Below are 56,101 nucleotides of genomic sequence, written 5' to 3'. Positions count from 1 at the left end.
CTGACGTCAAAGCACAGGAGGAAAGTCGATGACGGACAACGTGATCTCATTTGACGAGAGCCCGCAGAGATTGGAGGGTATCGCCTTCGGAGTCACTGCCGACGAGCTGCGCATAACCGCCATTGGGGCCAAAATCGAATTCGCGAAAAGCGAACTGCAAACGGTTCAAGCCTATATTGACGTCGTCTACGCGGGAAGGATCGCTGTGACGACGGATGATGGCAGCGAGCTACCTGTCGACACGCTTGCGCATCTCGGCAGCATCCTTTCCAACTACGAGCAGTCGTTGTTCGATCAGATCGCGAAGCTTGAATATGAGCAGGAGTTGCTGCTCTTCCCGCCAGACGAAGACGAGGACGCGCCGGATGGCAACTGCCTTTCGTAAGCGAAACCCCTGAACACCCATGAGCGACGCGCCACACGACACAGCCAATCGACAGCGCAAGGTCATCCATATCGACATGGATGCCTTCTACGCATCCGTCGAGCAACGGGATGATCCCGATCTCCGCGGCAAGCCCGTTGCTGTCGGCGGCTCGGAGGCACGCGGCGTCGTCGCTGCGGCAAGCTACGAGGCTCGCAAATTCGGTGTTCACTCGGCTATGCCATCGATAACGGCCAAGCGGAAATGCCCTGACTTGATCTTCGTCAGGCCGCGTTTCGACGTCTACAAAGCCGTCTCCCAGCAAATTCGAGAAATCTTTGCCGAATACACGCCGTTGATTGAGCCTCTCTCGCTCGACGAAGCCTACCTCGACGTCACCGAAAACCTTAAAGGCATGGACATCGCGACCGAGATCGCACTGGAGATACGCGCCAAGATCAAGGCGGCTACGGGATTGAACGCGTCTGCAGGGATTTCCTACAACAAATTCCTCGCGAAAATGGCGAGCGACCTCAACAAGCCGAACGGTCAAGCGGTCATCACTCCGAAAAACGGCCCGGCCTTTGTGGAGGTCCTGCCTGTCAAGAAATTCCACGGCGTTGGCCCTGCGACAGCCGAGAAGATGAACCGGCTTGGCATCGAGACCGGCGCTGATCTCAAAGCCCGCAGCCTCGAATTCCTGATCGACCATTTCGGAAAGTCGGGCCCCTACTTCCATGGTATCGCACGCGGCATTGACGACCGGCAGGTTAAACCCAACCGCGTCAGAAAATCCGTTGGCGCGGAAGATACGTTCAAGGTGGACATTCATTCGTTCGATCCGGCCTGGGAAGGCATTCGGCCGTTGATGGAGAAGGTCTGGACCTATTGTGATGCCAATGAAATCAGCGCCAAAACGGTGACGCTCAAGGTGAAGTACGACAACTTCATCCAGATCACTCGGAGCAAGACGACTGCAGTGCCCTTCGGCTCATTCGCCGACTTGAAGGATGCGGTGAACTCGCTCCTGCGGGCGATCTTTCCAGCCAGCCGAGGCATCAGACTGCTCGGCGTGACGTTGTCGTCATTGGAGCGCAAGGCGGCGGAGCGCGAACCGCCACAGTTGCTGCTGTTCACGTAGCCACGCTGGCCTTTCCTGGTTCAGGCGCTGCTTCAGCGACAGCCGATATTGGCTGAGTAGGCCGGCGACACGCTAATCTACCCGGCTAAGGCGTCCCCGATTCAGAGCCTCAACATCAGGTCGTAAGTCATTGAAAAATGATTCGTTTCGAGTCGGAACGAATCACCTTCGCACGTCTTTGAGTCGCGAATCACTGATTCGGAGGGTCGCGTCATGGCGTCAGGACACCGTGCCCAGTGGAAGGGCTTTCTGAAAGTTGGAGAAGTCAGCTGCGGGGTGGCCCTCTACACGGCTGCGTCCACCGCTGAACGCATCACCTTCAACACCGTGAACAAAGCGACGGGCAACCGGGTGAACCGCATTTTCGTCGATAGCGAGACCGAGGACCCGGTCCCGAAAGAGGAGCAGACCAAGGGTTTCGAGATCGACGACGGTCGTTACATCATGATCGATCCGGAAGAGATCGCCGCTGCAATTCCCCAAAGCAACAAGACCCTAGAGATCGAGGCATTCGTCCCATGCTCCGAGATAGACGACGTCTATTTTGACAAGCCTTACTACCTGACCCCGAGCGACCGCGCCGGATCGGACGCGTTCACGCTTCTTCGGGACGGAATGAAAAAATCGAAGGTCGCCGCCATTGCGAAGACAGTCCTGTTCCGGCGAATGCGTACGGTGCTCATTCGCCCCCATGGCAACGGGATGATCGCAACGACCCTGCAATACGATTACGAGGTCCGATCTTCGAAGGCAGCCTTCGAGGGGATACCGAAACTCAAGATCGAAGGCGAAATGCTCGATCTCGCCAAGCACATCATCTCGACGAAGATCGGAGAGTTCGATCCCGCCACCTTCGACGACCGCTATGAACAGGCGGTGGCGGAGCTTGTGAAAGCCAAGATCGAAGGCAAGTCTCTTCCCAAGCCGAAAAAGGTTCAGGTCTCGAAACCCAATGATCTTCTTGCGGCCCTTCGCGAAAGCGCCGGCCTGGCAGGCAAATCCACCGGACAACCAAAACGCACGGCCGCCAATGCCAACAAAGGCACCCAACGGCAGCGTGCGACGCGCGGGGCGGCCAAGGCAGCCACATCGGCCGCCCCTCAGCGTAAGGCGGGATAGGACAGCGAACGATGGCACCCCGTCCCTATTGGAAAGGTTATCTCAAGCTATCCCTCGTCACCTGCCCCGTGACAATGTCGTCGGCGACCTCGGAGTCCGAGAAGGTGCGTTTTCACACACTCAATCGGGCAACCGGGAACCGCGTCGTCTCGCAATACGTAGATTCCGTCACGGGCAAGCCCGTCAAAGATGGGAACGATGTTAGGGGCTACGCCCGCGGCGAGAACGACTACGTGATCCTGACGGACGACGACCTGGACTCTGTGGCGCTCGACACCGTCCGGACAATCGACATCGAAAAGTTCGTGCCAGCCGAATCCATCGGGTGGACCTATCTGGAGAAAGCCCACTACCTCACGCCTGACGATCCGGTCGGCCATGAGGCCTTTTCCGTCATCCGCGATGCGATGAAGGCGTCGAAGGTGGTCGGCGTGTCGAAACTTGTCATCGGTCGCCGGGAACGGGCGGTCATCCTCGAGCCCCGCGACGAAGGCATCGTGCTCTGGACCCTTCGCTTCGGCGACGAGGTGCGTCCGGAGGAATCCTACTTCGAAGGGATTGACAGCGACTCCGAGAAGGATGCCCTGCCCCTGGTCGAGAAGCTGATCAAACAGCGGACGAAACATTGGTCACCGACCATGGTCACCGATCCCATACAGGAAGCCTTGCTGGCCCTCATCGAAGAGAAGAAGAGAGCACTGAAACCAAGGAAGACCACGAAAGGCAAGAAACCTGAAACCGCTCCGGCCTCCAATGTCGTCAACATCATGGACGCCCTTCGCAAGTCCCTCGAGAACGACCTGAAATCGCGTAAGGCCGGATAAGGAGGAATTCAATGGCATCGGTGAATGTCGATGCGTACCGCCTATTCGTAGGTTGGACGTGCCACCATGGTCGTGGTTGCGGCAGTTGACGGGCTAGTCACCACCGTCAGGTATTGCGGCGGTGGCTAGCCCGACCTCACGTAGTCCATTGGCGAATTGGTTCAGTGCCTCGGCTCCATTGATCCAGGCTTCACTCGCGAGGACCGATGGTTCGAAGTCCGGATACCGTCTTTTCATCTCCTCCACGACTTTCTCGGCGTCGTTCTTCCGTCCGATGCCTGCGAGGCAAAGCGCCTCGAACAACCGGGTGGTCGGGGTGTCTGGAGAGCCGGAAACTGCCTCAAGGCCCGATGCGTAATCGCGGACGAAATAGCAGACGCGAAGCTTGTTCATGTAATACCAGCTTGGAGGAAAAGGATGGAGCCGCAGCGCGCGGTCGATGACCTGCAACGCCTCATTGGGTTTGCCCAGAATGCCCGCCACATATTTTGCAATCAGCGTCATGGCGTCGGCATTGGTTCGACCGCTCGCCAGCGCCTGTTCGAAAGCCGCCTTCGCCGCCACGCCATTGCCATCCTCAAAGTACATGTCGCCTACCTCGATCTTTACCAGCGGGTCGTTTGGATCGAGGTCTGCAGCCTTGAAAATTGCGCGCCGCCGTTCCTGCCGCGCGAAGTCGATGTCACTCTGCCAAAAGTTGGACGTCACGTGCTCCCAGCAATAGGCCAAGACGAGCCAGCCGCGGGCGAATTTTGGGTCGAGCGCCAAGCTTCTCTGCAAGAAATCGATAGATTCCAATGTCCTTTCCCGGTCGAATGTCCTCTCACCCTCGAGACCGAGCAGGAAGAGTTCGAAGCTTTCGAGCGTCGCCGGCCGCCTTCTGCCCAAACGAGCGAGGTGCGCACGCACGACAGCGCCTTCCATCCCGCAGACGCTGCCGGCTACGGCCTCGACCACGGCATCCTCCAGATCGAAAAGGTCGCCTTCCGAACGCTCCAGCCGTTCCGCCCAGACGTGAACTCCGGTTTCGGAGTCAACGAGTTGGACGTTAAGACGGATTTTCGAGCTGGAGACCTGTATGCTTCCAACAAGCAGGTAGTCGGCACTGAGAGATCGGCCCACGTCACGGAGGTCCACCGATTTCCCCTTGAAGGCGAAGGTCGAGGAACGTGCGATGACAGCCATCTCGCCGTGCCGGACGAGATCAGTGATAATTTCCTCCACGATCCCGTCTGCGATCCGTTCCCATCGATCATCGACCGCAAAGCTGGTGAAGGGCAGGACTGCGATCGACGGCTTTTCTGTAGCCGATCGCCTTGGGGAAACGTACGCAGTTGCCGCCTGTTCGTAGCCATCGAGGATTATGTGATAGATGTGGACCGGTCGATCTATGTTCTTCAGTGATTGCTCGCCCATGTCCTCGAAAGCGAGATCAAGCCTTTTGCCGACCTGATCACGGACAGCAGATGAGACTGCGACGCCCCCTGGTTTGGCGAACCCTTCAATTCGAGCGGCGATGTTGACGGCGTCCCCATAAAGATTTCCGGCCTCGACCATGACATCCCCGAGGTTGATGCCGATCCGGAATTGCATTTTCCGATCGCCTGGCAGGTCGAGCGGTAATTGAGACAGACTCGTCTGGATTTGGACGGAGGCCCGCACCGCCTCGACAGAACTGCCAAACTCCGCGATGACGCCGTCCCCGGCTTCACCGAATATCCTCCCCCCGTGGTTTTCGATTAGCCTGCCAATGGTGTCGCGACAGACCCGAAACGCGCCAAGCGTACGCTCTTCGTCAGCGCCCATGAGGTGACTATAGCCGGCCACGTCGGCCGAAAGAATGGTAGTAAGGCGACGCCCCATCGCTCACTCCGCCTGTTTGGAGGGCAGAGTATCACGTCAAAGTCGCGGGCGCATCCGCGGCGATCCGGAGAGCCACATCAGGCTGCCGGGGCGACAGCGCTTACGGTTGAATCAGAGATCGTCGTATCGAACCAGCGTCTCGACGGCCTGTTCATACTGCATGCGGTCAAACTCAAACGGGCCAAAGCTCTCATAATTCCGGTTTGGTCGGTGCGGCTGACTGAACCCATCCCATATCACCTTGTCTGGGTGCAGGCGAACTTGGCCGATCAGGGGCCAACATCCCACCTCACCACAATCACACGACAACAGATAAATTTCCCCCTGCTCGTCGCCCGTCACGGGTGCTTCCTGACCGAGGAAATAGTTCCGCAGGGGACCGAAGCGATAGAATGAGGGTATGAGACCGCCATAGCCACCAGCGGGATCGCGATAGCCAGCGGCTTCTTCGAAATCAGCCACAAGCCGATCTAGTCCTACGCCATCCACGCACGGAAAGACGGCAGTCGTGGCTTCGTCCATATTTTCAAATTTGAAGCTGAGAACATTCGTCATGCACCACGATAGAGCCAGCGAGCGCGCGAGGTCAATTTCACATCATCAGCTTTTTCGCCTTAATTTGGCGTTCACCATTCAGGTCCGAACGGGTGGCGGTCGGCCATCATGACGCCATAGGGTTGGAACCAATAAAGTCTTTATAACAACCGGGTGGCGAAGAATGAGATTGCTAGTTCTCCTTGCTGCGGTCCTCTTCCTGACAGCGGCGCATGCCCAAGCCCAAGTTTACGCGCCGTATGATGGATACGAGGAATACGACCCCTATGGGTATGATGACCCGTACAGCCCGTACCCCCCACCTCCCTACTACGAACCAGAACCTGGTTATCGGGAACCGTTGCAAGAACGACGGGAGCCATCGACGCGAATTGGAAGGGGAGCCATCGTCATCGCGACACGTGAGCACACCCTTATCTACACGACGGCAAGCGGAGAGCAGTTCGCTTACCCCATTGCCGTCGGGCGCGAAGGAAACAATGGTACGGGTCGACCCTGGTGGTGTCGAAGCGAATGCATCCCGAGTGGCGGCCAACGGCGAGCATGCGGCAGAAGAACCCGAGGCTTCCAGCGGTCGTGGAGGCTGACCCTGCCAATCCGCTTGGAACCCGCGCGATTTACCTGGCCGACGGGCTGCTCCGCATCCACGGCACCAACGACCCGTCCTCTATCGGAACCAATGCGTCGAGTGGTTGTTTTCGAATGTACCGCGAGGACGTCGAGGAACTTTACGATATGGTCCAGCCGGGGACCTGAGTGATCGTCCAGCGGTGATCCCTGAATAATCTATGCCTCAAAATGCCTAGCAGTCTGCTCGTGGCCACACCGGTCCCTTGGGTTCTGCTGGGGTAACCCGAGGTTCACCATCCCATCAAAGTATGCGTGAAGTAGTGCACCGCTCCAGTTGATTTCAAGGGGATTTCAAGCTGGTATGGAGCGTCCAATCTATGGCTCCAGTCATGCAGCGCTACGACATTCAAGCACTCGAAAACGGAATGTGGTCGGTCGTCGACCATCAGACCGGCAGGTCAATCGTCGATCGGGAAGGTTCGAGCGAAAAAACGAGGCTGGAAGCCCAGGCCTTGGCCGATTTTCGCAACGGAATGTTGGTTCCTCCAGCAAGGGAGCGCACTTCTTCACGGCTCCAAAAGCTCCGTGCCGCTTGGGCACACCTGACCACGAAGCCGCCGACACGATAAACCGTCAGTGTAGCCTCTGAGCCAATCGGCGGTTTACCGAACGTCTGTTCTCGAGACGTCGCACGCTGCGGTATCGTGATCCGATCTCTTTCCATATCGAGGCGTCGCCGTGCACTAAACCTGCGTCGCGCTAAGCATTCGGGTGAAGTGCATCGGCGAGCGCGATTGACAGGTCTTCGCGGGTCCTGAACCCAGCTTCCAACAGATCAAGCGCAGTGGCAGTTGCCGCCCGCGCGCATTCGCTTTCCGGGTCCACGTGGTTCTTTTGGTACCATGCGGCGAGGACCGCGGTGAGAACTTCAAGGTCTCCGTTGCGCAGTGTGAAAGTAGGGATTTTCTCCACGGTATCCTTCCCCGTCCGAACCTATGCACTAGGCCAAGGGGGCGGCAGACACAGCATACTCCATATTTGTGAAGAGGTCATGATGACTGGCGTTTAAGGCCCCGCCGTCTCGTAGCGGGGATTTCAATGAAGGGTGATTGCTCGCTCCGGCACGGCGACCTCCTCAGCGACGAGGCCGTTAAGCGCAAGGGTCACCTCATCGAGAGACCAGCCGACACTGAGAGCATGATCAATCATCAGATGAAATTCGCTTTCGAGATATTCCTTGCAGTCGTGAAGACGATCAGACGAGACAACAATTTGGCGCGAATTTAGGATTCTGAGCATGGCCTTGTCCTCTTCTCCGAAGCTAACAAGCCATGACATGCCATTGTTCCCACCATGATCTTGGGCAGGCGATTCTTTGGTCTTTCGGGAACACGATCGACACGAAAGCGCATGCTTCCAATGGTGGGCAGAGAACCCTCAGTCCTCGGCCTCTTGTGGCGATGCGCCCGGGTCCAAAATCCCACGCGCTGCATCCACGAGCGGCCTCAGGCTTCGTCAGAGGGAGACGAGACGTTGTTCGCAGAGCAGAATTCTTCAAGGACTATTTGGCACTTTGATAGGTCTTCCGATGTCAGCGGCTGGTCATGCCGGTGATAACTCATCGCTCTTCCCTCGTTCTTCACGCATGCGCGTCGTGCCATGAGATGGTTTCGGGTCTGTCGCGGTTCAAGAGCAGCTAGGAGCTGGTGCTCCACGCGCACACTAAGGCCGAGCTATCCTATCAGTGAACGGCTGCAACAACCGGTATTCCGGCTTCCTCCGCAGCGCGAATGAGCGCGGCGCGCGCTGTCTTGGCAGGGATATCGCCTTGGATGGCATCCAGGCACGCCTTCACGGCCGCGATGTATTCTTTTCCGTTGTCTGCGGGCCATCCCACGACGAGAGCCTTGGCAACCTCACCTAGTGATCGGACGAGCATGTTTTCTTCCTCACCACTCATCACAAGCACCAATGGAGCGAAGTCATCGTTCCTTCGCCAATTCACTAAGCCGAGCCTCGGCATGCCAAGAGTCCCTCTTATCCTCGCAAGGAGCGTTCGCCGTCTGCTGCGAAAACTCGGACGCCCGCAACAACGACTAAAACCTTCCCGATGGCATTTCAACAAAGGTGAGGAGCAGGCGACTATTGCAATAATGCGGGGAAAGCGCAGGATTGTCCGAAGGACCTTCGCCAGCGACAGGACATTTGCGCGATGAGTCAATTTGGTAGCGAACCAGTTCGTGATCCTGGGGACCTCGGCTTCGACAAGCCGCGGCTGGCGCGACTGAAGCGGTGGATGCAGCGATATGCCGACACCGGGCGCTGGCCGGGTGGTGCGGTGCTCATCGCGCGTCATGGAGAACTCGCCTTTTTCGACTGCGCCGGACACGCCGACGTCGAAGCCAAGCGGCCTTGGCAGCGCGACCTCATCGCCCGCATCTACTCGATGACCAAGCCTGTCACCGCCGTAGCGCTGATGATGCTGTACGAGGAGGCGCGCGTGCATCTCGACGATCCGGTCGAAGCTTACCTGCCGGAATTCAAAAATAGGCAACTTCTGATACCGGACGCAACGTCGCTCGACCAAACGGTGCCCGTCAAAACGAAGATGACGATCCGTCATCTGCTGACCCACACATCTGGCCTTAGCCTTTTTACGAACCCCGGAATACTCGGTGAAGCTTATGCCAAAGAAAAACTCGGCCTCGCCCTTGCCTACGGTGGGCTCGACAAGATGGTGCGCAGGATCGCCGAGCTGCCATTGGAATGGGAGCCGGGTACGAAATGGCAATACAGCACCGGGTTAGATGTCATCGGCCGCATCGTTGAAGTCGTTTCCGGAATGACGCTCGACAAGTACTTCGCGAATCGCATCTTCGAGCCCCTCGGCATGACCGACACCGGCTTCTCTGTGCCGGGGTTTGAGATTAGCCGTTTTCCCCCGCTCTATGAGGCCACGGCTGGCGGAATGGCTTTGCACGAAGCGCCGGAGGTTTCGGAGTGGCGGCAAGGCAAGGTTGACACGTTCTGCGGCGGAGGCGGGCTCGTCGGAACCATCGACGACTATTGGCGGTTCGCCGAAATGCTGCGGGCTGGAGGTGAACTCAACGGCGAACGCATCCTCAGTCCCCGCACTTTGCGATTGGCGGCGTGCAATCACCTGCCGGGCGATCTTGCCTCGCTGGCAGCCGAAGTTTGGGCCGAAACCCAGTTTGATGGCGTCGGGTTCGGTCTGCTGGGCTCTGTCGTCCTTGATCCGGCCAAGGCACAAATTTCGGCGCAGGTCGGAGACTATGGCTGGGGCGGGGCGGCAGGCACCTTCTTCTGGGTAAGCCCTGTCGACGACATGGTTGTCATTCTCTTCACGCAACTGCTGCCCTCAAGCGCCATTCCAGTGCGCAAAGAGCTACGTGCGCTCGTCCATGGTGCGTTGACAGGGGCCTGAAGAGCTGCTGCCCATACAAGAAGCGAAAGCAGGTCAGGTGTCCTATATGGAGCTTGTTTGATCACGGATGAAGGAAGGTCGATGGCGTCCGTCACGTTGACGGATTGCCCCCGCCCTAGGCGGAGTAGCCCTCCCAATGTAAAAGCCTCCCGGCGCGAACCGAGAGGCTTCATGGCACTCAATCTTCCACTAAGGGAAAATTCTAGCAAGCAGCGAGATCAAACCGATGATCCGCATATCGGTAATACCGAAGGAGTGGACCATTTCTGTAAGTCTCGCCCTTGGTATTGCGATATTCCAGCGCGAGGAGTGAAAACACTCTAAGCCCCTTCATATTGCTGCACGAGAAGCCTCCAAGGCAGACCATACCCGTGCTCGTTAAGCCGACGCTCCGCAGGAGTTTCCTTCATTAGGGCCGCAATGAAACCCCTGCGGGGGAAACGTCGTGGCCTTTTTCTGTGGGGTGCCAATGCACCAGCATAAGCCGGATGTGGGGATGCCAATTTCGTTGGTCAAGTCGCCGGAGTAACTTTTGGCTTTTGGCAGAGGTAGAGCTTCACCACCGGTCAATTGCTCATGAGGAAATTGAAGTTGGCGGGAAGTCCAGTGAGTGACCAAATTGATATTCTATCGCTGCCTCAATCATCAGACTTGGCAAAGGTGTAAGTTAATATAAAAATACAATTAATCGGGGAGTGGGAGGCTGAAATGCTGAATCAGTATATCTCAGTGCTTACGTTGGCCAGCAAACAGGCACCTATTGCAAAATATGCGTGGGGCCTTGTTGCCCTTGCTGCAGCCGCCGCAATCATCGCGACTATGATTGGGTATTCCCGCCTGGCGATCATCGCCGTTTCCCTCGTAATCCTCGGAACCGTATTGGTCATCGTTCTGTCTCAGTTGATCATATCGGCAAGCTCAAATGTAATTACCATCGCCATCGTACTAATTTGGAGCATAGTGATCTTCTTTATTATTTTTTTGATGTTCACCGTTTCCGCATTTGCGTTTGGTCAACCATGCAATTGGGCTGATTTCCTTCAGATCAGGTCCGCGTGCGGTGGAGGCGGCTCCGGTGGCGGTGATGCAGATACCTCCAAGGTCGTTCGGGCGACCGTTCTAGGCGATGAGGTGTCTGTTTTTGCTGGCGGTCCAGGCGAACCAAATCCAGGCTGTCAAAATCGCACGGCTGAGACGTGCGTAATGCCCAAGCACGGGGGCAAACTAATCTTAGGCACTCAGAGATTTACCGTCAGCAAACGTATCGGCGGAGAGGATCGCGCTAGCGCCAGCGAATTACCTTACGCAAATGAACAGCGAATTTGTTATGAAGTAAAGGTTACCACAGGTGCCTGCGAAGAGCGGCATCTTCTTGAAGGTTATCCGAGCGCGACCGAGGAATACCTTGCGAAGGTAAATCCGAAAGCAAGCTAATACTGATCGGAGACCCGTTGTGTCTGCGTAGCATCCGCTTAGGTCGTCATCTGGGCTATCAAACCACGGTCGGTCGGGGCACCAACTCCTCAGAGGAGGTCACGATGGTCGAACCATAGGGTTCGCTTGACGTCACCATCATCTTATCGTTCGGCAGCGGTCGGGCGACGCCTTCGCTTCCTCCCAGCGGGCACGCGTCCAAACGTCCACTTCTTCCTGCGTCAGCAACAGAGCCGGCATTGCTTTCTGATGGACGGGCTTGACGATGTCATTGGGATCGGTGGTCAGCAAGGCGTAGAGGTCGTCGGTCGTCAGCCCGTCCTTGACCTTTCGGACGCTTTGCCACTGCGGGATGTGCACCCCCGCGAAGAACATCAGCGGTTCACCTTCGTCCCAGGTAGACCAGGCGTTCGGCGTGCTCCCGCCCTCCTGTTTACTGGCGGGATCAGGTTCGGCAAAGCTGGTGATCGCCACGATGCAACGGCTCTAGACACCTAACCACTTCTCCCAGTGCGCGAGGTTGATATTTCGAATGTTGGTGCCGCCTTTGTTCGGTTCCATCTGGATGAGCACGTCCATGTCGACGGACTTGCCCTTCTGCCGCAATTTTTCGGCCCGGGCCTCGGCCGCCTGCTTGATCGCAAAAAAGCGACGGCAATCCCCACCGCGCGTGAACAAGCTGCTTGCGGCCGTCAGCTCCGCTCTCAAGGGACCAATTCAGGGGCGCGCTTCAGACTTACTGGGAACCTCAATATCTAGAGACCTGGTCCGAGCGTCGGAATTGGCCGACCAGTGCCATCGCCGTCACCGCTGTCGTCCGGCCTCGGGATTCCTATTGCAATAGCGCGCGCGACAAGGGCTTCCACTTTGGCTCGATCGATGAGGGCGACATCATCCCCCAAACTATCTCCGGGATCATAGTGAGGCACGACAAGTTCGCCCGACGTCACTTTGGCTATCAGTATGGCCAAGCGCCCTTCTTGCATTTGACCCGATCCATCGCCGTCGCCACGGTCATCGGGGAGCGGGATGACGCCCGAGATCAGGCCGCGGGCAATGGCTTTCGCGATCCGCTCTTCTAGTGCTCCGCCCCCGCCGACACCATCGCCTTCGTCGTCGCGGCCGCGGTTCTCGTCTACATCTCCGTCGTCACCGCTATCATCCCCACCGTCTTCATCTCCATCATCCCCACTGTCATCGCCATCGTCGCCGTCATCACTCCCGTCGTTACTTCCATTGTCATCATGGCCACTCGTGCCTGTGGGAGTTTGTCCGCCAACGGCGGTGGACACGACGCCCTCGAGTTGTTTTGGGTCCTCTTCCAGCAAAGCCTTCGCGGCTGCGGCTGCCGCGTTCCTTGGTGTGCCCTTGGGCAGATCAATATGCACGATCCCGTATTGCCCGTTAGCCACCGCCGTGAAACTCCAGACATCGGCTTCTCCGCCGCGATCTACGGTCCCGCCGGGTAGAATAGTTACAGACATTTCCCTCTCCCGTTTAATGTCCGATCACGAGCGTCTCGGTACTTACTGCGAGCTGTTGCCAGTGCGGTTTGTCGACCGCCTATGACCAGACTGCTGATACTCGCTCTTCACTGATTGATGCCGGAACTGCCGTTGGCGGCGCTCGCAGAGAGAGTATAGCAGCAGAACAATTTCCAGCAATACTTGCGGTTTGGATTTTAGATGGGCCTCTCCCCATTTCGGGGATGCTCAATCGAGAACCCCTTGTATTACGCCCGTTGCAGGTCGACTAATGCGGTCTCCTCGCCACCACGTGGGCCTGTATTGCCATTCAGCATCCGCGAGATAGCGCATCTGTCACCAAGGTTGTTCATTGGCTGTTGAACAGCGCCCTGCCGACTTGCAAGCCGAGAATGTTTGCCCCATCTGCGGGCGGCTAGAGCTTACAGGAAACCGATGATCATTGATTTCGACAGCAACGACTGGATGGAACCGCTCGATGTGGCGCTCGGCCCCCTCGTAAATTCCGCGATGAAGGACATGCTCCTGCGTTCGACGTTCGAATATACGGATGACGCGCTCAAAGCGTTTGCCGGCGCAACGAACATCGACGCGGTCATTGACAGAACGGTTGACTGGATCGGCGAGAACCGGGTGCGTGCCTACCACGGCACCCGTCTGACGGACCTGAAGCCGCCGCGCTTTCGACTACTGGGCTCAGGCCGCTGAATATTTCCGAACGAGTGCAATGGATCAGGAACAATTTTCCCTCGATTGATCAAGCATTGACGCCCCAACTTGTGCAAAAGGCGATGTTTGAAGGGTTGCTCGAAGGCCGCGAGAGCCAGGTGCACGCCGCAATCTCGTATAACGAGATGATCAAGGGCTATGACTATCTCTTCAAGGGGGCTGAATTTGACCGCCGTCTGCTCGAGTATGCGGTTGGTTGACCTGTTGACCGCGCGGGGGAAGCCCCGTCTTGTCAAATTGGTTTTTCCAGGCGACGAAGCGCTTGACCACATGCACTTCTTCCCAATGGAACAGTGCCGTCGGGACAACGGCTATCCTAACCTCGTGAGGGAAATGCTTGAGGAGTATGTTTGGCAACTTCACCAGCCTGCCAGCAAACGGAATTCCGTCGATGCGTGCCTCCACATCAAGACGGGTGTACCTGGTTCGTACGTCGAAGAGATACTGGAGTTCGATGATCCGAAGGAGACGATTGACAAAGTCGACTGACCCTCGCCCGCTATAAGCTGGAGTTGCCCCCAAAAGACCGGACATGCTCAGGTTTGAGATTGCGAGCTGATGAACTCGCGCGGCGATTGATATCCTAAAGCACTGTGTGGATGAAGATTGTTGTAATGCTCGAACCAGAATGGCAGTTGAGCGATGACGGTTTCAGCATCCGGGGTTGGATTGACCGAGACGTAGTCGCGCTTGAAGGTTTTGACGAACGCCTCCGCCATTCCGTTCGACTGTGGGCTTCGCACCGGTGTCGTGCACGGCTCCATGCCGATGTCGCGTAGCAAGGATGCGGTGTCCTTCGCGATGAAGCAGGAGCCGTTGTCGGTGAGCCATTCGATGGGCTCGGATAGCACGTTGATGCGGCCGAAACGGTTCTCGACAGCGGTGATCACGAGGTCCTGCACGTCTTCGCTCTTGATGCCCTGCGTGGTGGCGACATGGGCGATTGCCTCGCGGTCGCAGCAGTCGAGGGCGAAGGCGACGCGGACCTTCTCTTTGTTGTCACAGCCGATCTCGAAGCCGTCGGAGCACCATCTGACGTTCGAACGCTCGACGGCGACTTGGCCGTCGTGAAGGCGATCATCGACCGCTCCGGTATGACGCACCAGCAGCAGATTGTGCAGCTTCATCACCCGGTAGACGCGCTTGGCATTGGGCCACGAACGCCCATCTTTCCGGGCATTCCGACGCAGGATGGCATGGACACGCCGATAGCCGTAGGTGGGCATGTCGGCGATGATGGCCTTGATGTGCTCCACCAGTTCTCGATCCGGGAGTGGCGGGCGTCCTCTGGCTCTGGAAGGGGAGCTTGCGGCACGCGCGGCGATATTCGAGCGGGCGACACCTAGAGTTTCGCAGACGGTCTTCATTCCAAAATCCCCCTCGGAAGAGAGAGCGAGCGCAACAGATGTTTTTTTGGGCCACCGGCGATTTCGAGAGCTTCCTTCAGGATTTCGCTCTCCATCGTCTTCTTGCCCAACAGGCGTTGCAACTCCTTCACCTGGGCCTGAAGTGCTCGGTATTCGGAAGCCGGAACGACCTCCTCCTCGGCGGCCGTCGCCGTCAGTGCCCCTTGGGACGCCAGCTTGCGCCAGGCGAACAACTGGTTCGGCTACCCGCAGCTCTGATCCTGCATGCAGGCGTCCTATTGGCGCTGACGCTGATCTCGATGAGCTTCACGAGGGCAAGGCTCACGGGGATCGGGACTTCGCGAACCGTCTACAATGGTCAGCGGGTGAAAGAGGTGTGACGCCGAACCGTCCCTCCGGCTTCCCTGTCGGGCCGTTCGTCTCAAGCCGAATCTGGCCAAAACGGCGAGTGCCATGCCCACCCGGCATACTGATCTTCTCTAGGCCAAGTCTCATGCCATCAATTGCGTGGCTGTGCCCGGGATCGTTTTCCGAGCTTTCCATGTTTATCTGGTGGACGTCATTTAAACGATCGCATCCAGCCGCCTCAGAGCGCGACGCCATTGTTGATCGCCCAGGCACTGAAACGCTCTCTGGCAGCAGGCCTGCGCTCTATCGCCTCTCGCAATCGCCGAATTGCTTCGTCTTTATCGCCGACGAGCCATGCCGCGCTGACTGACAGCAGAGACGGCCTATTCCGGAGGGCAGCGGCGAGATGCGATAAGTCTCGATGAGTTTCGAGCTATGGAAGGCCGACGGACAGCATTTTTTCCACGAGATCGGCGGATATCAAATCCAGGTTTGAGCCTGACTCGATCGCCCACCAATGATCCTCGCCATAGGCGAGGCTCCCCAGCCGCTCCCGAATTGTCGAGTCGTATTCCTTGGGTTTTCCATCGATAGGGGCCTCTCCTGCAAGAGCTGCAACCGCCGCCACGTAGACTCCAAGATTTATGACAAACTTTCCATTTTCGCCGAAATTCGAACTGCTCGCCTGGACATTCACGATCAGCCAGTTTTCACCATCGGCCCGATGCCAATTGCGTCCCGACCTTTTGAAACCATGCGCTTTCAGTAGGTCCGCCAATCCAAGCTTGATTACCTCATCGATACCGCGTGCAGCCTCACCCATGTAGTTCCTCTCCAGTATTTGTCGGCCGTTGCCAGCGTGTATTCTTAGTCACCGTGTCACCCGGTGCAGCTCGCTATGTTCCATTCAACTGATGAGAAAATGCGAAACCTAGAAAATCATCGTCAACGGTAGGCAGCCTCCAACACTTCGGCAAGCAGTAGTCAGCGCCCTGACGCAAACAGAAATTTCCGCGTTGAAATAAGTAGATACGCGGTCCGCCCCTGCAGCATGTCAAAGTGTATTTTCGAGAGGGAAACATTAGGATATGGTCATGCACGCTGGGCCAGGAGCCGGTAAATGTATGATTTTTGGGAGGAAATCGAATGTCACATAGAGTGGCCTCGCAAAAACGCGCGTTGTCTTCAACTGACCTAAAGATGCTGGACGGTTTACTCAAGGAATGGTGCGAGAGCCGCCATTGCGACATTTTGGGCTCAGAGGCTCGCGAGGCGGCGCGCGAGCTGGTGATGTGGTGTGAGTTCGGCGTCGATAGACCTCACCAACTGCGGGAGCTGCTTTCGACTCTTTGATCCGCTGAGAGCGATAGCTCGAACAGAAGTTCGTTGTCCTTCTCGCCGACGTGTTCCCAACCAGCCGCTCGATAAAACCGTTCCGCTCTGGTGCTTGGATCAGTGGTCAGCCATGCGCGTTCGACACCCGCAGACTGGAGGCAGGAGCACGCTTCCGCGAGAAGACGTGAGCCAATGCCTTTCCCTTCGAAGCCAAGCGTGACGAAGAGCGCCCAAATGTTGCCTTGGCGAGGGTCGGCCGCAGAAAATCCGACAATAATCCCCTTCTCTTCCCAGATGGCTACGCCTGGATTCGTCACAAACCATTCATAGTCGTCGTCCGTGACCTTCGAAGGATCACTGAGGATATTTTCGACGACAGAGGACCGAACGAGTTTGAGTGCTGCGATGTCGCCAACGACCGCTTTCCTGAGCATGATTGACCTATCCGATGTCTCTCGCGGCCGGAGAATGCCTCCGTTCGGCATTCGGCGCAATGTTCGCCCTGGTGGGAGCGGCGAAGCTGAGGACGTTGCGTTATCGACGCGACCACCTAAAGTGCAGCCATGACAAGCACCATATTGTTGACTGCGGCCATCATGACGTTTGGCGCGATTATGTGGGTTATGCTGGCCGGGATGGGCATGCGAACCGATATCATGAAAACGCCTCCGTCATTCCACGCAAGACAAGCCAAGCTGATACTTCCGCTCATGGCGCTTTTCGTTGTGCTGGTTTTGCTCGCCAGCCAGGCCAAGTCGTGGGGATGGCCGTAGTTGGGTGACGTCATGTCCGCTTCAGTGGAACTTTCCGACAGAAACGGTCGTCGCCGCAGCTCGAAGCGCTAGTCTGAGCTTGCCATCCTGGTGCGTGGAGTCGACCTTTGACGGATCACCCCTATCCAAGCGTCAGCCCGGGTGCCGGAAACTTTCCAGGTGCATATGCGTGGTGATTGCCTCGGAAAGGGCAAGCGGCGATTTCTCCCCCGCAAGCGTCCTCCCGACTGCAAAACGCATCGCATCAAGGCCCCGTTCGCATTCCAGCGGGATGTGGTGAACCTTGCACCAGTCCTGAACTACATTGGTGACCAATTCGATGCCGTCATCATCGAGGGTGAGGAGATATTGCAGATACATCGCCATGCTCTCCGGTTGGGCGGGAGCACAAGTATCTCTCAAGCGGTCGCAGCCGAATGTTAGGACCGACGGCGTAGATCGTACGCTCTTTTCAGTGGGGACACAAAGGAAACGGACGCCGCTATGCGATCCGCCCATAGTTGACCGTTCAGCATCACGCTGTTCGATTGCCCTCGACTTTCTGAAGGCCTTCCGGCACGAAGGGTTGGGAAATGAGGTGATCGCATGCACGTACCCCCTTGGGCAATCATGGCAGGGCTTGGCGCGCTCGAGCGCAGGGAGGTAGCGGACCTCCTGGCGAACTTCGAAGCGACGACGCTACTGAACATCTCGCGGGATAAAATCGCCGACACTCTCAACCATCTTCAGAATGGAAGTCGCGACAAAGAATTGGCTTCCTTTGCTCGTCGTCTGCGTGACCTCTCCGACAAGACCGCAGCGTCAGGGGCTTCGACATCCGCATTGCGTCTGCGACTCTGGACGCGGGTCATGCAGTCACTTGATCTCGACCCCAAGTTTCCGCTCTCGACAAGGACGGCCGCTGCGGTAGGTGCGAGCCTGGCAAACGCCGCCGCGACAGTGATCGCGCAGCCGCTTCCAAAAAAGGGTGATGCGGCCGGTATATCGCCTGTTGGGAGCGCGGTTCGACGGATGCGGACGATGGCGACCGGAGGAAATATCGCGGATTTCGATTTTCTGGTGAATGAGAAGGCCAAGCTCGTCGCCGATAGCATCGCCAAGGCAACTCAAACCGGCGAGCTGAAAGCCGACGATACAGCCGAGATCGAACGTAGGGTGCGCGCCTATATCGAGACGCTTCCCCCTGAAGCCCAGGACGCAGCAATACGAGACTCAATGAAGAGGGGCGACAATGCGGCCCTTCTCATGGCAGTGTCCGGAACATCTGCTCTGGCTGTGGGGGTTGGCGTGAACCTCGCTGGCTTCAGCGCCTACGTCTTGGCCGCCCAAGCGTCCGCATTCATTCCCTTCGTGAGTGGTCCCGCCGCAGTTTCGACGCTGTTCATGCTGGCGAACCCACTGTTCAGTGTTCCAGCTGTCGCCGGCATTGGGTATTTGGCAAGCCGACACGTCAATGGACAGAGCGCCAGCCGACTGGCGGCCAATGTCGTCGTTCACCTCGGTCTCCGAGGAATGTCTGTAGGGGAGGATGGCCTCGCGTCCGTCCTCGATCAGTTTCGGACGGCACCCGCTGACGACCTGGCCGATCTGCCCATCGCCGATCGCCAAGCGTTTCAGGTGAAGGTGGTTTCGGTGTCAAAAGCAATTGGCGGCCGTCTCCCGGATGCGCCTCGAGGTTTTCCCGGCCAACAGAGTGCCGACCGTTTCGCCAAATACTTCGAAGGCGCTGTATCGGCGAGCCGAGGCGATGCCTTGGAGATATCAACCGTTGGCGCTGCGACCACGGCGGACATTCTATTCAACGCCGCCTCGATCGATCCGATGGTCGTTTCCGCAGCGGATTTTTCAAGGATCGAGGACATCAGCGACATATTCAAGTTCGGACAGTTCGCGGATCGTATTGCCTCGATGACTGGCGCGGCAGCTGTTGGAGCGGGCAACAACCTCCGAGGATATGTCTCAGAACAGATCGTAGCTGCGCGGCTGGCGGAGCACGGATATGTGGTCGAATTCCCTGATACCTCGAATAATCCGGCCTTCGATCTATTGGTCGATGGAAATCCCTTCCAGGTGAAGTGCTTGCTCGGCCTGGACGGTTTGCGCGAACACTTTTCGAAGTATCCAGACATGCCCGTCTACGCAAACGGCGAGCTTGCCGATGCGGTCATGGCAAGCGGCGAGGCTTGGGCGTCGAAGGTCTTCTACATCGATGGCTTCGATCACGAGATCGCCGACTTGATAACGCGAACCTCCCTGGAGGCTGGCGAAGCGCTCGGCGACCTTCATGCCCCCTATTTCGCTATGGCTGCCTCTACAGGACGGAATTTGTATCGCTGGTGGCGTGGTCGTATGCCGCTGTCCGATTTGCCCCTCGCAGTCCTGATCGACAACGCGGTGAAGGGTGGGCTGGCGGCTGTGGGTGGAATATCCGGAAAGACAATTGGCCTCCTGGCGTTCGGTCCCGCCGGCGCGCTGGTACTCGGCAGCGTCGGTGGCCTTGGAGCGCTGTTTGGAGCAGGATGGACCCGGGAGCAGGTAACGCGCCTTCTGTCATCTGAATGGCTTGCCGAACTTGATGAGACCACCGAGCGGTTTCGCGTGGCGCTGGGCGCGGCCATCAGATCAAAGATCGAGCTGTTCGAGGATAAACGAACAAAGCTGCCCGAAGGTGAGCATCCGGTGCGAAACTGGGTCGAGTCGCGATTTTCGGACGAAATCGTCTCGCTCGAAGAGGCTAGCTACGATCTCGAGCACAGTTTCCGTAACCTGCGCCAGCCGACGAAGGCAAGGGCATGCCTTGAGGTCATGAGGCAAGCAGCCGTTCACCCTGTCGCGGTCGAAGCCGAGCTGACGGGGCTGCTCAAGGTCCTGGCCTCGGAGCCGTCAAAAACGAAGGCAGCGGGAAAGAAGGCTTCTCAAGTGTGGAAAAGTTTGGCTTCCAACATGCCAACCAAGGGCAAGTCCAGAGATGCGTAGACTGTGAAGTAGACGACAGTCCTAAACGAGCGTGATCCGACGCAGCGACCGCCGCACCCTATCGATTTCTTCCGCCAATCCGCGGATCGTTTCAATCGGAAGTTTGTGGCTGGAGCCATCGGGACCTACGCAAACTACCACCGCGCTGTCGCTCTCCCACGGATTGGCAGTGACGGACTGGATGCCGTGCGCAAGAAGATTCCGGAACCTCGAAACCTTCTCCACCGCACTGAGATACTCGACGAGCCCGCCACTTTTCGAACCCGCCGCGACGTCGCCCATGTACGCTCTCCATTGGGTGATAACGGTCCCCTTGGCCAATCGCCCTTGAAGGCCTGCTTCCTCCAGTTGGCGGCGCATTTCGGCCTCGAGGAAGCACCAATAGATTTGCACTTGGCCGATTTCACACGCCAGATCGCGAAGAGTCGGATTGGGGAAGATGCCGTTGCTCATGCCGCAAATCGCCCATCGGCGGTCCTTTGAATGAGCCCGCAAGACGCGCTTAGTGCTAGCAGCGTAAACAATCGGTCAGGCGTCGGGAGGAAATTGCCGGTCGCACGTGTCCGGACTCGCATCCAGCCCGCTACTTCAAGGCTTATTCGCAATCGCTTTTTTCCGTCCCCGCCCCTGACGGCCGACCAATGAACGTGTTGTCCGATCACCCAGCCTTCAATGATCTCAGCCCACATGGAAGCGCGTGGTCTTTCCGAAATTGCTTCGAGGCGTGTCGACATCAGACCTATCGGCAGCCTATCTGGACGTCCGTCAATGACCCTTTGTGACGTCTGCGGAAGATCGGCTAGCGTTAGCGCATCGTTCACTGCCTTTACGATTGCGAAACTACGAGCGGCCAGACCGGGTATCCGCGTCGGGTCCTTCTGTTGAGCATCCCGCAGCGAAGCCACGAGGTCTACAACAGCGGTCCCTGGACGTGCAGCGCTCGCTGGCCAACCCGTGTCTTTGCCCATGGACACGACGGACGCGAAATAGCCGCCCACCGTCTCGGACGCCTGGTAAGTGTCATCTAAAGTGGCGGCAGCAACGTCTGCTCGGCTGACTAACTCCTCGGTAGGGATCGGGCGCGGCGCTCCCCCTTCGCTCTCCTCTGCAAGGACTCGCTCCGTCCAAAGCAGCATCGCCTCTGTCGCCAATCTCTGAAGCTGTCGGGCTTGAAGATAAGCCAGCATGATCGCTGACAGGGTCGCGTGTTCGGCATCCCCCACTATACCAGCTGGAAGGTGATTCATAACGAACCGCCTGCGAATATCATCTTGTGTCGACGGCCCCATCTCCCTCAGCAATCCGATCAAGTAGTCGATCGTACCCTTGCGGCGGCGCATCGCTGGGGAGGCCAATTCATCGGAACCGATCTCGTGGAACATCAATCTGAATACAGCGCGCTCCACATCGGACGGGTCTTCGACAGGAAGCTCTTTGGCAAACTCTTCTATCTCGGACGCTTTGACCGAAGGCGGCGCGACAGCGAGCAGATGCGGAGACAGCACCTTCTGAACGCGCGCCTCGAAATCCATGACAGCAGGCATCACCTGGTTTGTCACGATGGCCTCATCGAGGCTGAGATAGCGCAGTGCTTTGATGGAAGGTCCGTATTCGGTCGGAGCCATGATGTTCGTACGGGTCCGCTTATATTTGTCCCAAACCTCGCCCTCGAAACGGAAGGCTTCCCCTTTAGGGGTCCGATCGATCGTCTGCCGCAACGGGGTCGAACCTCTGAAGGGCCGACGGTCGAGTAGATGTGACCATGCAAACAGGGCTTCATATCTTTCCATGAGGTCGGCGATGACCTGTGGATCATCGACACCTTCACGGGCTGCTTGGGTCGACGCCTTCCATGCCGCCCACGCTACGAAAGTGTAATAGCGAACGTGCTGAGTGACGTTGTTGATCCCCGGCGTCACGTTGTCCATGATGTCCAGGTTTATCTGCCTCAGGCCAATCGGATCGACGCCGCTTTCTTCGACTTCGAGGGGTGCGACGACCCGCATTCCGGCGTTGTCATCGAAAATCTTGTCGATATCGGCGAGTTTCATCACGCTCTCCTAAAGGGATACGTCGACCACGACACGGCCGCAGTGGAAATTGTCGCAGGTAGCAATCCGGTTTCGCTTGAAGCGCGACTGGCTTAGGCCGGGGAACCTAAATCCACACCTTGGACAACCTGGTTTGTCGCCGGCCCTGGACTCCATCCATACAATGCGGTCCAGACGCCCTTCCCTTGCGGAAAATCGAGAAATCGTCGCGAGTTCATTCGTGGTCGCGCCGCTTGGCGGTTCGTATGGGCCATTCTTCTCAGCCAGCGCCTTGCGGAGATCGTTCATGCGGCTCCAGGGGGTCTTCGTCCTTAGGATTGCCGACCATGCCTCCGACCATTGGCTCTGCTGTGTTCCAGGAGCCAAAGCCTCTTCGTTTAGCTTTCCGGCTTGCGGTTCACAGAATACTTCGAATTCCTCAGGCACCTCGCCTCCGGTCCAGGCCTGGAGGAATTCGTGCATGGCCCGGGCCTTGCCAGAGTCACCGATAACGAGCCTGCACACTGTTGCCGCTACACATTCGTCCAATCCCGTCGGGTCCACATCTACCGGCCTCGAGCCGGCCGCCGTCTGCAACCACTTTGCCAAAAGCCGCGGGACCAGCTCTTCGCCAAGAGAACTTCGGGGAGCGATCCTGGCGATCATATCGAAGACCAAAAATAATCCCGGTGCGCGGGCTGGACCAGCTGGTACTCGCACCAGCTCCTCGAAGAGGCGATTGAAGGCCACCTCCATGACCTGTGGCTTCACTCTTTGCGTCTGGCCTCCGCTTTTCGGCTCTTTGCCACCCCCCTGCTTTCGGTTCTCGTTTCCTCCGTGAAGAGAAAGGTCGTCCTCTTCCTCGTCATCGCCACTGTCGTCGTTTTCTTGCGGAGCGGCGGTCGCGAGCATACGAACCAGTGCGTCGATCAATTCATCGCCATTGCTGACGATGCCCGATCCTCTGTCTCCATTATGGGAGAGTCCGAAGGCGTCACCCGCGGCGAATGGTCGAACCACTTTCAGGCCCGCTGTCTGCTCACGATCCGATCTCCCTCCCCCAGACCGTTCGGCGGCATCGAGAAACGTTCGTGGTTCTCGCGACACGTATTCCATGATAGCCGTGAGATCATTGAGCGTTTCGACGCCTGCGATCATCCGCCCGAGAGAGCGAGCGATCGGCCCTCGCCTGTTCATCGCATCGATGAAGCCGCGAAGGATAAGCCATCCTCGAAGCTCGGCCGCTTCTCGCAGCAGGATTAGCTGGACTGACGACCCAACCCTCATCGGATCGAATGAGCCTGGCGGCTTAAATGCGAAGTAGCCATCTTCATCGATGACCACGTCCGGTCCAGCTTCCCTCCTCGCGCCCCAAGCAATACTGACCGTCCAAGTCCCGGCGGTCACGCCGCCTCCCATGACACGTCCTTTGATGAGTCCGCCATCGTAGTCGACGGCAAGCGAGGCGCGCTCCTCCTCTCGCGGTGCCTCCTCTCCGGTCGTTTGGCACCCCTGCGCATTGGCCGATATCCAACCGAACATCGGAGCGCGGTCGTGGATACGGGCGACGACCGCTTCGACGTTTGCTCTCCCGAGCGCCTGAACCGTCGCGTTGGCGCTGCCGCTGACAATCAATCGCCCTTGGCGACAACCAATGTCGAACAACTTGGAGTGAAGCGGGCGGCTATCGTTGAATTCGTCACAGGAAACTGGGCGAACCTGGAGACCGGCGGCGGAGGCTGCCGAGAAGTCGAAAACCGATGGCGCTCGCGGGGGCACGGCGACCCGGAGATTATCGCACCCGACCGCTTGGGCGAGCGCGGCGATCCCGTGATGGGCCGAGAAAAAGGGCGAGACAATTGTCAACTCTTCAGCGCCGCCCAGTTCGTCCACCAAGCCTGCGATTTGCGAAGTCAAGGGACCAGCCATGGTGTGCAGGAGCCGCCCGGTCCCGCTGCCTGGCACCAGAGAGGACCGACGGGCCAGCGACACGTAGTTATGGAGGTCGGGAGCGCGCAGGCAATCGAGAAATCCTCCTGGACGGGCCTCACGCTGGATTGCTTCGATCAGGTCTGCCAATCCAGAAAAGCATGCGGAGTCTCGCCCTGGGCGAAGGACCTCCAGAACCTCGTTGTTGTACCCCCATCCACCGAACGACAGGTTCCCCGAGCCGACGGTTGCTCTGACCTCGCCGTCTTGAGCAGCGAACAGACCGATCTTGGGATGGAATACCCCGGTCGCGCACTGGACTGGCACAAGATTGTAATCGCGACCGATACCGACCGCGCCGACATCCGCCAATGACGAACGGTAACCTGCCACGTCGGTTACGACAGTGAAATCGCGGTAACTTCGATTGACCGCCGCCAATGGTATGGCTTCTAGAAACGATAGGCTGAGTGAATAGGTTGTAAAGAATACCGATGTCCAGGCGTGAGACGCCAGTAATGCGCGTGGTGAAAACGACAATTCCAACAAAAGCCCCCCAGCTCTTCTCGGTCGCGAGGTATACACTGAAGGACCGCGATCCGGAAGTAGCTCCGATTGAGGAAAGAAACTCTAGGTTTATTCTACTCTAAATGAGGACGCACTGCGTGACGCCCCCTAAGGGATCGGCAGTTGGGGGGCTATGGCGTGATCGGACATCGCGCAAATCCGTAGTTGCGGGCATCAAAGTCAGGGGAATGTTGAGCCAACTGGTCACCGACACGGGCGCAACTTGTACGATGTTTCCTTAAACAGAATGCTTGCATAAGCGCATCTTCTTGGTAGCCTCAGCCTCTGAGGGAATACTAATGATATCCGAACAATTGGTTGGTCTCGCAATGGCAGGCGTAAGGGCTCGTGCACTCGGTTTAACGGGGCACCAAAATCGGGTTTTCGGCCTGATCACCCTGTTTGCTTTGCTTACTGCGGCATCGACTTCGGGCGCTCAGTCGATCGAGGGATTTCAGCTTGGCGACGACAAGATTACCCTTCAGCGGCTCGGTGTACCATCGGAAACGAAAGCGGACGGTGCGTTCACGACACTAACGTATCATGGCTCCGATGGAGTGGACCTCGAGGCTACCTATCAGAAGCCTTCGGACCGCCTCGTCGCGCTCCAGGCGACTTGGCCGAAAGGCGGCGCTGGGCCGTCGACGGGCTACGGTGCGTTGACGTTCGGCAAAACATCCTTGAGCGAAATCCGATCGCAGATGGGCTCCAAGGGAATCCTCTATGCCTCCCAATCCCCGGTCGTCGCTTCCTCCGGCGGGGCGATCAGCATTCTCAGCTATTTTGACGTCAGCGGGACGGACGCCGTCGCGACATTCGTGACGTCGATAGACAGCGATGAGGCCGCAAAGCTCAAGGCAACCTTCGGAGCAGACGCGTACAAAAACGCGCCCCCGGCCGCCAAGCTTAGGACAATCGGCGTTTCCAGGCGCGAGTACCTGGAAAATAGCCAAGGCACCAAGCGAACATTGGACATCGGCTACAGGGCGATTACCTGGTCATCACAAGAGATTACATCCAAACACCCGGCCATCTCACTGGCACGGATCAAGCCAGGGCAACTCCCGGTCTTCCGTACCTACTCCGGACCGAACAACTTCCCCGACTTCCCCGGGCGGGACAAAGAGTTCACCAATTTTCGGACACGGATAACTGATGGGATGAGCGGCGGCCCCGCATTTGCCGGAGAGTATTCTGTGATTCAGATCGGTTGCGGCACCGGGTGCTCCTTCGCTTACGTCGGCAACAACCGAACGGGCCAGGTGTTCAACGTTCCCGTCGGTGGCGAGGATAATATGTACCTCAGCTTGAAGTACCAGCTCGACAGCCGGCTCCTTGTGGCGCAATGGGCCGACTACGAAGCCAGCAAATGCTACCTCCAGTTCTTCGGTTTTGACGACGGCGAATGGACAGATTTGCTGAAACGTGAAGTCGGCCCGATGGACGATTGTTTTAAGACCATCGCCGAGAACGCTCACTGATCGTCGTAACCATCCGAAGATTTAGCGATTGCTCACGAATCCTTGGGCCGATATGTTCAACCAACACCTGCAAATACACCGACCTATATCATGCTCCTGAATTTCGAGATCGCCCCTGAACTCGCGCCATATGTCGCCGATGCGGTGGTACGGTTTCGCTACCTCAATCCTGGCATGGACGTGATGATAAGCGGGGCCACCGCCGTTATCGCCGGAAACGAGGTCGTCGACATCAGGGACCTAGAACAGCAGTTCATGTTCTGCCTTTATCGCCAGAAGATTTATAGCGAGACCCTGCCCCTGAGGCGCGCGCTGGTCGCCGGTGTGACCGGGCGATGACTGTCTTTCCGCTGCGCTTCCGTCCCTCGCCGTCTGGTGATCTGCTATTTGCCGACGAAGCCGGCTCATACTTCAAATCCGATCATGACTTTCTGACCCGATATGCCCTGGATCGTTTGACCGATCGAGACCAGGACTATCTCCTTCGAAATGGGCACGCGTTCGAGGAAGCGGGGGACCTCGCCTACGCGGGCTTCGAACATCGGTTCGCGAGCCGTTTATATAGCCCCGGCGAACTCGATTACGTCATCCTAGTGCCCACGCTCCGCTGCAACCTTGCCTGCGGTTACTGCCAGGTATCACGGGTCAACGAAAACACGCCGGGTTTCGACTGGGACGACCGCACGCTCGATGCAGTCCTTAGGTTTCTGGGCGGCCTAACCACGCGCAAAATCAAGATCGAATTTCAGGGAGGAGAACCCAGCCTTCGCTTAGACGTCCTCACCAAAGTCCGAGAGTTCTGTCTGACGACATTCGAGAGCTGCGAGTTCGTCGTCTGCACCAACCTTCAGGAAATCTCGGAGGATGCTTGGCAATTTTTCCAACTCCCAGATGTCGTCGTCAGTACGTCACTCGATGGCGACATGCTTACGCACGAGAGGCAGCGTACGCTCTCCTGCGACAAAACACGGGCCTTCGAGTCTAACCTACATCGCGCACTCAAGCAGCTGGGAACGGATAAGGTCTCCGCTTTGCCGACAATAAACCCGCACCGTCCGCCCCTCGCACGGTCCGTGATCGAAACCTATGCATTCCTCGGGATGCGGTCCATCTATCTGAGGCCGATCAACTTCCAGGGATTCGCGCGGAAGAAATACGACGCGGCAGCCTCAGCCGCCACCTGGAACAAATACCATTCCGACTTCATCGACGACCTCGTCGAATACAACTGGACAGCGGATTACGCAGTCGAAGAGTACTATTTCGTCCATTGCCTGCGGCGAGTTCTGAGATCAGGCCATAACGGGCATGTCGATCTCAGAAGCCCCAACATCGTCGGCTACGGCTATGTGGTCATTGATTACGACGGCAAGGTCTACCCTACGGACGAAGCGCGGATGGTCACCCGTCTCGGTCAGTTCGACCTCTCTATGGGGGACGTGTTCGACGGGATAGACCGCTCGACAATCGAAACCTTGAACTCCGAAGCGCTGAACAACTATCATCCGGACTGCGTGCACTGTCCCTACCAGCCCTACTGTGGCGTCGACCTGGTCGACGACCTTTCCCGCTACGGCCGGATCGACATGCCCAAACACTTCACGGATTTCTGCCAGCGGCATACCTACATCTTCGATAAAATCTTCTCGATGATCTATTCCGATGACCCCAAGGTCCGGAAATCCATGGCGATATGGGCTGGGGTGCATCAGTTCGATCGCGCACTGGCGAGGTGGCATCGATGATAAACCTCAGAGTGCCGATCGATCAGCTACCCTTGGCGGAACCGCTCGTGGTCAGGCTGTGCAACTCGGCCACGGACGCGACGTCCGAGAGCGATGCCGTCTTGATAGATCGATCAAGCGATCGCCTGGAGTACGACCTCAATGGGTTTTCGCTCGTGCTCCATCCTCAGGGCGGCGAGGACTATGACGGAGATGTCATCCTCGCCCTACCGGGCCAGGCAAGCGCCCAAAGGCTTATAAGAGCCTCGTCGCAGCACAACACCTTCCTTGTTACCGAGCAGTGCGACCAGCTCTGCGTCATGTGCTCACAGCCGCCCAAGAGCCAGCACACCGATCTCTTTGGCCAGTTTGCGGAAGCTGCACTCCTGTCGCCCACCGGAGCGGTGATCGGGATATCCGGCGGCGAACCCCTCCTCCTTAAATCGAGACTGTTCGACATGCTGCGGGCAGTCAGCCAAGCACGGCCCGACGTCACCTTTCACATCCTGACGAACGGCCAGCATTTCGAGCCGTCAGATGTCGCGGCACTGTTGGAGATCGGAACTGGACGCATCCTCTGGGGAGTTCCGTTATATTCGGCCGATCCTGCAGCACACGACGAGATCGTCGGGAAACCCGGGGCGTTTCGTCAGCTTGAAAAGGGCTTGGGCGCTCTCATGACCGCCGGCGCATCGGTCGAACTTCGCACTGTGGTGATGCGCCAGAACATCAGCGGGCTCGCTGACTTGGCGGATTTTGTGTTCACGAGGCTCAGCTTCGTTCACGTCTGGGCCCTCATGCAGATGGAGCGGATCGGCTACGGACGTATGAACTGGCAGAAGTCGTTCTACGACTCGTCCGCTGACTTCGCGCCTATAGCCTCGGCGATAGACCTCAGCGTTGCCAGGGGAGTTGACGTCTCGCTCTACAATTTTCCGCTTTGTTCGGTGCCGATGGCATACCGCTCGTACGCGCCGTCGACCATATCGGACTGGAAGCGCAAGTATCTCGATTTTTGCTCGCAGTGTGACCAGCGCGCAGCTTGTGGTGGTTTTTTCGAATGGTATAGTCACAACGAGGGGTTCTCCGCGCTGGGTCCAATATGAAGAAAAGGCTTTTTCTCATCCCGTCGTTTTTGGCGGCGGGCTTTATGCCGTCCAAAGCTGATGCGATGGTCCCGGGCGACCTGGTCTCCAAACCAAGCCCGGTGCCGTCGGTGCTTGAGCGCCTAAAGCTTAAACACATCTACACACTGGCGGGCCACAGGTCACATAGCTCCCATCGCTCGCACTCGAGTCACCGATCCAGCAGTGGCAGCGGTTATAGCTATCGAACCTATAGTTCTCCTAGCTACAGCGCACCCGCACCGGTTTACACCGCTCCGACATATACCGCGCCAAAGCCGGTCTACACCCCGCCGCCCGCTCCAACTGCGGTTCCGGTCCCACCCTCACCTACCTACGCGATCACTCCGGCCGCACCTGCGCTGGCCGCCCCGCTCAAGACGCTCCCGGGCAATAGCGAGAAGTTCACCCGCATCGTCATGCAGGTTCAGACCGCACTCACTGCCTATGGCTACTACTCGGGCCTGATCGACGGGAAAGTCGGCCCCGCCTGCAAAACCGCGCTTATGGCTATGCAGACGGACTACAAACTCAGGGCGACTGGAACCATCACGCCGGAGGTGCTTGACGCCTTTGGCATCGCCGCAAACTGAATCCAACAGAGAGATATTCGATGAGCAATCCGTTTGAGCAACAGCCATTCGAAGGGGCCGAGTTCGTAGACAACCCGGAACCACGTTGCCCTTGCCTCTTACTGCTCGACGTTTCGGGTTCGATGAGCGGCAGGCCCATCAGCGAGTTGAACGACGGCCTTGTTCAGTTCAAGGACGAACTCTTCGCTGACGCGTTGGCCGCTAAACGCGTCGAGGTCGGACTGGTCACCTTCGGCCCGGTCACTATCGTCAACGACTTCCAGAGCGTGCAGAACTGGTATGCTCCGACCCTGTCGTCGCAGGGCGACACGCCGATGGGTGCCGCTATCGAGCAAGGCCTGCAGATGCTCCGCGAGCGCAAGGACCAGTATCGTCAAAACGGTATCTCTTACTACCGGCCCTGGGTCTTCCTGATTACCGACGGCGGCCCGACGGATGCCTGGAAAAACGCCGCGAGCCTCGTGAAGGCGGGCGAGCAGGAAAAGGCGTTCTCCTTTTTCGCAGTCGGTGTGGAAGGCGCGAACATGGAAACGCTGGCTCAGATCAGCACACGCGCTCCGTTGGCGCTCAAGGCGCTGCGGTTCCGCGATCTATTCTCATGGCTGTCCAGCTCGCTCAGCTCGGTCTCCCAATCCAACCCAGGTGACGCGGTTCCCCTCTCGAACCCGGCGACGCCCGATGGATGGGCCTCTATTTCATGAATGGAGTGTGGCGCTGGGCGGGTGCCCGAGCGATCGGCACCTCCCATTTGAAAACGGATACGCCGTGCCAGGACTACGCCTGCGCCAAGCTGTTTCTTACACAGGATGGGCCTGTTATGGCCGCGGTCGTTTCCGACGGCGCTGGGAGCGCGTCGTTAGCGGAATTCGGATCACGGACCGTGTGCGTTAGCTTCCTCAAGGCCTGCCGCGATTTCCTTACTCGGTCTGCCCTCGACGACTTGGACGAGGAGGTCGTCTGGGATTGGGTCGATGCGATCCGAGAGGCGATAAATCAGAAAGCAAGGACGGCAGAAGCGCGGCCGAGAGATTTCGCAGCTACACTGGTTGCCCTTTTGGTGGCGGAAGATCGGTCTGTTGTGATTCACGTCGGTGACGGCGCGGCGGTGGTCAGGCGTGAGGATTCCGAAGAATGGGAGGTACCGTCCTGGCCCTACCAGGGAGAATATGCATCGACGACCTCGTTCGTGACCGACGACCCCCAGCCCCGCCTGGAGATCGTTTGGATCGAGGGCCGTGTCGCCGAATTCGCGGTGTTCTCCGACGGTATTGAGCGATTGGTACTCGATCATGTATCGAAGACTGCGCATGGTCCCTTCTTCAATCGGATGCTGACTCCTCTGAAGACGTCGGCTGCCGAAACTGTCGACAAGGCTCTGTCGCTTGCGCTCAGGGATTATCTCGACAGCGCAAACGTCTGCGAGCGCACGGATGACGACAAGTCTCTAATTCTGGGGCTGCGCACGTGACCACGGTGATCTGTTCGGATGGCAGGCGTCTGACGTTAGGGGCTACCCTCGGCAAGGGTGGTGAAGGCGCGGTGCACCACATCGTGGAAGCCGCCGACATCGCGGCCAAAATTTACAATCCCGGTAAGGCAAAGGACCGCCGCGACAAGGTCAACGTTATGGTGGCCGATCGGCTTCACACCCGATCGGACTACGTGGCTTTCCCCATCGAAACCCTCAAGTCACCATCCGGTGAGTTTCTCGGTTTCACGATGAAGAAAGTTGCCGGCTTCAAGAGCGTGCACGATCTCTATGGCCCGGGCAGCCGGAAGACGGAGTTCCCGACGGCGGATTCCAAATTCCTGTTGAGGTCAGCGATCAATCTGGCGAATGCCGTCGCGAGCATTCACTCAACCGGATGCGTTATCGGTGACATCAATCACTCGGGAATTCTCGTTTCCAACAAGGCGTTGGTTACGCTGATCGACAGCGATTCATTCCAGTACCGATCGGGATCGAACACCTATCGCTCCCTGGTTGGGGTCGCCGAATATACTCCACCCGAACTCCAGGGGGCGTCCTTCGACAAGGTCGACCGAACACCCAATCACGATAACTTCGGCCTCGCCGTCCTGATCTTCCAGCTCCTTTTTCTGGGCCGCCATCCCTTTGCCGGCCGATACCTCGGCAAGGGTGACATGGACATCAAGACCGCCATTGGGGCTGGCCGCTTTGCCTACAGCGCCCGCAAAGCCGAGACGATGATGGAGCCACCACCGTTCGTGCCGGGCCTCGGCGACTACGGCGAGGATGTGCGCAAGGCATTCGAGGCGGCGTTTATGCCTCCCGCGCGACAGCCTGGAGGTCGCCCGACGGCCGCATCCTGGTCTGTGATCCTGAAAGGCGTCGAAGCCACCCTCGCCGTCTGCACCGTCGACAAGTCTCATGCCTACAAGCGTGAACTTGACTCCTGCCCTTGGTGCAAGCTGGAAAAAACTATGGGGCGGTCCCTATTCCCCGCCCACTTCTCGCCCGCCGCTCCCATCATGGATATCGGGCAGTTGCTAAACGCGATCAAAACCATGCCCGCTCCGCCCTCCCCGCCGAGTGCTGAGTCGGTGATCGGGCCACTTCACGGTCTAACCATGTCCCAGACCGCGAAGTCGGCAAGGAATGAACGCAACGCCACAGTCGTAGCGGGCGTGATCGCGGTAGGCGTCGGCCTTTATCTGATGTCGCAAGTCAGCGGCTTTTGGGGCTTCGCTCTTGCGCTCGGCGCTATTGTGATCGCAGCGAGGTCGCTCGATCTCAAGGCGAAGTTCGCTTCGGAACTCAATGGGGCAAAGGCCGGCTGGGAGGAGCAACATAAGAACTGGGTTAAAAAGGCCGGACCGGAGACGTTTGAGGCCCGCCGGAGCCACTATATCGCACTGGGAGCGACGCACTCTGGCCTTCCTGCCAAGGAGCGAGAAAAACTGGCTGCTCTGGAGCAAAAAAAACGGCAGCTACAGCTGGATAAGCATATGGATTCGCATCTTATCGACCGTGCGAAAATCCCCCGTGTGGGCCCGGGCCGCAAGGCGACCCTCGCCTCCTATGGTTTCGAAAGCGCGCTGGATGTGCGGGAGCGATCCGTAACGGCTGTCCCGGGTTTCGGTCCTTCATTGGCCAGCGATATCGAAGGCTGGGCACGATCGGTCGAGCGCAAATTCGTCTTCAACGCCTCCATCCCAACGGACCCCGCGGCCGTCCAAGCCGTCAAAAGTGAGATTGCAAAGCAGCGTGCTGAAATCGAACGTGATCTGCTCAAGGCGACCGCGGACCTCAAAAACCTTGTCGACACCGCACACGCATTGCGGACCAAGCCGCCACAACAGCTGATTGACGCCTACACCAGACTGAAGCAGGTTGAACTGGACATCGGATAGGATCGTCATGTCCTCATCGTACAAGCGGTTTTGGATCATTGTGGGGATGACGGTCGCTGCCGTCGTCATCGCGAACTCGACCTCCAAATCCCACCGCTCCTCGACGTACCCGGGATCAACCTATTCAGAATCCACCAACACGAAGCCTGTTTTCCCGTCGTCATCTCTGACGCCCTCCCAACCGACTTTGGTAGAACCGTCGCCTTCGCCTGTGCACCAGTCTACCACCCGGACGGTCGGTTCCGTGCCGGCAACTCTGTCACCATCGACGACGGAAAGTTCATCGGGCAGCGACCGCACGGCGGAAACCCGCTCCATCGATGCTGACTTTCAGGTGGCCTTCGATCGTGCGATGGAAGCCGCACTGGCAACACCCAAGGCTGCCGCGACTACGGAACAGACAGCTACCACCGCGAGCGACGCGTCACTTCCGTCACTCCAGACAAGAGAGATTGCTCCGCAGCCTAAGATTTTCGATCAGCCGACCGCAGTGCCAGTGGGCGACGAAACCGATGAACCCAATAGGAAAGACCGCGCGCTTACGACTACCGACCTAAATCTGCGCGAGGGTCCGGGTCCTGAGTACTTGAAGGTCGAGACGATGGCGAAGGGGACCGAGTTGGTCGTGCTTGAGCGATCGGGAAAATGGTGGCGCGTAAGGTCGATGGCCTCGAGCGCCGAAGGGTGGATCAACGGAACGTTTGTGAGAGCGAAGAACTGATGAGCTGAGAGCCCGAAATTAAAATCGAGACGGCCGCAAATCCGATGCCGGTGCCCGGCGGCGATGGATTTGATGTCGACGTTAACTCGCTGACATTCCCGGTGCATCTTCGTTCAAAGTGGTATTGGCGAATCCTCGCAGATTTTGCATAACCCCAGAAGTGGCATGTTTTTTTCTGGGGGGTTACTTGAGGTTCGTTTCGCTAATCCTTGCCGCCGCCATTACTTCTCCTACGACGTCCTTTGCCGATGAGAGCACTGATCACGCATACCGCATGTGCTCCGCGATGGAGAATACAGGGCTTCCTATGGTTTGCACCGTTTCCACCGCCAGCCACACCGTGACCATGACCATCAACATGGTCGCAAGCGAGGCGCGGACATTCTGCTCTGGAGCCGCCAGCCAGATGCATCAGGTCGGTGCCCATTTCGCGCCAGGCTGGATGCTTCGGATTGTGTCTCCCGCCAGCGGTGCGAGCGTCGCCGAGTGCAGTCTTTAAGGCCGCCGCGGTGAGGAAAACCCTAGCAATCTTCGGCGGCTTACTCGTCGCTGCTTCCAACGCGGCGGCGGGTAGCTGGTATCCGAACGAACATACCGTAGAAAAGGGCATCCGAACGGGGACAACTCCGAGCGGAGCGGAATACAGGATCATGCCGGACAAGACCGCCACTGTGGCGAAGGACGGGGTCATCTGGGTTGTCAGCTGCAAGGTCGATCCTATCAACGATGACAAGAACTGCGGGACCTACGATGTCTTCGAGCGGGTTCTGGTGGGTTTCGACACCACTGATCGACCTACCGAAATCTGCCTTCCCGGGCATGACTATCCCGGCCGAACGGCGTTCCTGCGCGTCGATAGAAACAAGGCGATCGAGACTGGCGAAGACGGGTGTGTCGGCGGCGGATACATCGCGCAAATGTTAAAGGGCAAGGTGCTTGTCAGCCGGATCGTTGTTTGGCCATACGACAAGTTCGACGATGACAAGACAGACCTTTCAATCCTTAAAGACGCGCTCGAGTTGGTGAAGTACGTCAGGGAACTCTGACCTTTGGGCACTGACGGCGACATCAGGGTGATCGGCCGCCCATTCGGCCTGCACGACGAATGCTGGCAATGAGGGGTAATCGCTTTCCACTGTTTTCGCTTGCGCCTAGGCCGGGAGAACGAGCCCGGCCGTCATCAGCCATCGACCATCCCTCTGGCCCATCGCTTCGGCACAGGTGACAATGCTCCTCCTCGCGAGTTCACGGCGCAGAAAACTGACCGGATGCCGTGACCTTGCCCCCAAGTTTTATCCAGTTTTGAGTTCGCTCCAGCGGTTTTGGGTTGCTGTATTCGGGGCGGTAGCGGCGGGTTGCGGTGCGGAGCCATTCCGGCTGCGCAGCACCGCATCACGTCGCGGGTTGATTGTCTGAGCGAACTCGGCAGGTGTCAGCCAGCCGAGGCCAGAATGCGGTCGATGATCGTTGTAATCGCTGCGCCAGTTTGAAAGCGCTGATCGAGCATGGGGCAGTGACGAGAAGAGCGTTTCATTCAGGAACTCGTCTCTCAGCCGCCCATTGAAGCTTTCGATGAAGGCGTTCTGGATCGGTTTGCCCGGTGCGATGTAGTGCCATTCCACCTTGGTCCGATCCGTCCATTGCAGGATGGCGTTGCTGGTGAACTCACTGCCATTGTCGCTGACGATCATCTTCGGCTTGCCTCGTCTCTCGATGATCCGATCCAGCTCACGGGCAACCCGCAGGCCGGAAAGGGACGTATCGGCGACGAGGCCCAGGCATTCCCTGGTGCAATCGTCGACGACCGTAAGCACCCGGAACCTGCGACCATCGGTGAGCTGATCCGACACGAAGTCCAGTGACCAGCGATCATTGGCGGCAAGCGGGATCAGCATCGGTGCTCGTGTGCCTGTCGCTCGTTTCCGACCGCCGCGCTTGCGCACCGTCAGCTTCTCTTCCCGATAGAGCCGGAAGAGCCGTTTGTGGTTCACAATGTGGCCTTCGCGCCTGAGCAGCACATGAAGGCGTCGATATCCAAAGCGGCGGCGTTCATGCGCCAGCGCCTTCATCCGCTCGCGAAGGTCATGGTCATCGCTGCGCCTGGTTTCGTAACGGATCGTCATCCGGCAAAAGCCGATGGCTTTACACGCCCGCCGTTCGCTCATCTGGTGGTGATCCGTCAGATGAGCGACAGCTTTCCGCCTTGTTGCGGGCGTCACCACTTCTTTCCCAAAAGGTCTTTCAAAGCGGCATTGTCGAGCATGGCGTCTGCCAAGAGCCGTTTCAGCTTCGTGTTCTCGTCTTCCAGCGTCTTCAGCCGCTTGGCCTCGGATACATCCATGCCGCCGAATTTGGCCTTCCATTTATAGATGCTGGCATCGCTGACGCCGTGCTTGCGGCAAAGCTCCGAGACCGGCGTGCCAGCCTCGTGCTCCTTCAGAATGCCGATGATCTGTTCGTCTGTGAAACGATTGCGCTTCATTCCCTGGTCCTCTCAATGGGCCAGAGCTTACTTCAAAATGGACTATTTCAACGGGGCAAGGTCAGCCGCCTTAGCGTCAGGCCGGTATGCGAATCGTCCTCGATGTAGTGGCCCCCTAAATCCCCGGACACGATCTCCCACTTGTTAAGTGTGAGGAGTAATGTGCCCATTATGACCAGTCATATCCCTAAGATAGAAGTCCTGTCCGGTCGCGAACGTCGCCGACGTTGGACGACTGGCGAGAAGCTCGCCATCGTGCAGGAAACGTATGAGCCCGATGTCACGGTCAGCATCGTTGCCCGACGTCATGGCATTCAGCCCAACCAGTTGTTCGCCTGGCGCAAATTGGCGGCGCAAGGAGCGCTGACGGCGACGGCATCGCAGGAAGAGGTCGTCCCGGCATCCGAATACAGGGCACTTCAGAACCAGGTGAAAGAGCTGCAGCGCCTCCTCGGCAAAAAGACGATGGAAGGCGAAATCCTCAAAGAAGCGCTTGAGATAGCATCAGGGTCAAAAAAACACCTGTTGCGCTCGCTCTCGTTGCCGAAGGACGGTTCGCGATGACGGCGGTGTGCGAGACCTTGGGTGTCGCCCGATCCAACATAGCAGAACGTGTGAAGCAACGTCCTTCCAGAGCCAGAGGGCGGCCGCCGCTCGCCGATCAGGAACTGATGGATGAGATCAAGACGGTCATCGACGACATGCCGACCTACGGATACCGCCGGGTTCACGCGATCCTGCGCCGTAAAGCCCGCAGCGAAAACCGCCCATGGCCGAATGCCAAGCGCGTCTACCGGGTGATGAAGGTTCACGGCATGCTTCTTCAGCGCCATACCGGTGCAATCGACACGCGCCGTCACGATGGCCGCGTCGCCGTCGAGCAATCGAACCTGCGCTGGTGTTCAGACGGGTTCGAAATCGGCTGCGACAACAAGGAGAAGGTCCGCGTTGCCTTTGCCCTCGACTGCTGTGACCGCGAGGCCATTGCCCATGTCGCGACAACCGAGGGCATCAAGAGCGAGGACGTCCAGGACCTTGTCATCACGGCTGTTGAGAACCGCTTCGGTCTCATCAACACCCTTCCAAAGCCAATCGAATGGCTGACGGACAACGGCTCCTGCTTCATCGCAAAGGACACCAGATCGCTGCTTATCGATATCGGCATGGAGCCTTGCTCGACGCCCGTCCGAAGCCCCCAGTCGAACGGAATGGCCGAAGCCTTCGTGAAAACCTTCAAGCGCGATTATGTCTCGGTCAACCCCGTGCCGGACGCCGTGACCGTTATCGCGCAACTGCCCTCATGGTTCGAACACTACAATACCCTTCACCCGCACAAGGCCTTGGGGTATTGCTCGCCTCGTGAGTTCTTAAACCGTCAAACAGAAACCTGATCCTGTCCGGTTTTTAAGGGGCAACTCCACTCGACGACTTCCCCGCCAAGCGTCATGGATATCAAAGTCACGGTGGGTTCTTGCATCTCCTTGGAAGAGTTGTCCCCTCGAGCCGGAGGCGGTGAGGCTAGCTATCCCTGGACAGCTGTTGGTCTAGGGCCGAGAAGTGATCCCACTGGGTCAGCCTATTCCAGTCGTTGAACTGGTTGAGATAGACCTCCTCCGCCGCTTGCGCCTTGATGACGATCCTGACGAGGTCCGCCTCGATCACGATCGGAGCCTTTTTCTGGAACCTCTTTTCGAGAACCTCGAGGAAATCGTCCGCAAGCGGTCCCTCAGAGCAAACGAAGGTTATTTCAAATACGTAGGGGCCAGCTTCGTCATCGGGCTTCCACTTGCCGAAGATGACTGTCATGAGTTCGTGAAAGGTTTCTTCCCGGCCATCGGGCTTCCGTTCGAGGAGCTTCTTGATCGCATCGGTGAACTTAATGTCCTCAACCTTCGCGACGAGGAGATTCGGAAGGGCGACACGCGTGTAGTATCTCCCTACCCAGCCGCCGATGGCCTTGGCCGTCTTCGAACTGACCTCCGGGCCGTCAGGCTTGATACCGAGGAACCGGGCACGAGGGATGAAGCAGCGTCGATTGATGTCAATGATGCCGCTCTCGGGATTCTCGCCGTGACCGAGGGGAATACTCAGTTTTCTGAACACCTTGCCCGTGGCCTCTTGGGACTTGGGCTTGTACTCCTTTCCCTCGGCGGTAACTACGGCAACTTCGACGAGCGGATCGCGATCAAGCGACGAGGAGACGACGGTGCAGGATTGCGTGAGAACCACGAGCAGCGTGCCGGCTTCTATTCCCTCGGGAACGCCGACGACGTCGTTCGACTTGAAGATAGCGCCCTGCAACCATCCCGAGGCGAGCAGATGCTCTCCCTCCGCCTTCCCGAATTCCGACATTCCATCCCGCCCCGAAAGACCTCGCGTCGTCGAATGAGATCAGAGCCTGTCGAAATCCGCAACAGGATGTTCGCCAAAAGCAGGCGCATCACCAACTTCTTCCGGCTTGCCACGTCCGTCCTGCGCCGCATTGCGTTTGATCGAAGCCGAGATGGATTTCAAGTGCTTTTCAAGCGCGGCGACGTCGATCTTGCCCTCCGCGCAAATGCTTTGCAGGCTTTCCCCCTCGCGGGACTTGGTCCGCCAAACACGCCTCATGATGGCGTAATCCTGGTCGAACGCGTTCCTCAGAAGCGGATATACTGCGGCGACCCGATCCTCGGTTTCCTGCTGCGGGGTGACGGTTTCATTAATCCAGTTGTAGACCGTCTTTCGTTCGACATTGGCCAGTTCGGCGATCAGCGAAACGGGGAACCCATTCTCATTCAAATCGGCGACCATATCTTTCAGGCTGAGGGTCGGGGTGACGATCTCCGGCGCGACATGGGTCCGCGAACCAAGCGTAGCCACGGGCGCGCGGGCATCCGCGACCACCCGACGCCAGCCGACTCCGGTCAATTCGCCAAGCGACGCGACCGACGGACGCATCCACGTGCCGTTGTCGACATATCCTTGTCCGAAGTTCGTTCTGTCTAAAGCCAGGGCGCTCATTTCAAGCCTTCTTCCATACTTCGTGAGCATGTTCCGTAGTGATTCTCGTAAAGATACCACCAATTGGTTCTCTCAAGCTGAACAACTTTGTTCGATAGTCGAAGGTTTCCAGTTCCGCCGGAGGGCTAAATATCATTGCATGGTCGGTGTCGATCGTTGCGAAATCTACGTCCTCAGGGGTCTTCAGGCTCCAATCGTTCCCAATTACCAGAGGGGAGTGCAGATCGACCGGGAACACCGTATCCGGTTTCCGGATCACCTGCAGTTTTAAAGGACCGAGTTCGCTCTTCAGGTTGACGATCTGGATGCCCCCCAACATGGACAGGCCACCGAAGTCAACGCTGGCTGGCAGCACGCCAGGCTGGAAATAGTCTTCTAGGGTATCGTCTGCGCCAGGCTTCACCAGGTCCAGGTAACGCAGTGCGAGAGCTTCAACCTGCTGGATGCTTTCTCCAGCCGCCGCAACGACCCTCTCGATCACCGAGATGAAGCGATCCAAAAAATTCTTATGATCGACATAGGCATTCGTATGCAGACCGATCATGCCCCTGTTGACTAGGACACCCCAATGACCGTCCTCGCTAAGGAACTGCCACAAGGAGACTTCCTCCTGCACCAGTTCGACACCCTTCTCTTCAATCCGTAGATTGAGCTGAGCGAGCTTCTCGTTGCGACGGTGGCGGAACTCCTTGCCGAGGGCCGACTGAACGATACCCGCGAAGCTGTCGACGTCGGGAATCAAGGGAAAGCGCATAACCCCGAGAACGTATTTTACAGGTGCGTTTGGTAGGTGCGCCACATCGTCCCCCTTAATACCGATGTTCCACTACACACAAAACTAAACACTTGCAAGGGACACGGCTAGTGGGGAGGAATGCTTCAGGATAAATAAAGTCTACGGAGAGCTGCTGCACCCTCGATAACCTCGACGCGTCCGCTGAGCGGTCGTCTCCCCGTGCTTATCGCCGTCAGGAAGACTTGAGGGCTACTCGGATCGGCCGATGGCTCACTCCGCGGACAACCTTGCCTTCGCGACCTGCCCTGCCACTTTTGCGGCGGCGATCGTGCCGTCTGCCGCGCCCTTCTCAAAGTCGTCATGCTCTGCCTGCGCCATCGTATTAGGTCACGTTTCCTTGCCTTAGCGAACGCGTAAAGCGCAGCGGCTTCCATCTCCACCGTGAGCGCGCCTCGGGCCTTGGCATATTCGATCGCCGCCTCCGCGTCCCGGTACGGCGCATCGGTGATTCACGTCGCGCCCCAGAGCACATTGAAGTTGTCGGAGATGTGTTTCGGCGCGCGAGATTGCCTCTCTGGCGGAAAGCAGTGGTTCCGGCCCACTGACCAGCAGGATGGATTTCGCCCACGGCACGACCCCTCTTGATGAATCCGCCACGTGAGGTAATCAATCGGAAAGGTCAGGTGAAGCAGATGCTTCTGGTACGAGATTATTAGTTGATGGATGACAGACTTATCTCTCCGCCGCTATCCCAACTGGAAAAGTTGAGGCAGCCTCTGACCGCGGGAGAACGAGCTGTATTTCAGCTTTTCCACCGATACCTCTCAAAAGACTGGGAAATTTACTTGCAGCCCCATTTGAATGGCTTGCGTCCAGATTTTGTCCTCTTGAATCCGCACGGTGGTATCGCCGTCTTCGAGGTGAAGGATTGGGACCTAAGGGCCATGCGATACTTCACCAAACCGGGGCGATACGGACCTGAGCTTTGGGCGGAGAGACACGGCGAAGAGTTTTCCATTCAGAATCAAAACCCTATCCCGAAGGTCAACCTCTATAAGAAGGAAATATTCGACCTTTACTGCCCACGTCTCCAAGAGCGAGCAGGATGGGCCGCAATCACGGCTGGCGTCATCTTTCCTTTCGCTAATACCGGTGATGTTAAGCGCCTTCTCTCTCCTTTCCAGCAGGCTCAAAACCGCGACGAATTCGAAAAATACCAACCCATTACCGGAATGGACGAGATATCCTCAGGCAATCTAGAGGCAGTGTTCCCCGAGTCTAAGCGCACCGGATCGCGCCTAATGAAGGCCGACCATGCCAGTGACCTGCGCGGATGGCTCGTTGAACCAGACTTTTCATCGACCCAGCGGACGCCGCTGGTTCTCGATCGCAACCAACTATCATTAGCAGAATCCAGAACTGAAAGCGGTTATCGACGGATCAAAGGCCCAGCGGGATCGGGCAAATCGCTGGTTCTTGCGGCAAGAGCCGCGCGCCTTGCTAATGAGGGGAGATGCGTTCTGGTAGCGACCTTCAACATAACGCTCTGGCATTACTTGAGGGACCTGATTGTTCGAGGTCTCGATGCACCGGAAAAGTTAAGAAATGTCCGCTTCACGCACTTCCATCTATGGTGCAAGCACGTCTGTCATGACGCAGGGTGGGATAAAGAGTACGAGAACCTTTGGTCAAATAACCCAAGGGGCCAAAGGGACGCTTTGAACTATGCTTTGCCACTCCTCGCAGAGAAGGCTGTAGCACTCGCCGATTTCGAACGGCACGATGCGATCCTGGTCGACGAGGGTCAGGATTACCTTCCCATGTGGTGGAATGTTCTTCGCAAGGCGTGCAAACCAGGCGGGGAAATGCTCTTGGTCGCCGATGCGACCCAGGACGTCTACGGCACTGCCTCATCTTGGACGGATGAGGCGATGAAGGGGGCAGGCTTCGGTGGTAGGTGGGCGCAACTGGCCACTAGCTATCGCCTCCCTCCTGAGGCGCTGAGGCTCGCACGGACCTTTGCGGAAACGTTTCTTCCGAAAGATGCAATTGACCTTCCAGAAGCGGAGCAAGGGTCGCTCGACCTTTACCCGTGCCGTTTACGGTGGGTGCAATGCTCTCCCGACACAGCCAGCACGGTCTGCTCGAATGAGATACAATCTTTGATGCGCCAGACTGGAAAGCGGTTAGCAAATGCCGATATCACATTGCTCACCGGGGATATGACATCCGGAGTGGACGTGGTCACTCGCCTCGAGGAGGAGTACAAAATCTACACGGTAAATACGTTCGGCAGCGACCATCGGCGTCGAAAGATGGGCTTCTACATGGGGGACGCCAAGATCAAAGCGACCACCCTACACAGCTTCAAAGGATGGGAGTCCCGTCTGCTCGTCATATACGTACCTCACGCCGCCCATGCCCAGAGTTTGGCCTTGGTGTATGCGGGCCTGACGCGGTTGAAGCGCAGTCAAGAAGGCAGTTGGTTGACAGTTGTATCCTCAGCGCCAGAATTGCATGAGTTTGGTAGGAGCTTCCCCGACTATGCAGACGGTGCCGCAGCTATCGTGACTTAATCAGGACCCAGTTAGCTGTCACAGCCTCTTGATCCGCCCCTTTTCGTCGCCGGCGGACCCTTGGCGACAACTCGCCCGCTTCTTCTTCGCCAACGCTGCCAGCGCTCCATCTACCGTTCTTGTCATCAGCAGCATCAGATCGATGATGTCCTGATCGTCTTCGATGATGACTAACCGCAGGAACTGCCGATTGCCACCAGCCGCGACTGAGCATGACGTCCAACATGTAATCATCGACATCAAAGCGGAAGACCGCCGAGAAGATGCCCGCGCTCTTTCAAACACGTTGCCATATCACGTTGGTGGCGTAGCGGGCGACCTTGGCTGTGCAGTCGGCAGCGGGGTGGTCTCCGGAGCCGTGACGGCAGAATATGCTTGGAACGCAGCGAACAGAACCAAGACGGCGATCAGCACATTGTAAACCCATTGGACGACCGTCTTGATTATATCGTAGTCTTTCAAACTCTCGTTAATTGGTCCTTCACTGATTTCTTCGATCTCGGCATTTGTAAGCACCTGATTGAGGCGCTTCCGCCATACATTCCTGGAAGCCTGCTGCGCAGCGAAAAATCTCCGGTTCATGAAAGTCTGGAGATTGTAGGAAACACCAAGAAAGATCGCAGCACCGATTGCGAAGACACACGCTATCCAAAGGTTCTCAGACTTCGTCGCATCGGAAAGAACCTTGATAACAAAAGGTACGGTCGCGATCGCCAAATCCTTCCAGAGACCCGCGGACAAGTCTTGGGCCTTTTGGGTTGTCTTCTGGGCATCCTCGTTGACCGTCTTCCTCAGGTCGGACAACGCCTTCAGGGTTTCTTTGCTGCCGGTTTTAACATAGGCAGCGTAGGCCGCCTTCGCGGAATCGAGCCCTCCGTCACCCAGTTTATCCAAGGCTTCCTCCCGATAGGTGCGGGCCCATTCCGCCGCTACAAGGAGATGTCGTGTGTCGGCATCGCGGTGACCCGACCCGAACACCCATGTCGCGCTCTCATCAAGTCGATCCGCAATTCGAAGGAGATCGGAGTCTGACAGGCTAAACCGCCGGCTCGGAGGGCCCGAAAGCTGAAAGACCGTATCATTCCCTTGCTTGAAGACCTGGTTCGACAATGACGACATGAGTTTGCGGGCCGACATGAAACGCCACGTCTGGAATGCTGCCGAGCTGTCAGTGGGCCGAGACTGCAGAAGCCAGATACGGATGTCGGACGGAACGATCTCGCCATCACTAGCGTCATGCGCGATGCGCCGTGGATTCGGCATCGCTTCGCTTGCCGTGAAATTCGCGACTACGCCGTCTGGCCACCGTTGATATCTTGAGCGGTGAGTCGTGAACGTGGACATGCTGGTCATGTCGGCAATGCACACGACACTCTTGCCTGCTAGCTCGTTCTCCATCCTCTTGAGAGACGCCCCAAAAAATAGGCTGAGCTGACCATCTGCCTGCGCCTTCCTGACGGCGATGGAAAATTGGGTCCCAGGAGGAGGCATCTCGTCTTCATCGAGGTCAACGTCTGTGCCGTGGCGCGTAATGCTCACTTCCGCCAAGAAGCTGGGTACCTGGGCTCGCAGAGCCTTCCACTTCGCCAGGGTAGCAGGGTTGTCCAGAACCGCACTAAACGAGATGATCCCCGCCCGCTCCAGTATCTCACCGGGCACAGCACCTGTCTCAATCAGAAGAGAGGCAACTTCACTTGGGCTCATCCAGCTTTCTTTTCAGTTTGTCGTGAATGACAATGCAATCCTCCCGCTCCTCGACAAGTTCTGAGAGGATGGCCGGAATTCTGATGTCGATGCCCTGCTCGGTTTTATAGACCAGTGTCCGATCACCGCTGATCTTCTCAGTTGAAAGTCTCATCGGGACGCCGTCGATGCGCTCGGTGTGCAACGCTCTATGGAATTTACCGAGGAGCACGCTGTCATCCGGCAGCTTTTTCCCGACGACGGCCTCGAGGAAGTTGCGGTGACCGTCTATCTCAATGCTTCCTCCGGCAGAAGCTGCATCGTAGGATCGCTTGGTCAAATCGCGCAGCACATACGGCTCCACTAGCTCCGGATTGGCTAGAACAACCTTGCGGGTGACATCAACAAGTTTTTTGGTGAGATCGCCATCGCTGTGGGTAGGTTTGGCGTCTAGGAACCGCTCAAAGTATCGAGCCACCTTTTGTTGATTTCTACGGTCCAAAACGGTGAGGTCGCCGCCATTGTCGTCCACGGTTATGAGGGCTGCCTTTTGCAGTGCCGTCTTGTTCTGAACGAACGTTCGCTGGATACTTTCAAGGCTGACGCGCTTACGTCCATCAGCACCATCTTTCAGATCGTAAGCCACAACCATTTCGTCATCGTATTTGAGAAGCGCGAACGACTGGTCTTCTCCGGCCTTCAGTACGAAAAGTAAGATCGCGCCTTTGGAGGTGTTGCCATCATGAAGCTCCTCGAAATCGTCCGCTAGCTTCTCGCTCTCTTCTTGGAATTGGTCACCATTTGCAATTATTCGTCGGAGCCGAGTGAGGGTTTTCGATGCATCGTTAAATTTGTACGGCAGCCCCGCGTTGACCGATCTAATGCGATCTATGAAGAACTCCTCGAAATCGCCCGCATCTAGCTCTTCGAGTTTGACAACATTCCCGGTGCCGACCAGATGGAAAACCATCCGCTCGATTTTCATCGCACCAAGCTGATCTTCAGTGTAAAATGCCATTGGTGGTTGTCCAAAGATTGAAATTGTGCCCCATCCCAACACCGTGATCGAAATTACGATACGCGCGGATATGGAATTCGATACCACCTTCTAGTTGACTGGAAAAGATAAGGTCAGTGCGCGACACTGGAACAAAAAGAGAACACCGTCAATAGATTTTAGTCAGCGCCCGGTTCAGCTCACCGAACCAACGTACACAGGTAACAGATAGTCTCTCGAACTAGCGCAGCGCCTACAGGACACAGCGCAAAGTTCTATGTTAGATTTCCACGATAAGACCGGGGGCAAACTGCGTTTCCTCCCTAGGGTATCCCCGGGGATTCGATACAATCCTAGTGCTCCCGACATAGTAATCATTGCGGTGATGGACGTGCCCATGAATCCATAACGCTGGCCGTGTCTCCAAGATGAGTTCTTCCAAATCCGACGCGTAGCAGGCCGACGACGGATCATATCGAAACTCGGAGGCGACGGAACGGGGTGATGGCGCGTGATGGGTGACGACGACGGCTTTTGCCCCCGACCACTCGCGAAGCTCCCTGGCTATGAACTCCCTCGTCTCGACATGCTTTCTGTAAGTGTCGATCGGCCTGAATTTGGAGTACGGACTCTTTGAAAGCCTGATCTTGTCGTAATCGTTCATGTCATGTGCTGCGTATGACATCGCGACTTGGGGATTGATGCCGAACAGCCGAAAATCAGTCCAAAGCGTCCCTCCAACGAACGACACGCCATCGATCTCAGCGACGGCGTTTTCGAGGAAGTGGACACCCGCAAAGCTTTCCGCCACGGCCTCCTTCAAGCTTTCCTGGACTGCATCGCCATAGTACTCGTGATTTCCCGGGCAGAAAACCACCGGGACTTTCCCGGCTAGATGCTTTGCCAGCCAGCGTAAGCTCGGAACGATCCCCTTCGTCAGAACATCGCCAGCGCAGACGACGACGTCCGCGTCAGCTGGAGGCTGAATATTGAAGGGTTCGCAGAATTCCAGATGGAGGTCGGAGATTGGCCAGATTTTCATGGACCGACGCGCCAATTGGAAACCGGCGTTGGAAACGAGAACGACCTGCCGCCCCCAAAACAGCGTCGGCCGGCGTCGGCCCGTTCTTTGAAGCTCAGCATTCTCTTGACCCCAACTCTTACTGAAATAAGTACAGGAATTCCGGGAGATAACGGGCCGCAAATGCCCGCCTCATGTTCAATGCGACGGGGTCGTTTTTTATCCTCAGCCCGCGCCGAGCCTCTTCTATGGTAAGCCACCCATCTGCCAATCGCCAACGTCGATGGAATAAGTCATCCAGTTCGGACTCGCGCCAAAGCCGGAGATTTTTCAGCGCGTCTGACCTTGTTTTCGTACCCGACGGCGCTCGCTCAATCATCGCCAACCACCCGGCGATGTCTTGCTCGCCGATCACTGCAATCTTCTCGATTGCGATGGCGATATCTTCCGGGACGGTAGCAAGCGCGATGTCGCGGGCCCTGAGAAAGCGCTTGTCTATCGTGAAATCGATCGCCCATTCCGCGGGATCGTCGCGCCACAAAACGGTCTCCGCGGCCTCGGTCCATCGTCCGTCAATGACCAAGCCAAGACTCTGGAAAACCGGCAATCCCTCAGGCGCGAGGAATGCGGGGCCACAGCCATTAGAAGCGCGAATGTTGGGTCGAACAAGACCGGCTGGGTTGGGCGCAACTCGCGCCCCTGGGTAGTGACGATATCCGATGGTATTGTCTTGCGCGGCCAAGCTGACCACGACAGCGGCAATGTCGTCCCATCTCGGCAGGACTGCTGGCAAGGCTGGCTCTGCTACAGGCATTGTCCCTTCTGTAATCCTGTCGCCGTAACCGAGGTTTACGAGAGCGTCGCAGGCGGCCTCATAAGAGTTGATGTACAGATGCTCCCAATTTCCAGATGACCCACGGGGCAAATGCATGGACAAGAACTCTATGACGGGTTCGATCCATTGACGCCCGTGGGCGAGCCCAATGGGCTCGGCACCCGCCGCAATCCGACGTCCCGTTGGCATGAAATCAAACCTTTCGGACTGCCCCGGAACCACCTGCCCCATTCGTGAGCCATTTCTCGCTGCCATCGCCCGCGCCTCCCATTTCGTTACCCGATACTATTCGTAAACTCAGTAGTCGGAGATCGGCGGGAGCCGGCCGCGCCAGTAGTCCAGCTGCACCTGTGATCCGAGGCGGTACCACCGATACAAGGTGCGCGCGATGCCACGATCGCGGTCGAGATAGAACAGTTCGCTTGATGCTGCCGCGTTGCCGTCCTGGATCGAGGGGTGCGCGAGCGTTCGGCCGACAAGGCACGGTACCCTTCGACTGGCCATAGACCATGAATTGATCGCGACCTGCGGAATGGCGGATTCAATTCTGTCGACGTTTTCCAGATCATCTGCGAGGCGTCGAAGCAGGCAGACAAGCGTTGGACGGGGTGTGCCGAAGCACTTACCGGCGTCGGATTCATCAGGTTTCACGTTGGGCCTCATTTTTTAACGTTCTTGTTTGAAGTGGCGATAGAAGCCACGGCTGGAGCACTGTCGGCCCCGTAGGCAAGGTGAGGTTCGACAGCACGTCGTCGTCGAGGTGTCCGGCCATGCCTCCCCGAATCACCCACGATCAAAACCAGCTCCGTTATGTGTGTAGTTATAATGATCTTTTAGTGCATTTTAACGATCATAATGTCAACCCGAAGTCTTCATTTTGGCTTTTGTTGACTTTGATTACCGCCGCCGGTTCACCGAAGCGATGAAACCGCAAGTTCCGCCCGACGCGCTGAGGGCAGCCCGATCGCTTGCCGGCCTGTCCCAGAGCGACGTCGCGTCCGGGTGCGGGTTGACGCGTGCGTGGATTTCCAAGATGGAAGCCGGCAAGGAACGCGTCCTCCAGGCGAACCTCACCCTGCGGTCGTTCTACGAGCACGCGGGAATCGAGTTTCTCGGCACCCTCGATGTCGGGTCCGGCGAGCTTTCCGGAATTGGCGCGCGCTGGCGGCCGCCGCCAGGCTGGCCGGAGCGGACGTCCGAAAGCGCCGGGTACCACACCGAAAGAAACGGCGTGGCTTTCCTCGCCGCCCGCGCGCTCGCGGGGCTCGACCAGCTGTCGGTCGCCCGCGACGTCGATCTGCACAAGACCGTGCTCGCCCGACTGGAAACCGGAAGCTTCGAACCCGACGCCGGCGACCGGCTGCGGCAATACTACGAAGCCGCCGGCATCGAGTTTCTCGGTTGGGGCGATGTCAGCGAAAACCTGCATTACGGCGTGGGGGTCCGATGGAAACCCCCGCGCTAGATCGCCGCGAACCCGCGCCGGGGGAGCCGGCATCCTATTCCCCCGGTTCCGGGTGCCCGCCGTTGACGAGCGCCGCCCGCCGGCTCCCACAAGCTAGAAGAGACGCGCCGCCATGCCGGCCGTGAGCCCGGACGCGCTCAGGGCCGCGCGCGGGCTCGCTTGCCTCAGCGAGCGGGACGTGGAGCGACTGACGGGAATTTCAAGCCAGGCTTTGGAGGCCTCGGAGGCAGGCAAGCCCGGCGCGGCCCGGACATCCGTCCGCCTTGGCGAGTTCTACGCCGCCTTGGGGATCGAGCTTCTGGGGTGGGTGAGCCTGACCACGGGCTACGAATACGGAGCCGGCGCGCGTTGGAGGCCTCCATGGGAACCCGGGCGAATGGAGGCGGAAGCGGCGGCGCGGCGGAATGACCCTCCCTGGCTCGCCTTCGCCGCCGCCCGAGCTATGCTCGAATGGGACCAGAAAACGGCGGCAGATAAAGCCGGTCTCTCCCGAAGGCAGGTCGAACACCTCGAGGCCGAAGGCCCTTCCACGAGAAAGAGCCGGGAGCGCCTCCGGATCATGTACGAGTCGAGGGGGATCGAGTTTCTCGGAGCGCTCGCGAACGGTCGCGTCGTGGGTGTCGGCGTCCGCCGGTCGTCGGTGACGGACCCGATATTCTGGGCCGACATTCTTCGCCGGGACGGGGGACGGACTTACCCCGACTGACCCGTTGGGTAGCAAGAAGGCGGAAGCTAAGTGCGCCGGTTCTCCGTTTCGAACCATTTGCCAGACCAAACGCCGGCAAAAGGACCGATTTTGACGTCGTCGACAACGCGTGTTCTGCTTGCCGCATGACCGAGAAAGAACCGCCGAAAAAAAAGAAGAGTCGCAAGCGTCGAACGCCTCCGCCGAGTCCGATTCTGGACCCGCACGGCTTTCTCACGCTGCAACAGGTTTGCGCGCTGACCGGGCTTTCCCGCTGGACCCTCCAGAAAATGTGGGAGCATGACTTGTTCCCGCGGCCGGTGCCGTTGACGATCGGGCCCAAGGGCCACGTCGGGAAGAACGGCTTCGCGATCCCGCCGGTTTACCGGTGGCTTGCCGACCGGGCCGCAGGGGCTCCCTGGCCCGATCGTCCGGGCGGCAAAGGCCGCGGGCGCAAGGGACCCCGGCGCAACCCCCCTCGATAAGCCTCGGTGCAGGGCCAATTCGAAAACCTCATCGCAGGTATCGGCCCGCCTTTTCCAGCCTCAAAACAAGATCGAGCGCGGCGCTTTCAAGAACCGCCGCAATCGCTCCTGTCGTGCCTGTTAGCACCGACTTGCGCGTTTCCACCCACTCCCGCTTCCACGGGACGTCGTGGAACGGACTATAAGCGACGACCTTCAAACGTCCGGTCGGTTCGGCCCTCCAAACCTTCCAGGTCGGCTCGATGTGCTCCTCCTTCCGGTAGTCCGCCTCGTTGACGTATTCGCCCATTCCGACATACCTCTTCTCGACCATTTCGCTCGTTTCCACGATCGCGATGCCGATGGGCACGCCGTGCACGAACGCAACCGTCGGGGATAGAGGACTGAAAGAAGGCGACAAGCCGTCCTGGCCGCCGGCTTCCGCCGTGTCGATCGGAATCCGGATCAGCACCTCGTCACCGCGCCAGATCATGACCGGATGACCGAGAGTCTCGAGCGTATTGAAAAGCTCGTTGGCAAATACGAGGCTCTTCTTGAGGCCGGATGCTGTCACCGTTACGTCAACGAGGAGTTTTTTGCGAGGCTTGAGATAGTATCCGTCCCGGCCCGGTGTGGCGTCGTCGAAATGCGGCAAGGACTCCTTCACCAGTCCATGCACGCTCACGCCCCTCCGGGCCGGCTCCGCGTCCACCGGCAAAACCGTCTTCGCCGGCGCGACCCGCCGCGGAGCCGACCCGACGGTTTTCCCCTTCTCCCATGACGTCGGTTTACCAGGACGCAACGGCGGTAGCGGCGGCGGCGGCGGGGCAATCCCCGCGCCGCGTTTCGCCCAGTATCCCAAGCCGGGTCGTGGCACCTCGAGCGCCGTGCAGACACGAGCGAGGTAGTTCGCCGAAATTCCGAGCCGCGGCCCCGCTTGCAGCGCGGGGGTGCTCCAGACAAGCTCGTAGAGTTGTTCCCGTGTCATTTCCATAACGGTTCTCCGTCGGGATTTTCGACAGGAATGTCGAATTCCTCCTCTTCGCCGAACCCGGACGCGGAGCCGTCGAGTACTTCCATCAGCCTCGCGCAAAAGCGAGACAGGGCCGTCCTGCATTGACGGAGGAACTCGTACTGGTTGTATACACGGTCCAAACCCCGCTTGCCGTGGTCGATGATGGCCTCTGCGACATCCTTAGGAACGTCCAGCTCCGCCAACGCGGTGCGAACGACGCGACGGGTGTCGTGGATCACGAAATTCAGCGGCTTCGCACGTGGATCGAGTTTCTCAAGCTCCTTGACCATTTCGAGTCGTAGTTTATCGGTGCTGTCGGAAAAGCCGTTGACCGCCTTTTGGCCGTTGGTGGTGCTGAAGATGAAGTCACCATGCCCCGGCCGCTGCGAGCGCTTTAACCTCAGCAACAGGGCGATCGCCTCAGCCGTCAATGGGACAGGGCGTTCGATATCGCTCTTTCCCGGCGTCTCGATCCACAACCGGCGATTCCAATCTATTTCCGTCCAGCGCGCCCGTGCGGCTTTCGACTTTCGCGGGGCTCCGGTCAGAACGACGAACTGCAGGCAAGAGCCCATGGGATACCCGAGAATCTCGGTGGCTCGCCAATACGCCCGGACCTGGACCGGTGACAAGGTGTGTTTCCGGACCCGTTTCTTCAGTCCGAGCCACTTGGGTTTGAGGTTGGCGGCGGGATTTGATTCCAGCCCGTAGGCCTTTTGGTTCGTCGGCGTCATGGCCCAACCGAAAAACTCCTTGAGATGCGTGTAAATGATGCCTGCTTGCCTTGGCGCGGGCCGATCCCGGATCGAGACGAGCAATGTTTCGATGTCGATACCGGTGACCTCCCGCATCGGCCTTTCGACGAACTCCATCCCCGAGTCGAGCACGTAGTGGCGCATCGCCTGGATATCCTCTTCGACGTGACGCCTCCTTTCCCTGAAGGGCAGGAAAGCGATGAAGTCCTCCATCGCGGAGCGGAATATCTGCCGCGCAAGCCGGCGCTGTTCGGCCGCGGTCCGCGTATTCTCGGTCTTGGGGTCGGCGCGCTTCGCCACCAGCAGGTTCCATTTCGCCGCCACCTCGCGCGCCTGTTCCAGGTTCATATCGGGGTATTCGCCGATCTTCCGGCGGCTGGAGTTCTTGGCCCCGCCGAAGCGGGCGAGCAAGACGAAGACCTTTTTTCGCGAGCCGACGCGGACGAACAGGTTGGCGGTCGTTCCGTCCACCTTGTCGTACCGCTCCCCCGGCTTCGCGAATCTGAGGTTTCTGATTTTCTCGTCGGTAAGACCTTGGGGTTTACGCATGGCAGATCACCTCTCTGTCGGGCGACTGGGCGGGCAGCACGGCGCTTGGAAACGGTCTCCGTCCCGACGCCGTCATGGAAGCTCTTTTCCCCCGATTAGACAACGCGATCAGGTGGTTCGACTTCGAATTCCACCGGATTCCAACACCAGCGCCGGTTGCACCATCTGGCTCATAACCGCTTGGTTGGGGGTTCGAGTCCCTCCGGGCCCACCATTTTCTCCCTCGTGCGATCCGTCTACGAACGTCCACCCCGAGTCGCAGGACGCGAAATCCAGAATTTTGACGCGAGATTCCGGAATTTTCGAGTTCGACAAATCGGCATCGCGAGCGTTTGGTCCCCTTGTCCGGTGCGGCAGGACTGCCCTTCGCCGGGCCCTACTTATTTCTCGTGAAGATCGGGATGCATCGTTCCCGGCGCACTTGTTCGCAAGGAATCTTGCAGAAACTCACAGGTCCGCTCAAACCGTCCCCGACGGTCCAAAAGGTTGTCAGATATACGCCATCCAGTTGCGGATTTTATCTCCGAGTTTGGTGAACGCTTCCACAGTTGCACGAGGCCTTCGGCGTCCGGCCCGGTGATCGCGAAGTCGATGTATGTTAGTTTGTCAATCGACTTCGTCACGTCGGGATGGTCGAATGAATGTATCTCAAGCTGGTGGGCGAATTTGTTCCGGATCTCAGCTATCACCTTTAAAGCTTTGCGCGCGCCAGATCCGATTATCCCCAATGCAAAAGCCATATCCACTCGTGAAGCGAAATTGCCGAGCGGCCCGTATTGCATCGGGTCGAACATACGATCAACTACCTTGGGATCGGATTGCCGCCCAGGGAAATAGCGTTCAATGGCTGATCGTAAGTGCTCCTCAACGACGGTGACGTGAACAATAGCAATCGAGCGGTCCGCCTCGCGGCGCGCTTGTCTCAATGCTTCGCCTTGAGCGACGACAGCCTCGTAGGCTGCCACTCCTCCTAAGGCCTCGATCATTGTGTTTCTTACTTTAGCTTGAAGTGCGTCAGACCACGCCCTTTGCTCTTCGATCGACCACGTCGGCGGCTGAGGGTGCTCACCTTCTTCACCACGCGCTAATCGCTCTGCGTGCTCTCGTAGCGCCGTCTGCAAGCGTGCGATTTCATCGTCCATTTCGGCAAGCCGTGCGGCGGTAATCTCTGTCATTTAAGCAACCTGAGCGACATAGCTGTAGCCTTTGTAATCGCGCACAGCGACGCGTTCATTTCGCCATTAACGCTGCTCCATACTGATAACGAAACGACCAATGCGTAGTCCACTAAAACCGTGGCACCATCGACGCGCTAATAACTGCAAGACCGCCCATCGCTAGGCCTGAACCCATCCGCGCAGGCCGGGTTAAGCGGTTGGCTCTCATAGTAACCGCCGCCAATCGACGACGTCTCATCGAAGTATCCTGACGAAGTGCAGGCCGAAGTGATCGTGGCAAGGCTGATCAGCGCTCCGGTCGCGACAAGGGCGAAAAATCGGTTCATCTGAGCTTCTCCTTCGGAGGGGCAGGCTTTAGCCGCAAGCGGTCAATTTACCACGCGATCCCCTGCGTCTGCGAGGATTTATGGCGGCAGAGCAGGCTCGTCGGCCCCTCCTAACGCCAATGTGATCCGCCACTGTCACATAACTGTCATGCAAAATTGCCCATTGCGACGGCAACCCGGGCAAAATATACGCTGCCGGCTAACAAAAAAAAGAATGAGTGAAATGCCATGAGTGCCATACAGAAACTTTTTAACCGCAATCTCCTGTCCCGTTTCGTGACCGGTCTCGGTGCGGTTCCCCAGCGTTTTCGCGAAGCCCGCGAAGAACGCAAGCCTGCCATTCATCCCTCTTTCATGGATGATTTCGGCGCTTGATTCAGCGCTGTATCCTGCAGCGGTGACGGCAAATTCCGATTCCGGATGATGTAAGGCTTTCCCGCCAGGGATAGCGAAGCAACCACGCGGTTGCGGTCCTAGCCACACAAGCTCCCCACCCTCCGTCGTCCTCGGGCTTGACCCGAGGACCCATAGCCCCAAGCACTGCGGCGGCGTTCGCACTGACAATGGCGACCGCAGCCCAGCAGCTCGCACGCCGCGTGCGGCATGGATACTCGGGTCAAGCCCGATTGTGACCGAGCGTGGAAGACGCTCCCCTGCCCTCCGTGGGCCTCAGGGCTTGACCCGAGGAACCACGGAGCGCGTCCTCAGTTGACCACGGGCGCTGCCGCTTCGCCCCAGCTCGATATCGGTTGGCCGCCTTTGGTCGCCACGCGCGCATCGTAGAGCGCGAGTGACGCCTGCAGCTGGCGCATGTCGTTGCAGCGGTTGATGATGCCGCCGATATAGTGCACGCAGTCGCTGGCGCTGCCCTGCACCGATCCTGTCGCCCAATCCTTGACGATGCCGTCGGCGCCGACCAGGAAATAAGAAAGCCGGTTGTTTTGCGAGACGGTGGAGCTGCCGACCAGGCCGGCGAAATTCGTGCCGGTCTCGGTTTTGGCGGCGGGCGCCATATGCCGGTAGACGGTCATGCCGTTCGTCAACGGCGTCGCGCCGATCATCGGGCCGTAGGTGGCGTCGGAGCCGGAAAGCTGCGCCATCGGCGACTGGCCGAGATTGGCAATTTCAGTATAGGGTTTGCCGAGCGCATAGCTGGTGAAGGAGCGGTTGGCGGCGTTCTCCGCCTTTTCCGCCACCTGCGTGCAGCCCGCCAGGCTGATGGCGAGGCCGATTGATAGAATTGTGATGACGCGCATGTTGTCCCCCTTGCCGGGCACAGCGTGTCCGGAAGCCCCTGTTTCTTAACCCGCCGTCTTTGCTATCAGGTTTGGGGGATTTGGGAAGGTGGCGCGCCTTGGGCAATCCGCAGGCTGGAGGGGCACAGCAACACCTCTCCGCATATTTTTCTTTCGCCACGCGCGCGCCCGTCCCTTCCGCCGCAATAGCTTCACAATCAACCGACAGAAAGTTCATCCGGGAAACGACAACTAGGGAATGAAACATGGCGCCGATTCTGTCCAAGACTGTTCTGATGACTGCCCTTCTGGCCCTGCCGCTGGCGGCCGCAGCGCCTGCAATGGCGCAGGAGGCGAAGCCGCGCGAGGCGGTGATTTCGGTGACGGGGGATGGCGAATCGTCCGTGGCGCCGGACATGGCCATCGTGACGCTTTCCGTCGTCAAGCAGGCGAAAACCGCCCGCGAAGCGCTCGATGAGAACAACAAGGCGATGAAAGACGTGCTCGACGCGCTGAAGAGCGGCGGCATTGCCGAGCGCGATCTGCAGACCTCCGGCTTTTCCATCCAGCCGCAATATAATTATCCGCAGCCGGTCGACGGCCAGCAGCAGCAGCCGCAGCTGATCGGCTACCAGACCATCAATGCGGTCACCGTCAGGCTGCGCGATCTTGCCAAGCTCGGCCAGGTGATCGACCAGTCCGTCACGCTCGGCATCAACCAGGGCGGTGACATCCAATTCACCAACGACAAGCCGGAAGCGGCGATCGAAGAAGCGCGCAAGGACGCCGTCGCCGAGGCGGTCAAGAAGGCGAAGACGCTGAGCGAAGCGGCCGGCGTCAAGCTCGGCCGCATCATCGAGATCAACGAGAATGAGCCGCGCCCGCTGCCGCAGCCGGCCTATCGCGCCACGATGATGAAGGAAGCCGATGCCGCCGTTCCCGTCCAGGCCGGCGAGACCACCTACAATGTCAGCGTCACGGTAACGTTTGCGATCGAGCCGTGAAATGAAGGCGCCGCGCGTCCTTCCGACATGCGGCGTTCAGACCGCTGATGAGGTCGGTCAATTGCTCTTTCGACGTATTCGGGCTGGTGGCCTGTGAACGACCGGGTTGATGGTCGACACTTTGGACCGGGATGATACCTGACAGTTTTCATTCTGTCGTGTGCGCTGCTTGGTGCCTCATCGGCCTGGGCGGGCGCGGCGGAGCGAAGCGACGGAAGCGG

55 protein-coding genes and 3 pseudogenes are annotated in these 56,101 nt (G+C 58.1%); 29 read left to right on the top strand and 29 right to left on the bottom strand.

Translation table 11 applies throughout. The features are described from left to right. Nucleotides 1-28: 28 nt before the first annotated feature. The 4 genes from EFD56_RS21415 to ku (EFD56_RS21400) all read left to right on the top strand — a co-directional run bounded on the left by EFD56_RS21415 (nucleotide 29) and on the right by ku (EFD56_RS21400) (nucleotide 3,448). Entirely contained in the window at nucleotides 29-385 is a 357-nt protein-coding gene (locus EFD56_RS21415) for a hypothetical protein (protein ID WP_126906216.1), read from the top strand. A gap of 19 nt (nucleotides 386-404) precedes the next feature. After that, nucleotides 405-1,505 (top strand): DNA polymerase IV, encoded by a 1,101-nt coding sequence (gene dinB / locus EFD56_RS21410; protein ID WP_126906215.1) that lies wholly within the window; start codon nucleotides 405-407, stop codon nucleotides 1,503-1,505. A 213-nt stretch (nucleotides 1,506-1,718) separates the two neighbouring features. After that, nucleotides 1,719-2,624 (top strand): non-homologous end joining protein Ku, encoded by a 906-nt coding sequence (ku, locus tag EFD56_RS21405; protein WP_126906214.1) that lies wholly within the window; start codon nucleotides 1,719-1,721, stop codon nucleotides 2,622-2,624. Nucleotides 2,625-2,635: 11 nt separating this feature from the next. Then, nucleotides 2,636-3,448 (top strand): non-homologous end joining protein Ku, encoded by an 813-nt coding sequence (gene ku, locus EFD56_RS21400; protein ID WP_126906213.1) that lies wholly within the window; start codon nucleotides 2,636-2,638, stop codon nucleotides 3,446-3,448. 93 nt (nucleotides 3,449-3,541) lie between these two features. On the opposite strand, the gene EFD56_RS21395 is transcribed toward ku (EFD56_RS21400), so the two are convergent. Then, entirely contained in the window at nucleotides 3,542-5,311 is a 1,770-nt protein-coding gene (locus EFD56_RS21395) for an adenylate/guanylate cyclase domain-containing protein (protein WP_126906212.1), read from the bottom strand. 111 nt (nucleotides 5,312-5,422) lie between these two features. After that, complete coding sequence (locus EFD56_RS21390; protein WP_164736852.1) at nucleotides 5,423-5,866, bottom strand: hypothetical protein; 444 nt, start codon at nucleotides 5,864-5,866, stop codon at nucleotides 5,423-5,425. Between the two features lie 163 nt (nucleotides 5,867-6,029). Between EFD56_RS21390 and EFD56_RS21385 the strand changes: the two are divergent. Further along, nucleotides 6,030-6,622, top strand: a pseudogene (locus EFD56_RS21385) (L,D-transpeptidase). 203 nt (nucleotides 6,623-6,825) lie between these two features. After that, nucleotides 6,826-7,065 (top strand): hypothetical protein, encoded by a 240-nt coding sequence (locus EFD56_RS21380; protein ID WP_126906210.1) that lies wholly within the window; start codon nucleotides 6,826-6,828, stop codon nucleotides 7,063-7,065. Nucleotides 7,066-7,531: 466 nt separating this feature from the next. Here EFD56_RS21380 and EFD56_RS21370 read toward each other — a convergent pair whose 3' ends face one another. Both EFD56_RS21370 and EFD56_RS21365 read right to left on the bottom strand, forming a co-directional pair. Further along, the gene (locus tag EFD56_RS21370) at nucleotides 7,532-7,735 is read right to left on the bottom strand and encodes a hypothetical protein (RefSeq protein WP_126906208.1); all 204 of its coding nucleotides are present in this window, start codon (nucleotides 7,733-7,735) and stop codon (nucleotides 7,532-7,534) included. A 442-nt stretch (nucleotides 7,736-8,177) separates the two neighbouring features. Continuing rightward, nucleotides 8,178-8,459 (bottom strand): DUF982 domain-containing protein, encoded by a 282-nt coding sequence (locus tag EFD56_RS21365; protein WP_126906207.1) that lies wholly within the window; start codon nucleotides 8,457-8,459, stop codon nucleotides 8,178-8,180. Nucleotides 8,460-8,648: 189 nt separating this feature from the next. Between EFD56_RS21365 and EFD56_RS21360 the strand changes: the two genes are divergently transcribed. Together EFD56_RS21360 and EFD56_RS21355 are read left to right on the top strand one after the other, a co-directional pair. Then, complete coding sequence (locus EFD56_RS21360) at nucleotides 8,649-9,881, top strand: serine hydrolase domain-containing protein (protein ID WP_126906206.1); 1,233 nt, start codon at nucleotides 8,649-8,651, stop codon at nucleotides 9,879-9,881. Nucleotides 9,882-10,589: 708 nt separating this feature from the next. Continuing rightward, nucleotides 10,590-11,315, top strand: a complete 726-nt coding sequence (locus tag EFD56_RS21355; RefSeq protein ID WP_126906205.1) for a hypothetical protein — start codon at nucleotides 10,590-10,592, stop codon at nucleotides 11,313-11,315. Between the two features lie 58 nt (nucleotides 11,316-11,373). Here the strand turns inward: EFD56_RS21355 and EFD56_RS21350 are convergent. Both EFD56_RS21350 and EFD56_RS32950 read right to left on the bottom strand, forming a co-directional pair. Continuing rightward, nucleotides 11,374-12,012 (bottom strand): annotated as a pseudogene (locus tag EFD56_RS21350) (SOS response-associated peptidase family protein); the annotation flags it as partial. A 58-nt stretch (nucleotides 12,013-12,070) separates the two neighbouring features. Continuing rightward, complete coding sequence (locus EFD56_RS32950) at nucleotides 12,071-12,799, bottom strand: hypothetical protein (RefSeq protein WP_206513421.1); 729 nt, start codon at nucleotides 12,797-12,799, stop codon at nucleotides 12,071-12,073. Between the two features lie 435 nt (nucleotides 12,800-13,234). Here EFD56_RS32950 and EFD56_RS21340 point away from each other — a divergent pair, with 435 nt between their 5' ends. Both EFD56_RS21340 and EFD56_RS32725 read left to right on the top strand, forming a co-directional pair. Beyond that, a complete protein-coding gene (locus tag EFD56_RS21340; RefSeq protein ID WP_126906204.1) occupies nucleotides 13,235-13,507 on the top strand; it encodes a hypothetical protein in 273 nt (90 codons plus the stop codon). A gap of 83 nt (nucleotides 13,508-13,590) precedes the next feature. Further along, a complete protein-coding gene (locus tag EFD56_RS32725; RefSeq protein ID WP_164736851.1) occupies nucleotides 13,591-13,728 on the top strand; it encodes a hypothetical protein in 138 nt (45 codons plus the stop codon). Nucleotides 13,729-14,064: 336 nt separating this feature from the next. On the opposite strand, the pseudogene EFD56_RS21335 reads toward EFD56_RS32725, so the two are convergent. The 3 genes and pseudogenes from EFD56_RS21335 to EFD56_RS21325 all read right to left on the bottom strand — a co-directional run. Next, a pseudogene (locus EFD56_RS21335) lies at nucleotides 14,065-15,137 on the bottom strand (IS3 family transposase); the annotation flags it as partial. 539 nt (nucleotides 15,138-15,676) lie between these two features. After that, nucleotides 15,677-16,066 carry a DUF4304 domain-containing protein gene (locus EFD56_RS21330; protein WP_126906203.1) on the bottom strand — a complete coding sequence of 130 codons (390 nt, stop codon included), beginning with the start codon at nucleotides 16,064-16,066 and terminating at the stop codon, nucleotides 15,677-15,679. A 496-nt stretch (nucleotides 16,067-16,562) separates the two neighbouring features. Beyond that, nucleotides 16,563-17,012, bottom strand: a complete 450-nt coding sequence (locus tag EFD56_RS21325; RefSeq protein ID WP_126906202.1) for a GNAT family N-acetyltransferase — start codon at nucleotides 17,010-17,012, stop codon at nucleotides 16,563-16,565. A gap of 129 nt (nucleotides 17,013-17,141) precedes the next feature. On the opposite strand from EFD56_RS21325, the gene EFD56_RS21320 reads away from it, so the two are divergent. Further along, a complete protein-coding gene (locus EFD56_RS21320; RefSeq protein WP_126906201.1) occupies nucleotides 17,142-17,351 on the top strand; it encodes a hypothetical protein in 210 nt (69 codons plus the stop codon). Nucleotides 17,352-17,483: 132 nt separating this feature from the next. Here the strand turns inward: EFD56_RS21320 and EFD56_RS21315 are convergent, their stop codons facing one another. Next, complete coding sequence (locus EFD56_RS21315; RefSeq protein WP_245440629.1) at nucleotides 17,484-17,717, bottom strand: hypothetical protein; 234 nt, start codon at nucleotides 17,715-17,717, stop codon at nucleotides 17,484-17,486. Between the two features lie 219 nt (nucleotides 17,718-17,936). Between EFD56_RS21315 and EFD56_RS21310 the strand changes: the two genes are divergently transcribed. Beyond that, entirely contained in the window at nucleotides 17,937-20,327 is a 2,391-nt protein-coding gene (locus tag EFD56_RS21310) for a hypothetical protein (protein ID WP_126906200.1), read from the top strand. 21 nt (nucleotides 20,328-20,348) lie between these two features. Here EFD56_RS21310 and EFD56_RS21305 read toward each other — a convergent pair whose 3' ends face one another. The 3 genes from EFD56_RS21305 to EFD56_RS21295 are packed head-to-tail and all read right to left on the bottom strand — an operon-like array spanning nucleotide 20,349 to nucleotide 24,727. Beyond that, a complete protein-coding gene (locus EFD56_RS21305) occupies nucleotides 20,349-20,780 on the bottom strand; it encodes a hypothetical protein (protein WP_126906199.1) in 432 nt (143 codons plus the stop codon). Next, a complete protein-coding gene (locus EFD56_RS21300; protein ID WP_126906198.1) occupies nucleotides 20,777-22,378 on the bottom strand; it encodes a hypothetical protein in 1,602 nt (533 codons plus the stop codon). The genes EFD56_RS21305 and EFD56_RS21300 overlap by 4 nt, the downstream gene beginning before the upstream one ends. Before the next feature lie 9 nt (nucleotides 22,379-22,387). Further along, a complete protein-coding gene (locus tag EFD56_RS21295; RefSeq protein ID WP_126906197.1) occupies nucleotides 22,388-24,727 on the bottom strand; it encodes a phospholipase D-like domain-containing protein in 2,340 nt (779 codons plus the stop codon). 425 nt (nucleotides 24,728-25,152) lie between these two features. Between EFD56_RS21295 and EFD56_RS21290 the strand changes: the two genes are divergently transcribed. The 10 genes from EFD56_RS21290 (at nucleotide 25,153) to EFD56_RS21245 (ending at nucleotide 34,917) form a co-directional block, all read left to right on the top strand. Next, complete coding sequence (locus EFD56_RS21290; protein ID WP_126906196.1) at nucleotides 25,153-26,334, top strand: hypothetical protein; 1,182 nt, start codon at nucleotides 25,153-25,155, stop codon at nucleotides 26,332-26,334. A gap of 90 nt (nucleotides 26,335-26,424) precedes the next feature. Beyond that, nucleotides 26,425-26,673 (top strand): hypothetical protein, encoded by a 249-nt coding sequence (locus EFD56_RS21285; protein ID WP_126906195.1) that lies wholly within the window; start codon nucleotides 26,425-26,427, stop codon nucleotides 26,671-26,673. Next, on the top strand, nucleotides 26,670-28,079 hold the full coding sequence (gene hxsB, locus EFD56_RS21280) for a His-Xaa-Ser system radical SAM maturase HxsB (protein ID WP_126906194.1): 1,410 nt from the start codon (nucleotides 26,670-26,672) through the stop codon (nucleotides 28,077-28,079). Before EFD56_RS21285 ends, hxsB begins: the two co-directional genes overlap by 4 nt. Further along, complete coding sequence (gene hxsC, locus EFD56_RS21275; protein ID WP_126906193.1) at nucleotides 28,076-29,164, top strand: His-Xaa-Ser system radical SAM maturase HxsC; 1,089 nt, start codon at nucleotides 28,076-28,078, stop codon at nucleotides 29,162-29,164. The genes hxsB and hxsC overlap by 4 nt, the downstream gene beginning before the upstream one ends. Continuing rightward, nucleotides 29,161-29,775, top strand: a complete 615-nt coding sequence (hxsA, locus tag EFD56_RS21270) for a His-Xaa-Ser repeat protein HxsA (RefSeq protein ID WP_126906192.1) — start codon at nucleotides 29,161-29,163, stop codon at nucleotides 29,773-29,775. Before hxsC ends, hxsA begins: the two co-directional genes overlap by 4 nt. Nucleotides 29,776-29,795: 20 nt before the next feature. Further along, complete coding sequence (locus tag EFD56_RS21265) at nucleotides 29,796-30,476, top strand: vWA domain-containing protein (RefSeq protein WP_126906191.1); 681 nt, start codon at nucleotides 29,796-29,798, stop codon at nucleotides 30,474-30,476. Next, complete coding sequence (locus tag EFD56_RS21260; RefSeq protein ID WP_245440628.1) at nucleotides 30,458-31,243, top strand: PP2C family serine/threonine-protein phosphatase; 786 nt, start codon at nucleotides 30,458-30,460, stop codon at nucleotides 31,241-31,243. The genes EFD56_RS21265 and EFD56_RS21260 overlap by 19 nt, the downstream gene beginning before the upstream one ends. Continuing rightward, the gene (locus tag EFD56_RS21255) at nucleotides 31,240-33,150 is read left to right on the top strand and encodes a helix-hairpin-helix domain-containing protein (protein WP_126906190.1); all 1,911 of its coding nucleotides are present in this window, start codon (nucleotides 31,240-31,242) and stop codon (nucleotides 33,148-33,150) included. The genes EFD56_RS21260 and EFD56_RS21255 overlap by 4 nt, the downstream gene beginning before the upstream one ends. A 7-nt stretch (nucleotides 33,151-33,157) precedes the next feature. After that, a complete protein-coding gene (locus tag EFD56_RS21250; RefSeq protein WP_126906189.1) occupies nucleotides 33,158-33,871 on the top strand; it encodes an SH3 domain-containing protein in 714 nt (237 codons plus the stop codon). Between the two features lie 650 nt (nucleotides 33,872-34,521). Further along, entirely contained in the window at nucleotides 34,522-34,917 is a 396-nt protein-coding gene (locus tag EFD56_RS21245; RefSeq protein WP_126906188.1) for a hypothetical protein, read from the top strand. 246 nt (nucleotides 34,918-35,163) lie between these two features. Here EFD56_RS21245 and EFD56_RS21240 read toward each other — a convergent pair whose 3' ends face one another. After that, nucleotides 35,164-36,204 carry an IS3 family transposase gene (locus EFD56_RS21240; RefSeq protein ID WP_245440631.1) on the bottom strand — a complete coding sequence of 347 codons (1,041 nt, stop codon included), beginning with the start codon at nucleotides 36,202-36,204 and terminating at the stop codon, nucleotides 35,164-35,166. Further along, nucleotides 36,087-36,353, bottom strand: a complete 267-nt coding sequence (locus EFD56_RS33215) for a transposase (RefSeq protein ID WP_003507130.1) — start codon at nucleotides 36,351-36,353, stop codon at nucleotides 36,087-36,089. Before EFD56_RS33215 ends, EFD56_RS21240 begins: the two co-directional genes overlap by 118 nt. A gap of 171 nt (nucleotides 36,354-36,524) precedes the next feature. Between EFD56_RS33215 and EFD56_RS21235 the strand changes: the two genes are divergently transcribed. Next, nucleotides 36,525-37,744 (top strand): IS3 family transposase gene (locus EFD56_RS21235; protein ID WP_126906186.1). Its coding sequence is split into 2 segments (ribosomal slippage): nucleotides 36,525-36,864 and nucleotides 36,864-37,744, totalling 1,221 coding nucleotides; the frame shifts between segments, so codons are not numbered across the junction. 127 nt (nucleotides 37,745-37,871) lie between these two features. Here the strand turns inward: EFD56_RS21235 and EFD56_RS21230 are convergent. The 3 genes from EFD56_RS21230 to EFD56_RS21220 are packed head-to-tail and all read right to left on the bottom strand — an operon-like array spanning nucleotide 37,872 to nucleotide 40,155. Next, nucleotides 37,872-38,705 (bottom strand): hypothetical protein, encoded by an 834-nt coding sequence (locus EFD56_RS21230; protein WP_126906185.1) that lies wholly within the window; start codon nucleotides 38,703-38,705, stop codon nucleotides 37,872-37,874. A gap of 39 nt (nucleotides 38,706-38,744) precedes the next feature. Then, complete coding sequence (locus tag EFD56_RS21225; RefSeq protein ID WP_126906184.1) at nucleotides 38,745-39,356, bottom strand: hypothetical protein; 612 nt, start codon at nucleotides 39,354-39,356, stop codon at nucleotides 38,745-38,747. Between the two features lies 1 nt (nucleotide 39,357). Next, on the bottom strand, nucleotides 39,358-40,155 hold the full coding sequence (locus EFD56_RS21220) for a TIGR04255 family protein (RefSeq protein ID WP_126906183.1): 798 nt from the start codon (nucleotides 40,153-40,155) through the stop codon (nucleotides 39,358-39,360). A gap of 656 nt (nucleotides 40,156-40,811) precedes the next feature. On the opposite strand from EFD56_RS21220, the gene EFD56_RS21215 reads away from it, so the two are divergent. Continuing rightward, nucleotides 40,812-42,668, top strand: coding sequence for a nuclease-related domain-containing DEAD/DEAH box helicase (locus tag EFD56_RS21215; protein WP_245440627.1), 1,857 nt, complete (start codon nucleotides 40,812-40,814; stop codon nucleotides 42,666-42,668). A gap of 18 nt (nucleotides 42,669-42,686) precedes the next feature. On the opposite strand, the gene EFD56_RS21210 is transcribed toward EFD56_RS21215, so the two are convergent. From EFD56_RS21210 to EFD56_RS21185, 6 genes are all read right to left on the bottom strand, one after another. Beyond that, on the bottom strand, nucleotides 42,687-42,908 hold the full coding sequence (locus EFD56_RS21210) for a hypothetical protein (RefSeq protein ID WP_126906181.1): 222 nt from the start codon (nucleotides 42,906-42,908) through the stop codon (nucleotides 42,687-42,689). Nucleotides 42,909-42,962: 54 nt separating this feature from the next. Next, entirely contained in the window at nucleotides 42,963-44,372 is a 1,410-nt protein-coding gene (locus EFD56_RS21205; RefSeq protein ID WP_126906180.1) for a hypothetical protein, read from the bottom strand. Next, nucleotides 44,359-45,369: a nucleoid-associated protein gene (locus EFD56_RS21200; RefSeq protein ID WP_126906179.1), complete on the bottom strand. Its 1,011-nt coding sequence runs from the start codon at nucleotides 45,367-45,369 to the stop codon at nucleotides 44,359-44,361. Before EFD56_RS21200 ends, EFD56_RS21205 begins: the two co-directional genes overlap by 14 nt. A 259-nt stretch (nucleotides 45,370-45,628) precedes the next feature. After that, the gene (locus EFD56_RS21195) at nucleotides 45,629-46,390 is read right to left on the bottom strand and encodes a metallophosphoesterase (RefSeq protein ID WP_126906178.1); all 762 of its coding nucleotides are present in this window, start codon (nucleotides 46,388-46,390) and stop codon (nucleotides 45,629-45,631) included. A gap of 118 nt (nucleotides 46,391-46,508) precedes the next feature. Next, nucleotides 46,509-47,459 (bottom strand): hypothetical protein, encoded by a 951-nt coding sequence (locus tag EFD56_RS21190; RefSeq protein ID WP_126906177.1) that lies wholly within the window; start codon nucleotides 47,457-47,459, stop codon nucleotides 46,509-46,511. A gap of 42 nt (nucleotides 47,460-47,501) precedes the next feature. Next, nucleotides 47,502-47,855, bottom strand: a complete 354-nt coding sequence (locus EFD56_RS21185; protein WP_245440626.1) for a hypothetical protein — start codon at nucleotides 47,853-47,855, stop codon at nucleotides 47,502-47,504. 226 nt (nucleotides 47,856-48,081) lie between these two features. On the opposite strand from EFD56_RS21185, the gene EFD56_RS21180 reads away from it, so the two are divergent. From EFD56_RS21180 to EFD56_RS21170, 3 genes are all read left to right on the top strand, one after another. Continuing rightward, nucleotides 48,082-48,669 carry a helix-turn-helix domain-containing protein gene (locus tag EFD56_RS21180; protein ID WP_245440625.1) on the top strand — a complete coding sequence of 196 codons (588 nt, stop codon included), beginning with the start codon at nucleotides 48,082-48,084 and terminating at the stop codon, nucleotides 48,667-48,669. Nucleotides 48,670-48,781: 112 nt separating this feature from the next. Further along, the gene (locus EFD56_RS21175; protein WP_126906175.1) at nucleotides 48,782-49,375 is read left to right on the top strand and encodes an XRE family transcriptional regulator; all 594 of its coding nucleotides are present in this window, start codon (nucleotides 48,782-48,784) and stop codon (nucleotides 49,373-49,375) included. 125 nt (nucleotides 49,376-49,500) lie between these two features. Beyond that, the gene (locus tag EFD56_RS21170; protein WP_126906174.1) at nucleotides 49,501-49,839 is read left to right on the top strand and encodes a helix-turn-helix transcriptional regulator; all 339 of its coding nucleotides are present in this window, start codon (nucleotides 49,501-49,503) and stop codon (nucleotides 49,837-49,839) included. Nucleotides 49,840-49,867: 28 nt separating this feature from the next. On the opposite strand, the gene EFD56_RS21165 is transcribed toward EFD56_RS21170, so the two are convergent. The 4 genes from EFD56_RS21165 to EFD56_RS33210 form a co-directional block, all read right to left on the bottom strand. Next, the gene (locus EFD56_RS21165) at nucleotides 49,868-50,812 is read right to left on the bottom strand and encodes a hypothetical protein (RefSeq protein ID WP_126906173.1); all 945 of its coding nucleotides are present in this window, start codon (nucleotides 50,810-50,812) and stop codon (nucleotides 49,868-49,870) included. Continuing rightward, nucleotides 50,803-52,137: a tyrosine-type recombinase/integrase gene (locus EFD56_RS21160; protein WP_126906172.1), complete on the bottom strand. Its 1,335-nt coding sequence runs from the start codon at nucleotides 52,135-52,137 to the stop codon at nucleotides 50,803-50,805. Before EFD56_RS21160 ends, EFD56_RS21165 begins: the two co-directional genes overlap by 10 nt. A 380-nt stretch (nucleotides 52,138-52,517) precedes the next feature. Beyond that, nucleotides 52,518-53,312 carry an MltR family transcriptional regulator gene (locus EFD56_RS21155; RefSeq protein ID WP_126906171.1) on the bottom strand — a complete coding sequence of 265 codons (795 nt, stop codon included), beginning with the start codon at nucleotides 53,310-53,312 and terminating at the stop codon, nucleotides 52,518-52,520. A gap of 137 nt (nucleotides 53,313-53,449) precedes the next feature. Continuing rightward, entirely contained in the window at nucleotides 53,450-53,641 is a 192-nt protein-coding gene (locus EFD56_RS33210; RefSeq protein WP_126906170.1) for a hypothetical protein, read from the bottom strand. 228 nt (nucleotides 53,642-53,869) lie between these two features. Between EFD56_RS33210 and EFD56_RS32720 the strand changes: the two genes are divergently transcribed. Further along, nucleotides 53,870-54,016: a hypothetical protein gene (locus tag EFD56_RS32720; protein ID WP_004677729.1), complete on the top strand. Its 147-nt coding sequence runs from the start codon at nucleotides 53,870-53,872 to the stop codon at nucleotides 54,014-54,016. 329 nt (nucleotides 54,017-54,345) lie between these two features. Here EFD56_RS32720 and EFD56_RS21145 read toward each other — a convergent pair whose 3' ends face one another. Further along, nucleotides 54,346-54,897 carry a hypothetical protein gene (locus EFD56_RS21145; protein ID WP_126906169.1) on the bottom strand — a complete coding sequence of 184 codons (552 nt, stop codon included), beginning with the start codon at nucleotides 54,895-54,897 and terminating at the stop codon, nucleotides 54,346-54,348. 245 nt (nucleotides 54,898-55,142) lie between these two features. On the opposite strand from EFD56_RS21145, the gene EFD56_RS21140 reads away from it, so the two are divergent. After that, entirely contained in the window at nucleotides 55,143-55,880 is a 738-nt protein-coding gene (locus EFD56_RS21140; protein WP_037140454.1) for an SIMPL domain-containing protein, read from the top strand. Nucleotides 55,881-56,101 lie beyond the last annotated feature (221 nt).

Origin of the sequence: Rhizobium phaseoli (assembly GCF_003985125.1) — a bacterium.
GTDB classification, from domain to species: Bacteria; Pseudomonadota; Alphaproteobacteria; order Rhizobiales; family Rhizobiaceae; genus Rhizobium; species Rhizobium phaseoli.
This window is presented reverse-complemented; position numbering and strand designations above follow the sequence as displayed.

Coding starts and splice junctions, on each gene's coding strand:
- EFD56_RS21325 (WP_126906202.1), bottom strand. CDS start 17,012: ATGCTCAGGAAAGCGGTCGTTGGCGACATCGCAGCACTCAAACTCGTT.
- EFD56_RS21190 (WP_126906177.1), bottom strand. CDS start 47,459: ATGGCAGCGAGAAATGGCTCACGAATGGGGCAGGTGGTTCCGGGGCAG.
- EFD56_RS21310 (WP_126906200.1), top strand. CDS start 17,937: ATGCACGTACCCCCTTGGGCAATCATGGCAGGGCTTGGCGCGCTCGAG.
- EFD56_RS21225 (WP_126906184.1), bottom strand. CDS start 39,356: ATGAGCGCCCTGGCTTTAGACAGAACGAACTTCGGACAAGGATATGTC.
- EFD56_RS21370 (WP_126906208.1), bottom strand. CDS start 7,735: ATGCTCAGAATCCTAAATTCGCGCCAAATTGTTGTCTCGTCTGATCGT.
- EFD56_RS21395 (WP_126906212.1), bottom strand. CDS start 5,311: ATGGGGCGTCGCCTTACTACCATTCTTTCGGCCGACGTGGCCGGCTAT.
- EFD56_RS21285 (WP_126906195.1), top strand. CDS start 26,425: ATGCTCCTGAATTTCGAGATCGCCCCTGAACTCGCGCCATATGTCGCC.
- EFD56_RS21210 (WP_126906181.1), bottom strand. CDS start 42,908: ATGTCGATGATTACATGTTGGACGTCATGCTCAGTCGCGGCTGGTGGC.
- ku (WP_126906213.1), top strand. CDS start 2,636: ATGGCACCCCGTCCCTATTGGAAAGGTTATCTCAAGCTATCCCTCGTC.
- EFD56_RS21195 (WP_126906178.1), bottom strand. CDS start 46,390: ATGAAAATCTGGCCAATCTCCGACCTCCATCTGGAATTCTGCGAACCC.
- EFD56_RS32720 (WP_004677729.1), top strand. CDS start 53,870: ATGAGTGCCATACAGAAACTTTTTAACCGCAATCTCCTGTCCCGTTTC.
- EFD56_RS21230 (WP_126906185.1), bottom strand. CDS start 38,705: ATGTCGGAATTCGGGAAGGCGGAGGGAGAGCATCTGCTCGCCTCGGGA.
- EFD56_RS21205 (WP_126906180.1), bottom strand. CDS start 44,372: ATGAGCCCAAGTGAAGTTGCCTCTCTTCTGATTGAGACAGGTGCTGTG.
- EFD56_RS21355 (WP_126906205.1), top strand. CDS start 10,590: ATGCTGAATCAGTATATCTCAGTGCTTACGTTGGCCAGCAAACAGGCA.
- EFD56_RS21380 (WP_126906210.1), top strand. CDS start 6,826: ATGCAGCGCTACGACATTCAAGCACTCGAAAACGGAATGTGGTCGGTC.
- EFD56_RS32725 (WP_164736851.1), top strand. CDS start 13,591: ATGTTTGAAGGGTTGCTCGAAGGCCGCGAGAGCCAGGTGCACGCCGCA.
- hxsB (WP_126906194.1), top strand. CDS start 26,670: ATGACTGTCTTTCCGCTGCGCTTCCGTCCCTCGCCGTCTGGTGATCTG.
- EFD56_RS21165 (WP_126906173.1), bottom strand. CDS start 50,812: ATGGAAATGACACGGGAACAACTCTACGAGCTTGTCTGGAGCACCCCC.
- EFD56_RS21265 (WP_126906191.1), top strand. CDS start 29,796: ATGAGCAATCCGTTTGAGCAACAGCCATTCGAAGGGGCCGAGTTCGTA.
- EFD56_RS21245 (WP_126906188.1), top strand. CDS start 34,522: ATGCCGGACAAGACCGCCACTGTGGCGAAGGACGGGGTCATCTGGGTT.
- EFD56_RS21170 (WP_126906174.1), top strand. CDS start 49,501: ATGACCGAGAAAGAACCGCCGAAAAAAAAGAAGAGTCGCAAGCGTCGA.
- EFD56_RS21250 (WP_126906189.1), top strand. CDS start 33,158: ATGTCCTCATCGTACAAGCGGTTTTGGATCATTGTGGGGATGACGGTC.
- EFD56_RS21390 (WP_164736852.1), bottom strand. CDS start 5,866: ATGACGAATGTTCTCAGCTTCAAATTTGAAAATATGGACGAAGCCACG.
- EFD56_RS21300 (WP_126906198.1), bottom strand. CDS start 22,378: ATGAAACTCGCCGATATCGACAAGATTTTCGATGACAACGCCGGAATG.
- EFD56_RS32950 (WP_206513421.1), bottom strand. CDS start 12,799: ATGTCTGTAACTATTCTACCCGGCGGGACCGTAGATCGCGGCGGAGAA.
- EFD56_RS33210 (WP_126906170.1), bottom strand. CDS start 53,641: ATGAACCGATTTTTCGCCCTTGTCGCGACCGGAGCGCTGATCAGCCTT.
- EFD56_RS21145 (WP_126906169.1), bottom strand. CDS start 54,897: ATGCGCGTCATCACAATTCTATCAATCGGCCTCGCCATCAGCCTGGCG.
- EFD56_RS21315 (WP_245440629.1), bottom strand. CDS start 17,717: ATGGCGATGTATCTGCAATATCTCCTCACCCTCGATGATGACGGCATC.
- EFD56_RS21415 (WP_126906216.1), top strand. CDS start 29: ATGACGGACAACGTGATCTCATTTGACGAGAGCCCGCAGAGATTGGAG.
- EFD56_RS21155 (WP_126906171.1), bottom strand. CDS start 53,312: ATGACAGAGATTACCGCCGCACGGCTTGCCGAAATGGACGATGAAATC.
- EFD56_RS21365 (WP_126906207.1), bottom strand. CDS start 8,459: ATGCCGAGGCTCGGCTTAGTGAATTGGCGAAGGAACGATGACTTCGCT.
- hxsA (WP_126906192.1), top strand. CDS start 29,161: ATGAAGAAAAGGCTTTTTCTCATCCCGTCGTTTTTGGCGGCGGGCTTT.
- hxsC (WP_126906193.1), top strand. CDS start 28,076: ATGATAAACCTCAGAGTGCCGATCGATCAGCTACCCTTGGCGGAACCG.
- EFD56_RS21260 (WP_245440628.1), top strand. CDS start 30,458: ATGGGCCTCTATTTCATGAATGGAGTGTGGCGCTGGGCGGGTGCCCGA.
- EFD56_RS21200 (WP_126906179.1), bottom strand. CDS start 45,369: ATGGCATTTTACACTGAAGATCAGCTTGGTGCGATGAAAATCGAGCGG.
- EFD56_RS21175 (WP_126906175.1), top strand. CDS start 48,782: ATGCCGGCCGTGAGCCCGGACGCGCTCAGGGCCGCGCGCGGGCTCGCT.
- EFD56_RS21305 (WP_126906199.1), bottom strand. CDS start 20,780: ATGAGCAACGGCATCTTCCCCAATCCGACTCTTCGCGATCTGGCGTGT.
- EFD56_RS21360 (WP_126906206.1), top strand. CDS start 8,649: ATGAGTCAATTTGGTAGCGAACCAGTTCGTGATCCTGGGGACCTCGGC.
- EFD56_RS21320 (WP_126906201.1), top strand. CDS start 17,142: ATGACAAGCACCATATTGTTGACTGCGGCCATCATGACGTTTGGCGCG.
- EFD56_RS21340 (WP_126906204.1), top strand. CDS start 13,235: ATGATCATTGATTTCGACAGCAACGACTGGATGGAACCGCTCGATGTG.
- ku (WP_126906214.1), top strand. CDS start 1,719: ATGGCGTCAGGACACCGTGCCCAGTGGAAGGGCTTTCTGAAAGTTGGA.
- EFD56_RS21330 (WP_126906203.1), bottom strand. CDS start 16,066: ATGGGTGAGGCTGCACGCGGTATCGATGAGGTAATCAAGCTTGGATTG.
- EFD56_RS21160 (WP_126906172.1), bottom strand. CDS start 52,137: ATGCGTAAACCCCAAGGTCTTACCGACGAGAAAATCAGAAACCTCAGA.
- EFD56_RS21140 (WP_037140454.1), top strand. CDS start 55,143: ATGGCGCCGATTCTGTCCAAGACTGTTCTGATGACTGCCCTTCTGGCC.
- EFD56_RS21215 (WP_245440627.1), top strand. CDS start 40,812: ATGGATGACAGACTTATCTCTCCGCCGCTATCCCAACTGGAAAAGTTG.
- dinB (WP_126906215.1), top strand. CDS start 405: ATGAGCGACGCGCCACACGACACAGCCAATCGACAGCGCAAGGTCATC.
- EFD56_RS33215 (WP_003507130.1), bottom strand. CDS start 36,353: ATGAAGCGCAATCGTTTCACAGACGAACAGATCATCGGCATTCTGAAG.
- EFD56_RS21290 (WP_126906196.1), top strand. CDS start 25,153: ATGATATCCGAACAATTGGTTGGTCTCGCAATGGCAGGCGTAAGGGCT.